Genomic DNA, 57,671 nt, shown 5'->3' with positions numbered 1-57,671 from the left:
ACAAACGCCGCCGTTTTAGTGCTGTGGGTTTGATTTACCTAAAGTCCGTCATATTCGGCGGCGACGGATTGGGGTGATCCTTCAGCGTGGCGAGATAGGTGTTGATGATTTGCAGATAAGGCGCCATCGCCCAGCCTGCGCCGGCATGAGCTAAGTTCACTCGTTCCTTTGGGTCCGCTTCGATGTTAAAAATCTGCGGGAAGCCGGCGGTATCGGTGATCGCACCCATGTAGCCGCCTACAGCCGGGTTGGTTTCGGTAACCCCGACTTCGAACGGATAAAAACGGAATTGCCTCCAGCGAACGGCGGCGATGCGGTCGCCGATGAAGGTGATAAGACTTTCGCGGGCCGATGTGTCCGAGTTACCAAGCAAGAAATCAGATTGGTCCACTCCGTCAATGGGGCGGTCGGTTGGGATATCTGCGCCAATCAAGTTGGCAAGTGTCGGGAAAAAGTCGTGAATGGCAAACATCTCGTTGCTGACCCTTGGTTCGACTGCTCCCGGCCACCGGATCATGCCCGCCGTGCGGATTGAGCCTTCGTAGGCGTCCCCCAATTCCCCTCTGAATGGCCCGTTGTCGCCCTGATGCACTTCGTCCAAAGACGTTGCGGTCACCGTCGCACCATTGTCCGAAATCCAGATTACCATTGTGTTGTCGCGGATGCCCGCCTGATCGATAGCAGCCAGAACCTCGCCGGTGCGAATGTCCAATTCCATAACCGAGTCGCCGTATTTGCCAGCGCCAGACATGCCCATGAATTCGTCGGTTGTGTCATTAGGGAAGTGTGGCCGGGTCCACCCGATCATCAGGAAGAATGGGGCCTCCGCCTTGGCTTGCTCCGTGATGTAGGCGGCAGCCGTAGTGGCAATGTCACCTTCGATCTGTTTGCGGTATTCGAAATCATAGGGCCGCACAAAGGAGGTTTCGCCCGGCCCCCTGGCCTCGATGATCTTCGCACCGTATGCCTCTGCTTCGGCATCCGACATACCAAGCGCCTTGATATTTGTGCTGTAGGCGGAACTGTCGCTCGTGCCGGAAAATCCCACCAGCCATTGATCAAAACCCTGGTTCTGTGGCTGGCTGACAGCCTGCGGACCCAAGTGCCATTTGCCGACATAGGTCGTGTCATAGCCGACTGATTTGAACAACTCACCCAAGGTGACGTCATCTTCCTGCAACCCGCCACCGGCCCCGGGCGCGATCACCAGGGACATGCCGTTGCGGATGGAATACTGCCCGGTCTGCAATGCCGCCCGCGACGGAGTACAGCCCGGTTCCACCATGAATTGCGTCAGTCGCAGGCCCTCGGAGGCAAGCTGGTCGATATGTGGGGTGCGCATCCCGCCCCGGGTGCCACCGTTGTAAACACTGAGATCACCGAACCCGAGATTGTCGGCCAGCATCAACACAACATTGAGACGTTGCTGAGCGATGGCAGCAGTCGAGGCAAATGCAAAGAAAATCCCGACAAATATAGCCGCATAGCGCAGTTTCATAGTGTTCCCCTTTTGAGGTTTGAAAAGTTGATGCCGCTGGCTCGACAGAGTTGTCATCACTATCCTGGCGGAAACGCGGGTCCTGTCCCACGCTTCCATTTGCGCTCAACCTTCAGGGGTGTACCAGATCGGCGAGGTGTAGGCCCTGTCCTGCAAGATCATAGGAACCTCTGGCGCCATTTCGATGCCATAATACTTCGCGTCATGAGCTTGCCAGGTCGGCTTGGGGATCTCCAAAACGCGAACATAGTAAAAGGCGCGCTGGGAAGGATCGAAGTCCGGATCGGTCCAAACCACAGCCAGCATCGGATCACCAACGGTATTGGTATAGCTGGCGTTGGCGATATCCACCGTGTTGCCAACATCGCTGTCGCAGGCATGATTGCTAATCGTACGACCGTCAGAACAGGCCATGTCGTAAACCTTTTCCGAGGTTGTCCCATCTGCATTAAGCCAGCCTTTGACCATCTGTAGCCGGTCTAGGTTCGCATTATCTGGATCACGCAGGGCGCGTACCATGAAGGTTGGTGCCTCGTCGGCTGGCGCATTTGTCAGGTCTCCCCCCATCGGCACACCTGCGGCATAGCCACGCTCAGCGAAATCGGGCCGTTCCACCTCGTCTACTTTGAAGTCCCAACCACCGAAGACCCGCACGGTTATGCGCGACCCTGTAGTGGCGTAAACTTATTTGCGGTTGATCGCGTCAAACAGCGCTTCCCGGGTATTCTCGCGAGCCCAGACACCGGTCAGGCCGGAAGCCAGAGTTTCCCAGTTGTAGTAATCGGTTCCCTCCAGTTCGCCCTTCATGAAGACATGGCTCCAGCGACCCGGATCCGGTTCAGCCGGAGGGTTTTTGCCAAAGAAGTTGTCCTCGCGGGTAGTGACCAAAGAGGTATGCGCATCAGTCGAACCAATCATGCCGAACTTAAACGGGTTGGTGCCTAAGGTTGCCTCATGTCTCAGACCAAGTCGTAAGGCAGATCGTGCGTATTGATGCGGCAACATCTCTTCCGTGATCCGATTGCGCCCACCAAGGTCCCCTTTGTCCCAAGTGCCAAAATCGGCCCAGCGATCATCTGGCGAGAGGGCCGGATGAGTTTCACCATCCCCCTTGATCTGCGTCATCTCGTAGATCGGTTCAAAGCGCATCCGCTTCCTAGCATAGGATTCATCTAGCGGTTCGCCATTGTTGCGGTTGTCAGAAAACATCAACCCGGTGCCCCAATTGCCATTGTGCGCGGCCGCAAGAGTACGCCCTCCTGTGTTGTTCTCGTAGGCTTCCATCCAATCCCAAAGGTCTTCAGGATCGTCCGAATCAAAGGTTGCAAAGGGAATAATCTGGCCAGCGCGATCCGCACCATCGCGGAACATAACCACTCGGTGCAGATTGTTGCCGTTAGAGGAGGACGACCACTCAAACCCAATGATCGACGTAAACACACCGGGGTCATAATACTGTTCAGCGTAGGCTGTTGATTTATCCCAAGCCGTACGCTGAATCGAAGGGTTTTCGACCAGATTTTCTAGTCGGGCAGCGGAGTCCACAACCTCATAGAAAGCTTGCATTCCCTGATCCGGATCGCCGCTTTGGCGCATCTTGTACCAGCGCGCGGTTACCGGATCTTCTTGAATGACCGGATCGCCTTTGGCCAGCATGTCCGCCAGCCCGAAATACTCGGCATGGTCAGCCACAACCAACCAATCCAGAGGCCGATGAAGCCTAACGCGGCTACCAGTGCTAGATACCATTTCTTCACCACGGGCAAATCGATAGGCATCGCCTGGATCCAAAGTATTTCCAAAAAAACCGCCATCAATAGAATACGACGTGTGGAGGTGGGTGTCTCCCCAGAACACCTGATTAGGCATGTGCTGGTCGACAAAAGGTGAATAGTCTGGGGTGTTCACACCGACGTCAGCGGGATCAAGTGTACCGTAGCCAAGACCTTCTTCCCGGTCCTGTGCGGCAGTTGCGGTTCCTAAACCTGCTACAAGGCCTAAGGAAACTAGGCTCGAAGTCAGTCTGTTCATAGCATTCTCCTCGGACTTCTTAGTGACATTTCTCCTGTGGCGTCTCTTGCTCAAGTACGCGAGTTTCGGTGCCACGACGGGCGGATGCCTTATCGCAGGCGGCAGTTTTGTATCACTTCGTGTATTCGTCGAAATTCTCGACCCGGTGGATGTTTGGCAATTGGTAGGTGCCGTCAAAGAACTCGGCATGTGCCCCGTACGCCCGGATATACGGGAACCAGCCCCGGCCTGGTAGTGTACGGACATAGTTGGTTTCCCACCCCTTCGGAGCGGCGTCCGGCCCCAACATCACGGCAAAGGACCCGTCCTCGTTCTTTCTCGGTTTGTGCTCGAGACTGTCGATGGTCACATCATCTCCAGACTCAAGCCCGCGATTGTCCAAAAGAACACGTGTGTCAGGATCATAGATCGTTAGCGACCAGAACAAGTCTGTCTTTGGTTCTCGGTCAAACAGCATAACATATCGCTGTTCGCCCTTGAGCCGCTCTCCATTCGAGTCTTCGAACTTGGCGACATATCCCTGCGCTTTCCCGGGCCGGGGTACGGTCATCGAAGGTGAGGTCAATTGCGCCTCGTAGGTATACCGGGCCCGGGGATCAAAAATGTCAAAGTTCTGAGTGCTTTGATCGTACTTGATTCCGTCACCCCATTCCCCGCCGAGCACGTAGCGCCAGTCGAACTCTCGCAAAACGCCATCCAGACGTTCGCTGAACACGAAGGACTTGGCCATCATCTCGCCCACCTTGGCCCCGTCCAGCAGCGCCGCTGTTTGACGTTCGTTCGGTTCGAACGGCTTCCCTCTCTCGATGCCAAGAGACCGCAGCCAATACATGAACAGGCGGTCTCGTTCGGCAAGATGCTCATTGTTGATAGCGGCGTGCAGGACTTTCCAGAATGCCATGCCACGAGGCTGAATCGTCGGAAGGAACTTGTCCCCGCCGGGGTGAACCGTCGTGGCCGGTTCGGAACCGTAGCGATACATCTGAATCTGGTTCCAGGTTTTCTGCACTGTATCCACATCCGCTCCGGCCACTCTAGCCAGAACGACGGCCCGGTCTGTTCCGATCTCGTGAACCTGGAAGTCATCGCCAAGCTTTTTCTGGTCGGGTCGCATGTGTTGTGGCGTGTTCGGGCCTACAATGACGTGCTTGCCGCCTTTGCCTTCAAACGGTCCGAAGATGCCAATATCCGTCGGAGATTCCTGCCACATGTCGATGACCATGCCGATGACGATCCCCGGCGGGACATCCAGCACAGTCGCGGCACCCTTAGTGTTGAGCAGACCCAAGGCGTAGTTTGTAGTTTCGTTCGCAGTCAGGTATCCGCGACGCTCGTTAAACGACTCGATCCGTACGAAATCACCGTAGTCAAAGTCGAAGTTGTTGAAGTAATTCTGGGCAAGCCGTTCCTGCGCTACGATTGGCAAGGCCCACAGATACAGCTGTGCGGCTCGTTGGTGGTCGATCAACTCATAAATCCGAGCAGCAGATTCTTCCGTTGGAAAACTGTGTTCGAGATCAAAATCACCAAAGAAGGTTTCGACAGATCCCGTGACCGGCATCGCTGCGGAGAACTCGTCATCGCTTTGAATGTCAGACAGCCGCATCTCTTCGGCTACTGCATGTGTGCCCAAAAAGGCAAAGCTCGTGAGAGCCGACACCAGCAATAAGATTTTAGCTTTCATAATCTAAACCTCCAACAAAGGGGCAACTGGCCAGTTTGACTGGCCAAGGAATAAGATCCCGCCCAAGAGATGCATTTCTTTCGGGCGGGTGCCTGATCAATCAGCCGCCCAAATCAAGGTTGACCACAACCTTTTCGATCCCACCCGGGAAGTCGAACGGCACATGGTAACTTTCGCTCACAGGCTCACCCGCGTCCGAGCCAACATCAAAGGTCTCGTCCAGCGAAATGCGGAAACCCATGGTGCGGTCGATCCGGCCTTCACCAACGAGAGTGTCATTTACGAACAACTTGCCGGTGCCACCCTTGCCAGGCCCGCCGCCGTCGTATTCGAAATCGTAGCGAATGACATGTTTGCCCGGTGCCAGCACATCGCCTTCGATGTTGTACCGCTCGAGATTGGCAACGTTGTATGTGTAGACCGGCTTGCCGTCGAGCACATAGAGCGCCCATCCACCAAAACGACCGCCTTGAGTCACCAGCATGCCGTCAGTGTCCCCTTCGCCAATCTCGACATGCGCCGTGATCGTGTGCGACTTGTTTTTGAAATCAGGCGCGGTGCCTTCAGGTATACGCTTCATGTTGTCGTAGTACGTGAACGTATCGCGACCCAAAGTCAGGCTGGGGCGAAGGGCCACGTCTAGTCGCGGCTTGCGTTGGCTATCAATCGGGAAGGCATCATATTTTCGCGCCTCGCCGTAGAACAGGATCTGTAGTTCTTTCAGCTTTTCCGGGTACTGATCCACCACGTTGTTGGACTGGGAAAAGTCCTCGGCCACGTGGTAGAGTTCCCACTCCCAGTCATTAATTACATCGCTAGGTCTGTTCAGACTGGCCCAAGGAACGTCGAACGGTGTAGTCGCCGCGACCCAACCATCATTGTATATGGCACGGTTGCCGAACATCTCGAAGTACTGCGTGCGACGGGTCGATGGGGCTTCGGCATCGTTGAATGCATACATCATGCTGGTGCCTTCGATGGGAGATTGCGCCACACCATTGATCGAATGCGGTGCCGGCAGGCCAGCGGCCTCCAGAATGGTCGGCATGATATCGATCACGTGGTGGAACTGGTCACGCACTTCTCTTTTGCCTTCGATCTTGGCAGGCCAGCGAATGATCATGCTATTGCGTGTGCCGCCAAAGTGGCTGGCGATCTGCTTGGTCCACTGGAACGGCGTATCCATAGCGTGCGCCCATCCGACCGGGAAGTGACCAAAGGTATTCGGCCCACCCAGCTCGTCCATCCGTGCATAGGTGTCCTCGAAAGGCACTTCGATGGCGTTGAACATGGTCATCTCGTTCAACAGACCGTCTGGGCTGCCCTCGGCGCTCGCTCCATTGTCGCCCATTAGGTAGATGACCAGCGTGTTGTCCAATTCGCCTGTATCCTCGACCGCATCCAGGATCCGGTTGATCTGGTGATCCATATGCGCCAGCGCGGCTGCGTAGACTTCCATCATACGGGCGTAGAGCTCTTGCTGCTGGGTCGTCAGTGAATCCCAGGCGCGAATATCCGCTGGGCGTTCAGTCAGTTTTGTGCCTGGGGGAATGATCCCCATTTCCAGCATGTTGGCATGGGTCTGCTCGCGGACGGAATCCCAGCCCATGTCAAACTGACCTTTGAACTTGTCGATCCATGCTTTCGGCGCATGGTGCGGCGCGTGGCTCGTTCCCGGAGCATAATAGACAAAGAAGGGTTTGTCGGGCGCCAGCGCGTGTTGTTCGCGGATATAGTTGATCGCACGGTCGGCCATATCCTCGTCGAGGTGATAGTCCTCGGTGTTCGGTGGTTCGACCGGTTTGGTGCCCTCAAAGATTGCCGGCGTGAACTGGCTGGTGTCGCCGCCGATGAAGCCGAAGAATTGTTCAAAGCCCAGCCCTGTTGGCCACAGATCGAACGGACCGGCCTGGCTGGATTGCCAATCCGGCACATTATGGTTCTTACCGTACCAAGCCGTATTGTAGCCGTTGCCTTTTAGGATTTCGGCAACGGAGCCGTTCTCCTTCGGCATCAGCGAGTTGTAACCCGGGAATCCGGTTCCCAGTTCCATGATCACACCGGTGGCGTTGGAATGGTGGTTGCGACCGGTGATCAGCGCAGAACGAGTTGGGGAACACAGTGCCGTGGTGTGCATCTGCGTGAACAGCAGCCCATCCTGTGCCAGACGCTCATACGCCTCCGTCGGAACCGGCCCGCCGAATGGCACACTGGCCCCAAAGCCCACATCATCCGGCATGATCAGGAGAATGTTCGGAGCGCCTTTGGGGGCCGTAACCTGTCTTGGAAAATCCAACGTCGACTCGTTGGTTCGCAACCCGGCATGACCACGGAACTCGGTCATGGGTATCGGTAAAACGGAACGGTCCCAATGGTCTTTGTCGTCTGCTTGCACAGCAGCAGGCAGACCACCCAACGTGAGTAACCCAGCTAACAAACAAATGAACCCAGCTTTCATTAGATTGCCTCCTAATTTCTTGATCTGTCGGTTCTGGTCGCCGAGGCTATCTGGGTCGGAGAAATTGACTCCTTCAGGGAACATCAGCGGATCCGTAATCCCCCTATGATGCACAGACCGAACCGGGCACGCAGCAGCTTTTACTATCCCAAAAGTGCAATCGGGCTTCAGAAATTCACCCTTTCGAGTATTCTCTTATGCAAATTTATTTCGGTTTCGAAATAGTTGAGAAAAGGAGCGAGACCATTGAAGACTCTGCCTTTCATGCAGCACTCGACCTACGAAACGACCGATTTCGAGGACCTGCAAGAGGCTGCATCGGCGTGGGACCAGGAGTACACTCAGCTATCACCGGGACAGTTTTTCGGGAGCATGGAACTGACGGAAGTTGGCACCACTCAGGTGATGCGCGAGAAGTGGGGGCGCAAAATGAGGTACAGAGGTGTTGGCATTCCGGGTGGGTATGGCTTTGCACTGCCGCTGGGGTCTACGAACTCTGTGAATTGGCTCGGCAGCAGTGTTGAGCAAACCTCAGTTGTAATGCAGTCGCCTTATCTAGAGGCTCAACTCGTTTCCGACGACACTTGGGACAGCTTAGTATTATCATTCCCCATGGAAGAGGTTCAGGCGATTTTGATCGCGCTTTCCGGGGGAATTGACTTATCTCACCGACTCCATGGAAACCTTGTATTGAATCAGGCGAAGGCCGATAGGATCAAACGCGGGGGCCTAAGCCTTCTGCAAAAAACTAAATCCTGTTCCCCAAAAGACCATGCCGTGTATGCTGCTCAAGTAGACCAATTCAAAAAACAGTTCTTGTGGACATTGTTAGAATCCTTCAACGAATTCTTGGTTCCTTCTCCGCCGTCGAAACAGGGCATTATCGTTCAAAAAGCAACAGACCTTGCCCTAGCTGATTTTCCAGAGGTCCTCGGGCTGATTGACATTTGTACAAATTTGGGGATCAGCCTTCGCTCGTTACACTACGCTTTCCAGGATGTAGCCGGGATTTCGCCCGCAACTTGGCTGCGTCGCGTTCGGCTGAACCAAGTCTACAGAGTCCTCAAAAACTCAGACCCGATGGAAACCAAGATCAAGCGTGTCGCCGCCGAACATGGATTCCTGCATCTCGGACATTTCAGCAATCAATACAAACAACTTTTCGGACACTTGCCCTCGCACACCCATCGGGTGAACTAAGGCTGTTGTCTATGCTCAAGCGGCTTTGAGATTATGCACTTTGTATTGAGTTTGGCAGTAATGGCGTTTGAAGTTATGAACCTAACCGTCTCTGTTTTCGAACTCGGCCCGCAACTGCTTAGCCTCTTCCTCTAGCTTTTGTTTCGTTGAGAGAGGCGACCGACGGACACTCGCGTATTCGGTCTGTTCGTCTAGTTCGACGGACTCTTTTCCATCTTGCAATTGACCGTCGCTGGACAACAGAACAGCGATCCAACGGGTGGCCGGGATTTCCGAACAGATGACCATGGTCACAACCATCATCGGTATTGCCAGAAATGCTCCCACACCGCCCCAAATCGTTGCCCAGAACGTCAGCGAAACCATTACCATGAATGTGCTGAGGTTGAGGGACTTGCCCTGCATCGTAGGTTGTATCACGTTGGCAATGAATTGATCAGCAGCGCCGTATCCAAATAGTACGATCAGGAAAGGCGTAAGGCTATCGAACTGTATCAAGGCTACAAGAGATGGAAGCGCGATCCCAATAAATGCGCCGATATTAGGGATGAACCCCGCAACGAATACGGTCAGTGCCAGAAGCGGTGCGAAATCAAGGCCGACCCATGAAAAAATGACAAAGGCAACTCCGCCGCTCATGGCGCTGGTGACAGCATTGACCCACATGTACTGTTTCACGCCAACTGAAATTTTGTGCAGGACTTTCCGGGCGCGACGGGTTCCTTCTTCAGTCGCAACCAGCCTCGGCAATTTGTCGACCCAAGCCAGACGTTCGCCGATCAGAAAAGCAAGGTACAGCGCGACGAGACCGATTGTCGACATTGCGCCTCCAAACTGCCCCACAGCCGTTCCTAACCAAGACCCTATCTCGATGTCTTCAGCTGCCTGGCGACCAGCTTCAACGAATTTGGGACCCAGAAACCCTTCTAGTTTCTCCGTCAGGCTCATCAACCGTTCCTGATACCTGGGCAGTGCGTCTTGTACGTCGTCCACCGAGGAGGAGACGATCAGCCCAAGGACCAGCAGCGCCCCCACTATCACGATGATGCTGAGGAGTTGGGCCAGCCAGCCTGGAGGAGACCACCCAAGCAGGTTTGTGCGCTGGATCCTGTCCACGAGCGCAGAAGAAAGAATGAACAGAAGCCCTGTGATCGCCAACGGAATCAGAAAATCGCGCCCAAACCACAAGAAACAGATCAAAAAAGCCATGGTCCCCAGAGCAAAGAACCAATTCGAGATGAGAGTCCTGTTCAAGTTGTCAGAGGTCATGTAACGCCGCACGTTGATCTGGTGTTCCGCCGCAGTAGAAACGCCATAAACATTCGGTGCAAGTTTTAGCTGGTGAAACTATCTTTCCGAGAAGCCAAGTTCCATGAAAACGAACCTCCAGCTCATAGGATTCGCGCAAGAGATACCGACAACAACGTCGGCTATTCACAGATTTCGAATTTGGCCAAATTCCTAGCGAAGGTTTTTTGCCGGTCAAAGCGCCTTCGGGCAATGACGGCTTTGGGCTGGACCTGCCGAACGCAAGTGCAGCATGCCTTCGACTTTTGGTGGCAGGTCTGGGCTCGAACCCAACTTTCGGCAGTGCTGAGTTGCCTCGGACTTTTGCACATTTTGGATGTCTGCTTAAGATGAGAAACCCGTACCACCTCGCAGACGCAGCTAATGACCGGAATCCGCCCAATCTACCGAAATAGCCCCCCAACTTGCCCATTGCATCTGCTCGCACACTTACCTGTGCAAGGGGGCGCCAAATGCCTGGAAAAATTAGCTTCAGATTGTACAGAGACATCATTCTCAGCGAGCCCGGCCAACCGGTTTGGAGCGCCGTCGGCAAGATTTCTGAAGGCCGATTTCTTCTTCTAGGACAAATCGAGACGTACTCGAAATCCGAAGGTGCGCTATGGCTGGAAATCAGCCAAATAGGTGCAGAGATCGGCAAGAGCAACCGTGGCAAACTGGATGTCCTCCGGCATCGAAGAAAGGACACTGATCCCCACTTATTTGGCTATCTGAAGGTTCTCGAGGAAATGTATGCGGCGGCGGCCTGGATGTGCCGAGATGACGAGAACGCCAAGTATCTTCATCTGACACTGCTGAAAACAAAAAAGCCGCCCATTCTGAAGGCGGCGCTTTCAAGAGCTGCAATGTGAGCCGCAACGCAGGCTCATGATACCGGCGCTCAGAACAGGGCTCTTTCACTTATCTGATAGACCAAAAATTCCATGATTTGCTCCTGGTCACGCGTGTGGGATCAAATCATAGACTTCGCCGATAACCAGCGAAACATGAATGATGACAGCTGCAATGTGCAACTGGTGGTAAGCCTCTTTGATGAAATGGAACATGTTGTTCCCTCCCGTTTTGAATGCGCATTTTCTATCGCGTAAGTGCGACCGAGTCAACATATAAATATTTGATAAAAAACAATAAAGTCAATAATTCCACCAATTCCACGCCGCTCAAAATCGGTTTCCTAATCTTTTGGAAAAATAAGAGGTCAGCACCAAAAATAAGAGGGGGCCACGGGAAAAATAAGAGACCCAGAAAACGGCACGACTCCCCACATAACGAAGGCAGGGAGCCGGGCTTTTTAGGGCTGGTCTTACAGATCGAACGTTTGTCCGTGCTTTTCCAAATATGCGATCAGAGACAGCTCGACGGCTCGCACAACCGCTTGCTCTTTGTCCTCTCGGATTGCGTTCCAAGCAGCATAGAGATCTGGATTTACACTTACGGAAAGCTTTTGCGTACGCGCGGCCGCCCTGCGCTTTGAAGGGCTCATCTCTGGTTGGAGTGCGAGGCTCGGCTTACTGGTCGATCCGAGTGGGAAGCCCATGTCACCTTGCTCGACTTTGTTAATGTCGCCGAGACTGGGCATATGATTGTGTTTTGTTTTATCCATCATTGTTTTTCCTTATGCAGCTTGGAGAATTTCTGAGAGGGTCGTTGAGATTTCCTGCGCCAAAGCGGCAACGTTTGCGTGCGCTGATTTTGGGGAGGATCCTTGGAACGCTTTTGGTAAGTCCAGATAATCCCCACCGAAGCTCACCATCGCTTGAAAAATAGGGCGATTTGCAAGCTGAGTTGCAAAAACGGGCGCGTTTGCTTGCTGTAAGACTGCTTTGATTTCTGCGGTGATCCGATATTCGACCGCCCCTGGTTCTGTCTTGGTCAGCAAGACACGAGCCGCAATATCGCGCCTCAATACGAGGCTTTTCTGGCGCACCTGTTTTAGAACTTGGACCACCGCCAGCGCATCCAAACGAGATGTCTGGGTGGGAACGATGACAAGGTCGCTTACGAGAATGGCATCAATCAAAGATGCATCGTCTGATCCCTCGACGTCGATCAATACGTAGTCGAAACGTTCGGCCGCCGCGAAAGCCGCCTCGGTCAGGTTTCGCTGTTCGACCTGACGAACAGTGAGATTCTCGGGAAGCGGCTTCGCGCTAGCCCATTCAGACAGCCACCGTTTGGGATCCGAGTCCAAGATACAAACAGACATCCCAGCCCGGGATGTTTCGAGGGCCATTAAAATGCATGTTGTGGATTTCCCACAGCCCCCTTTTGGTGAGCAAAATGAAAGTGTTGGCAATCGAATTCTCCTTAAGAAATTGCTTCCGATAGATTGCCAGAACAAGGTTTAGGAAAGATTTAAGGATAATGGATTTGGATTTCTGGGGAAGAGATGCCTGCGGAAGGCATCGGCAGCAATTGGTTCTCAAGGAAAGAATTGAGAAGCAAATGGCTCAACTCAACTCAACGCTTCGCCTTTGACGCTGTTAGTGACTACAAGCCCAAAGTTTCCTAGGTTGGGTAATTCAGTGTTCGACAAAATGGGCGGAAAGCTGACTTTCGTTGTGTCCGCATAATAGGCAAGGACCTCTGCCGAAAGCTGACATTCGATTGATTTTGCAACTAAGATAATCACTGCGCCGCCGAAAATCGGCTGCAAGATCAAGATCACCAGATAGCATCCAGCCGATAATGAGAATAGAAAAAGCCATGAAACCTATCACAAGAAACTGACCAAAACACCATGGCTACAGACCTTAAATCCTATGGCATCGATGCCGCCTTTACCCGTGGCGCACTCAAAGGTTCACAGATTGAGCCCAGTTATTCCGGCGCTCTGAGTTTTATGCGCCGCAAATACACAAAGGATCTTGAGGGGGCGGATGTAGCGATCACCGGAGTTCCCTTTGATCTTTCTGTGAGTAACCGTCCTGGAACCCGCTTTGGCCCAGAGGCAATTCGCAAGGCAAGCGCTCAACATGCCTGGGGCCCAATTTGGCCCTGGCGGTTTGATCCATTCGATACGCTTGCAGCAATCGATTACGGTGATTGCGTTTTCGACTGGGGCGTGCCCCAAGACGTCCCGTTGGCCATAGAGCGCCACATATCGGAGATAATCTCGGGAGGAACGGCCAGCCTTGTTCTGGGCGGCGATCATTTCATCACCTATCCGGTACTTAAGTCCTATGCTGAGAAGTACGGCCCAATCGGTCTCATCCAGTTTGATGCCCATCGGGACGTCGAGCCCGACGAGGGTGGACGCATGGATCACGGCAGTATGTTCAACCTAGCGGTTCGCGAGGGCATCATAGATCCGCAACGGACCGTTCAGGTGGGCATCCGCACCTGTTTCGAGGGCGAAGAGACCTATGGCATGAAAATCTTGCATGCAGACGCCGTACATGCTGCTCCAGCTGAAGAGATTGCCGCAACCATTTTGTCCACCGCTGGGGATGGTCCGACCTACCTGACCTTCGACATAGACTGCCTCGATCCGTCCACTGCTCCCGGGACGGGCACACCGGTCCCGGGCGGGCTTACCAGCTACCAAGCGCTCGCCATAATCCGGGCCATGAAGGGGCTCGATCCAGTCGGCATGGATGTGGTCGAAGTCTCCCCCCCGTTTGATCATGCGGAGATGACCTCCAACGCAGCCGCAATGATCGCCGCAGAACTTCTTTGCCTGAAAGCCTGGGCCAGAGGAGCTCGGGCCGTTTCAGAATAGCCAATAAATCGTCTGTTGCTTGTCTCACAAGTGGAGAATAGCTGCGTGCGGCTTGGCCCCAATAGGCCGTCCGCAGATTGCGCCCTTCTGTCTATTCGAGCTCAAATGTCCGGTAAGGGGCAACGGATCCATAAGTTCGTTTGGACATTCTCTCTATCAAATGGCTCAAGCATCAATCATGGCTGACGATTGATTTCACCAAGAATTGTAGACCTCTACGGTCTTTGCTTTCAGGCTATATTGCGCCTCAATGTTTGCAGCGCCATCAAAAAAGACGACGTCGCGCCGTGTATCCTCGGCGTTCAATTCTCCTTCGATCCAGAAAGCTTCGAAGATTGAGCTGAAGGCAACACCCTTTGGATAGTCCACATGGACAATCTGGTTTGGAGGCGGTGTTGGCGTGTGAACGCAGGCACCTGCAACTGGCACAAACAGGAATTCTGTCACCTTTTTCTCTTCGAAGGCGAGCGGGACAACGTAACCGGCAAGCCGTATAGATTGTCCGAGAATGTTCTGGTTGGGTGCGCGCCTTGCTTTGCCATTCTGAGCGATGATGTTCCGCCGCTCTCTCATCAGGCCGTCTACGTCAACTTGATGCATTGAGAGGAGTGTAAGAGCAGCTTCGTGGCGTTCAAATAGTGCCATATCTTCCCGTTCGCGCGGTGTCGACGTGCGCCATTCGACGTGGATGCGCATGGCGTCGCGCAGAAACGGTCGCATGTCGGCAAAGGGCGTTTCGCTGGAGACATGCACTGGTAGCAGATCCTGCCAGCCAATCACACGCGTACCTGTCGACATGTTTTGCGGCGCTACACTGACTGGCGTTCGGGTCAAATCAAGCGGAGCTGCAAGCGGATCAAACGGCATACCACCGGGTTGCTGGCCCGCAATCGCGCGCTGCCATGCGCTCTCAATGCTTTGTGCCGCAACCGGGAGAGATATCAGACCAAACAGAGCGCCAATCGCAAAAGCTGACAGCGGACTCGTCATCCCTCAGACACTCTCACGCTAGTAACTGCGACGCCTCGGCGCAGTTTCTCGTCGTCGCCTTCTTCCCACTCCGGCTCGGTCAATAGTTTGTCCGGTTCGCCGTCGCGATCAATATCGTAGACCAGTTCGCCGCCAAAATAGGTTTGCAGCACTTCAGTCTTGTGAAATTCAAAAACGTTCTCTTCGGCCTGTCTGCGAATATCTCGGTCGAGCACGATGATGTCTGCAATCTTGCCTTCCTCGAGACTCCCCAACACATCGCCCCGATCCTGAAGGCGTGCACTACCCAGGGTCGAGCCATGGATAACCTCTTCAAAGGTCAATGGTTCACCGGGCATGACAAGACCGCCGGGTGTTCCCATAGCCTGTCGTGTCATGCCGATCTCCATTCCTTCCCACGGCGAAAACACAGGAGACGTCGGCGCGTCAGGTCCAAATCCATACTCCATGAACTCGGTCACGAGTTTGAACTGGTACATACGCTCCAGCACCTCTTTTGGCAGGTTCTGACTGGTCACATTACGAAAGTACTCCTCGGTGGGATCAGCCCAGTGAAGTTGAAGCTGCCCGGAAACCCCGAGCCGAGACATGCGACGAGCGTTGTCGATAGACAAATGGTCAACATGCGTGAAAATCTGAGGGATGTCGTCGCGAAGGGGCTCGCCGGTTTCATGTGCAAATTCCAGCGCGTCGAGCGAGCGGCGGATCCCCGCGTTCCCTTCAACGTGCAGCATCAAGGTAAAATCACGCTCTGTTAGTGCGTCGAAAATCTCTGCAAGGTTGTCTGGTCGAAAGTTCATATCCGGCCGTGTGCCGTCCAGATACGGGCCTTCCATATAGGCAAAACGCCCCGGTGTTCCATCAATAGCGAACTTCACAGTGTTCGCATGGAGAATACTGGGATCAACGCCCGCATCCTCGACTGCGGCCCGCCGTATCTCTAATTGTTCGATCATTGCGGTATCGCCCTCTGGCGTGCCGGTGCCCCAGAACACCATGGCTAATTCGTGCCTGAGTGTTAGTTCTCCTTTTTGCGCCAAACGGACGTAGACGTCATCTGCCCCCTCCTTGGACCCGGCGGCAGCTTCCGTTGCACCGGTGACCCCGACCGCGTTGAGCACGCGAGCGGCACCAATAATCGCTTCCTCCTGTTTCTCAAAAGAATAGAGTTTGTGCTGTTCGACAAACCCTGTCGAAAGGTGAGCTTTCTCCTGCAAAAGTCCGGAAGGTTCATCGCCAGCGTCATTCAAAGGCATGTAGCCGCCTTTCGGTGGCTCCCAATCGGCAGTGATCCCGAGGTATTCCAGAGCTTTCGTCGAATACCAGCCGTTATGTTGCGTATTGTCGGAGATCAATGCAGGGCGTCCACCAACGATTTCGTCCAGTTCTTCCTTGGTGGGATTCTGAAAATGCGCGTCGGACCAACCGCCGCCGATCACCCACTCATCTGGCCCGAGCGTCGCCGCGTACTCCCGGATTACTTCGACAACCTCCTCACGCGACGCATCGTTGTAACCGAACAGGTTGAGCATGACGAAATGCGTCTGCCCAAAGATGCGTGTGTGCAAGTGAGTGTCGATGATACCAGCCATAACGGTATTTGTGCCCGCATCCACGATCTGGGTGCCATCGCCTGCCAACTCGCGGCAACTGTCATCAGTGCGTACACAAATGATCGTGTTTCCCGCAACCGCCACGGATTGCGCCAGTGGCAACTCGGGGTTTGACGTGATGATGTTTTCACTCAGGAAAACGGTGTCGGCTTGCTGAGCAAGTAGCGGCGAGCCTGCGAGCAAAATAGCTAGCGCGAGCGCGCTGTATCCTGATTTCATTTTCAAGTGTTTCCCTAAATGCTGACTGTTTGGAGGTTGGCAAAAGACCACAACGAGCGTCAAATCAACTTTTCGACAAAATGGACGCAGGATCTGGCTCTACATCTTTGGCAACCTGATAAAGCGCATCACACCGTTGCACCTGCCTAATTAATCGCAGTGCTTGAACAACATCAGTTTTGTTGTAGCAAAACGGCCTATACTTACGGCGGGAGATCGAAGTTTCAAACCGAACGGCCCGGTCTTTCTCGATCTCACCCGCAACTTGTAGACGGCGCCCTACTGACCATTGCAGGCACTACCATTTTGATCACTTACGTACTGTCGATCCGGCATGGTATCGTGCATATGCGGCGAACGGCAGCATTGCTGAGCCGCGGTACAGCATCCCTGTAGACGGCTGGATGTCGGCTTTGGGCCGTTTGCGCGCCAATGAAGGACTACTTTTTGGTGATGATGCCGCGCCGCATCCGATGTCTGCTCAGAGCCCAAAGCGGTCGAGGTCAGTCGCTAAATCATAGCATCATTTTGCTTGGGAAACTTGGCGCTCAATTCGATATCGGCAGCAGTTTTCCTTTCCACCTAAGATCATCTCGATGCTAGGCTCAGGCAAATTTCGCCTTACTGAGCATTAAGAGCCATGACCAAACTGAACGTTACCCGCCGCACCGCAATGACCATCCTCGGCAGCGCGTCAATGATCGCGATTTCTCATGCCACCTCAACTCATGCGGCCTCGTCATTGCAGGATTTTGGAAGCCAGCTTCAGACGCTGCCCGAAATCACTGTTTACACAGCGCAGCGCGTCATCACCATGGAGGACAACGACCCAGCAATCAACGCGGTCGCCGTGGTCGGAGACCGTATTCTGGCCGCGGGATCGCGCGATGCAATCGTTAATCGGATTGGTTCGCAGCCGTTTCGGCTGGACGAACGGTTTTTTGACAAGGTGATCATTGCCGGTTTGATCGACCAGCATGTGCACCCTTTCCTCGCCGGATTGACCCTGACCTCCGAGATCATATCGATTGAGGATTGGAATATTCCGACTGGCTTTTCGAAGGCCGCCGAGGATGAAGCGGATTATAAGTCTCGCTTGCAAGCCGCTGAAGCGGCAATGGATGATCCCGACGCCTTGTTACTGACATGGGGATACCACCACTTTTTTCATGGCGAGATCAGGCGTGCACAACTCGACGAGATCAGCAGCACACGCCCAATCATCATAGTCCACCGATCTGCACACGAACTTATCTTGAACACGCCCGCATTGGAGTTTCTGGGCATCACCGAAGACTTCGTAAATGGCTTTGCGGGGCTTGCGCTTGAGCAGTCGAGCTTTGAAGACGGGTATTTCTTCGAGGCGGGCATGTTTGCCGTTCTTCCCGCAGTTGCACCGGTGCTTTCAACACCAGAGCGTCTGGGCGCTGGTCTCAGGCTGGCGCGCGAGTATATGCACCGTGCAGGCGTCACGGTTGCTGCGGAACCGGGAGGCGTGCTGTCGCGCCCTCTGCAAGAAGCAACCAACGCCGTCTTTTCCGGGCCTGACGCACCGCTCAGGACCTATTTCATACCCGACGGGAAATCTCTGGCTGCCTTGCACCTCCAAAACGGCACGATGATCGAAGAGACGGAAAAACTACTCGAATGGGGTGAAGGCAAGACGGCTTTCATGCCGAAGCAGGTGAAACTCTTCGCCGATGGCGCTGTTTACAGTTTGGCCATGCAGGTCTCGGAGCCCTATGTCGGCGGCGATTTCCACGGCGAGTGGATTATGCAACCGGATGAGTTCAATCCTGTTTTCGATGCCTACTGGGAGGCAGGCTACCAGTTGCATGTTCATCAAACCGGCGACCTTGCCGTGGACTTGATCTTGGACGCTGTTGAGCGAAACATGCGCCGGATGCCGCGCGCCGATCACCGCACGACACTGGTCCACTTCGGTTATGCAAGAGAAGATCAAGCAATGCGGATCGCTGAACTGGGCTGCATCGTCAGCGGCAATCCATACTACGTAACCGCGCTGTCAGATCGATATAGCGAGCTTGGGCTTGGCCCGGACCGTGCGGATGACATCGTGCCCCTTGGCCCAATCAAGGCCAGTGGAACCCCGATTTCTTTCCACTCAGACGTACCAATGGCTCCGGGTGAACCGCTGTTTCTCGTGTGGGCTGGTGTGAACCGGACGACAGTATCTGGCCGCGTGGCTGGTCCCGAACACCGCTTATCTGTAGAAGACGCTTTGCGGGCTGTAACCATCGATGCAGCCCAATCCCTTCGATTGGAGGATGAGATTGGCTCGATCACTCCCGGCAAGTTCGCGAACTTCACCATCCTTGAAGAAGACCCATTCGAGGTAGAGGCGGAAAAGATCAAAGACATCGGCATCTGGGGGACCGTGCTTGAGGGCGACATTTTCCCTGTATCAGACGACTTCGATCTAGACCGCGCGTCACTATCTCCACCACGGGATACGACAAATCCACCAACAAAGCCGCTGTACGCGCTTGCTGATGTGTCAGGCATCGCGCAGAAGGGCATGCTTGCCGGATGCTCGTGTTGCGCTTCACCCGTATCGCAGTCGTGCACGACATCTGCGGCAGGGCAAATCTCGGCAGTTAGCTGTTGTGGGACCAATGCGTTGGGGTGGGCCGTCGTGTCCGAATGGGCCTCCATAGTTTAGATTGGAGCCAAGCAGAGATTGGATAATCAAGTGTCCGGAATGTCCGCGTTGCGGTCATCGGACGAGTGATTGATTTCGCATCCGCGGCGAATGACTGCTAAGCGGGCTGCGGATGCAGAAAGGCAAGGCAGAGCTGGGCGGCGGCTTTGGGCCGGAACCGCCCCTGGTAGCCGTGGGCCGATCAGTCACGTCCGCTTGCCCCTTGCAACCCTCCGCACAACTCCATGTTGCGCACGCTAATAGCAAGTCGTGCAGCTATCAAAATTGGAGAACGAAGATGGCTAAAAACAAAACAAAAAAACAAACAAAAATGGTGGGAATGCGGGTATCTGAAGATCTGCATGATTTGTTGACAGATGGAGCGGAAGCGGAGGGTATCTCCGCAACTGCGTATGCGCGCTTTGTCTTGGCGCGAGCCCTAAATTTTGAAGGCGCGCTGCCTGAAACCAAACCTCGTAAGCCGCCACGAAAGAAGCCCATCATTAAAGACATCCAAGCTGCCATTGAGGTCCTAGGGCTTCTGATCGATGTCAGGATGAACCTCTCATTTCTGTCGCGCAAATTGGCCGAGACGCATACATTCAATCCGCTGCGCGCTGAGCAAGTTGTCGAGCAAGGCGAACGTATCGATGCGATCAGACGAGATGTCGACTTGATCCGCACCCAAATCTTGGGGGGCGGTCATGATTATCAAATCAACGCGCATCCCAACTGCGCATACCAGTCGGATCGCAACCTACCTTGCAAAACCTGCGGGCAACGAAATTTCAACTTGGATCCGTGGCTGCCCGGAAGACCTCCTACTTTTGGGTGAAATCTCCAAAATTGCTGGCAAACAGTATAGCGTTAGGCATTTTGTGATTTCGCCAAACGAGCAAATGAGCCAGCAAGACTTTGTCTCTGTGTTTGCTGAAATCTGTTTTGAATACGGTGTTTCCAACACGTCTGGCAACCGAGCCAGCATTGTTCAGCACGAGAAACCGCGAAAGTCTGGCATCGGAAACGAAACACACTGGCATGTTGCTTTCCCTGAACTTGATGTGGAGACCGGTCGCATTCTGAGCAGCCGGTTCACCAAGTTGCGAAACGAAAAATTGGCACGCCTCTGCGAGTTGACGCTTGGCCATAGGGTGGTGCCTGGGCGGTTCAACAAGCAGGTTTACAGGGCGCTCGAAAAGGAGAGGCCAGCCTTGGATCTCAAGCCGTTCGAAACGGCGCTTCGGGAAGCCATGTTTGCTGCCGGACAAGATGAAAATATGTGGCTGGAGTATCGAGCGCGCCTTCGAAAACAATCAAGATCACCGAGTAACTGGACGCTCGACAATCAGATCGTTTAGTTTGTCAAAATGTCAGGTTTTCCAACGCCATCAAAAGCATATGTGCGGCTCCAGGAGTTTCTTGAGCACCATATGCGGATGTCACATATCTACCAGCCGGTGATGATCCGCAGAATACTAAAAGGTGGTGGATCCGCCTCGCTTGAAGAGATTGCCGCAGCGCTCATGGTTTATGACCGCTCGCAGCTCGAATATTATATGATCCGCACGAAGAACATGGTGGGACGTGTTCTCACAAACAATGGCATTGTGCAGCCCATTAAATCCGGCCGGGAAATCCAAGCTTATCAACTTGCAGAGAATTCGGGCCTCCAAGATGCCGAGATCAAAGACCTCATCAGGATTTGCGATCAGAAAATCGATACGTTCATCGGGAAGCGTGGCGACAAGATATGGTCGCATAGATCAAAGTCGTCAGGGTACATTCCCGGCACCCTTCGATACGAGGTTCTGAAGCGCGCCCATTTTCGTTGCGAGCTATGTGGGATATCGGCCGACCAAAAGGCGTTGGAAGTCGACCACATCCTGCCCCGAAACAAAGGCGGCAGTGACGAGGCCATCAACCTTCAGGCGCTTTGTTATTCCTGCAATGCAATGAAGCGAGATCGCGATGACACTGATTTTCGGGGCATGGCCAAGAGCTACGCTCACAGATGCGATGGATGCGCGTTTTGCGAAATCCCCGGCGAGCGGGTGGTTGCTGAAAATGAACTGGCTTATGCCATTCGGGACGGCTTTCCGGTCACCCAGCATCATACTTTGATCATCCCGAAACGGCATGTGCCGGACTATTTCGACCTTCATCAGCCAGAGTTGAATGCGGTACAGCAACTCCTCCAAACAGAGCGCCAAACTGTCCGCGGGCTGGATCGGTCTGTCGAAGGATTTAACGTGGGCATCAATGCAGGCGAAGTTTCGGGACAGACCATTTTCCATTGCCACATTCACCTTATCCCTCGCCGTGCTGGCGATATAGAAAACCCTCGTGGTGGGGTCAGGGGTGTCATTCCTGAGAAGCGAATTTACTGAGAAGCTTTAGGCAAAAGCTGCGCCTGAACGGCGCATTGCATACTACCTTTTCTTGACAGACCGATAGGCGAGAAGGTGCCAAGCCTTTTTGATCCCTTCTGGCTTTCCAGATAGATGGCCAGAAACCAAATCGAACTGTTGTTTCTGACATGTTTTGAGGTTGGCCCAATATGCCGGAGATCCCCGTGAAGAAACTTGCTGCTATTCTGTTATGTTCAACCCTTGCGGCTTGCTCGGGTTCCTACCGCGACACCTCGGTCACGATGGACGTCGTGGGCAAACTAGACGTGCAGAGATACACCGGAGTGTGGTTTGAGTACGCCCGCTTCCCGGTGTTCTTCCAGCGGGGATGCACAGACACAACGGCTGAATATCAGATTATCGCCGAGGATACGGTGTCCGTTTACAACCGCTGTCTTGTTGAAAATGGCACGAGGGTAAAGGACATCACCGGCCAAGCCACAATTGAAGATGTTGGCAAACTCAAGGTCAGCTTCCCACAGGTTCCCTTTGTCAAATCGCCATACTGGGTTTTGTGGGTGGACGATGAGTATGAGGTTGCCGTTGTTGGGGTGCCCAATGGAAGCGCCGGTTGGATCCTATCGCGCAGCACGGAACCCAGCCAAAAGCATATCGACAAAGCGCGATCTGTTTTGACGGAAGCCGGATACGATGTGCCCAAGCTGGAAGTGACGCCCCACGCTTCCAAGTGACGTAGGAAACGAGCGAAGAGGCGACCGCTCCGGGGCGGGGCCGTTAGAAAACGTTGGTCCTGAAACGCCCCAGCCAAACCTTTCACGTTTCCGGCAGCAGCCCGCCGCGCCCGACACACACACACACGCGAAACCTCTGTCAAAAGAGCCATATAGAGATATTCTATATGGGGAATTTGACGATAAGAGCCGGCGCATTCGGGACCGACATTATGGTCAATGAAGCCAGCGCATGTTTTGGATCGAATTCTCCTTAACTGCATGGCGATCTTTGCCTTTTGCAGATTTCAAATCTCGCAACAACTGCTCGAGCTCAGCCCGGTTCAATTGCCGCCTTTCGACAAGCGATTGGGCCACACCTTCAAGCAAATATTCATTTTCGCCGATGGTCTTTTGAGCAAGATGGTTTGCGGAGCGCAGCCGCGACTGAACGCGGGCTGCCAGGTCGCGATCTTGAAGCATATCTTGCAGGTTATCCATGGACACCGGGTGCCAAATCAAATTGTCGTTGGACAAACCGAATTGTGTTTCGGCTTGGACTGCAAACATGGTGGCCTGAGCAAGATCGCTTTTGTCGCCCGCGCCGGCACCTGACGAAACACTACCCAGGCAAGAAAGTTCGGCTGCGCGTCCAGCCAACAAAATAGCGAGGCGATTTTCCAAGCTTTGAGTTTCATGACCGAATTTGTCCAGCTCAAGGTCAACTCGACCACCTCTCGGTGAGATCTGGGCCATTGTCGGCAATCCGGCGAGAAGTGCGTGCGCAACCACGATGTGGCCGGCCTCGTGGATTGCCATCCTATACAGCATCTTGGAAGGCAGTGGCTTCGCAAACTTCTCAAGCGCCGTCTGGAGGTGTTGGATCGCAATTGGGCGTTTATCCTGGCGGGCGATGGAACGGGCCTGACGCACAAGCGCGGCGGCATCCGCGCCCGATTGCCCAAGCATTTCTGCCGCCACTGCGTGAAGTTCCTGCTTGCTGATTGTCGGTCCAGCATCTGCGGACAAGATCTCTGTCAGCGCGCCCCTATCCGGAAGAGGGATGTGGACTTTTTGGTCGAACCGCCCAGAGCGCAGTAGTGCAGCATCCAACTTGCCCGAGTAGTTTGTTGTGCCGACCACCAAGACGCCATCCGTCTTTTCGGCGCCCGCCAGCTGTTCAAGCAGGCCATTTAGTGCCGCCCGATTGTAGTTCTCGTTATCGCTCTTGTTGGTTGCGCGATCTGCAAAACTATCGATTTCATCGATCAGCAAAACGGACGGCGCATGGCGCTTTGCCTCCAGGAAATCATCTCTCATTGCAGCGAGGAAATCGCCAAGATGGCCCTCCGCTTGCCAAGCAGCATAGCTTGCGCCAACAAAATGCGCCCCTGTCGCTTCTGCCAATTTCTGCGCGACAAAGGTCTTCCCGACACCCGGAGGCCCATCGAGTAGAAGGTTGTTAGGGATATCTGCCCAACTCAGGTGACCGTCAGAGTATGCTTGGATGTCATCCACGAGACGCTTCAACGGCGCCCGCGCGGCCCCCAGGCCTTTGACGTCATCCATGGCTTCTGGGTTGGCTTTTGTGCGCGTCGTCAACTTATTCAGTTGCAGGACAAATGCCATCAGCTTGGGCGTCCGAAGAGCCAACATAATTTCATTAGCTGAGATCTGAGCCAAAGCATCATGGGATGGCATCTGATTAAGCGCCTTTGTCATCAAAGCTGTACATTGGCGGCCGTGCATCATGGCATAGAGCATCAAGATCATGCTCCGTGACAATGGGCTCAGGGAAATGATCTTAGCGGATTTCTTGCAAAAGGCGTCCGGCAACACTTCGATACTTGGCACGATTACAATCAACGACGCTGGTTCCTTCGCGGCCAGAGCCAGCGCTTCATTGAAATCGCTTGCAGTCTTTGCTGGCGTGGTCTTGCGCCAGCGCGACTTGTAGCACACGATTTTTGGCTTGGTTGCATCAGGGTTGTTGCTACAGATCGCGGGGATCAAACCATCGCTAAACGCGTCTCCTGTGGCTTCCACCCATTCACTTTCACCGGTTTCAACAACTGTCAGCGAAAATGGGCGACGCAACTGGCCTGCAATCTGATCGCGTGTGTCCTTCCATGCCGCGCAAACACGGATCAATGAGGCAACGGCGCAATAGTCCCTCGCGTACTGCTTTGGCATCGAATCCTCAGCCGGTGCATCCTCATCAAAGGCATCCCACCCGGACTTTCGGTTGGCGGCTTTAATCAGGCTCTCGTAGGCTGGCTGGAACCACCCATTCAAACGCGGGTAGAAGAAAGATGTATAGACTTGGGGCTGCATGGAGATGCCCTTTCAATACTCGAAATCTGGAAACATCGCAGCCGAACGGCTGCGAACACGCGATAAGTTCAGGCGTGTATGCGTTTCTCAGGTAGCGGCAGAGTGCGCTTGGATTTCGAGTTGTTTGAAGGCACGATTTTCTCCCTTGGGGAGATTGAAGTATGCATGGCGCTCCGAAATGACAAGTCTTTTCGAATGTGCGCTTGCGTATCTTTGTTGCAAGCCTCTCTCATGAAGCAAAAAAGAAGCACGAAAATTATCTAATCTGCCGAAGGCCTTACCTTTGGTGGTTGTGTTATCTTCATCGCTTCTTGCGGGTGTTCTTGGCGAGCTTCCGAATTACCAATGGTGTCGCGACGTGGTCTGCCTCGGGTGGTGTTAGATGCTGGGGAGCATCTGCATTCGTGAGCAAGGGAATGTGATCTGCCGTGGCACCTGCATTTCGACGAAGCTTCGTGAAACGATCAGGGACAACTTCGCTCCCGCCGATGCTTGGGCACAGCGGGAGCGCACGATGAACTTGGGTTCATCGCCATTTTTGAAGTCTTGGTATTATCAAAAGGTTATGAGCTTGCTGATTAGACAAAACTCGAAGACCTGAGCCGTGCGTTGAACTCTCGGTTTGGGCCAGTCAGTGGGTCACCCAAATGTGGATTGGGCAATCACCAGTCTGAATTCACGCAGCCTCCTTTGGCCGAACAGAGATGCCTTTTAGTGCGGTTGCAACAATGTCGGCGCGGGCGGCTTCGGACACTTTGAGCTGCCAGTGTTCTTTTTGGTTGCACCAAGCGTGGTCGCGTTCAGCTTCAACCAGGCGCCATTGAACTTTGCCTACATTCTCTTCCTGCGCCTGCGGAAAGATGGCATCGCCTCCGAGTTGATAGAACGATTTGTCAGGAAGTGGTTCGCGCTCTCACTCTTGACCGCCAGATATTCGGGATCGATGGAAACCCGCTTTGACCAGGACATTCGACAGATTTCTGAGATGGGAATGGGGGAATATCTCGAAAGTATCGAGAAAGCGGTGCTCTCGGATGCCTTTTGGGAAGTTGGTTTGGTGCAAGCGCTTACAACGTCAAATAGCAAACATCCGGCTTTCAGGACATTTCTTGCGTCTCAGGTGAAGTCCAATGCTAGAGGCTTTCTGTCAAAAGAAATCACAGTGCGGAGTATGTTGGAGCACAGAGGCGATGTTCACCACATCTTCCCCAAGGATCACCTGAAAAAGACGCTTGGCCTTACGCAGTCTCAATACAATCAAGTCGCCAACTTGGTCTACACACAGCAAGAGATCAACATTGCCATCGGAAATGCGCCTCCTAGTGAGTATGTTTCAGATTTGCGGAAACAATGCAGTTCAGGAACCGCAAAATACGGAGGGATCGTAGTCTACGCGGATCTTGAAGAGAACTTCACGGAGAACGCAGTTCCGCTTGGACTTCTGACGGGCGAATTTGCGGACTACCAGGAATTTTTGAAGCTGCGGCGTCAATCTATCGCGAAGACGTTGAAGGCATACTACACGTCGCTTTGAGCACTGATTGTCTCGAGCTTGCGTCTCTCAGTTCGACGCTTTGATTTCTACGAAGGCCCATTCAAATTGCTGCACATTTTGCTGCACATATTTCGTGAAGCCCCATTGCAATATTCCTTTAAGTATAGGTAAATTATAAATAAAATTCTGAACGAAAAAGATGTTGGCGGACTTCGTCTCCGCCACCTACCAAATTTCGTAGATGCGGAAATATCAACGACTTATCGGTTGGTTGTCGCACCGACCAGATGACTTGGCTTTGGGTGGTTGGGCCATTGCGACGTCAGACACACCTGAATTTCTCTATCTTAGACAGACATCTCGAGCCGGGCGTCCGGGAAAGACCTGATGACGGAAGCGGCTCGTGATTTTGGCAGCGCGCACAATGTCGTGGAAAGCCCGTCGGCTACGGCTGCGCTGGGCGCGGACACGGAAACGACCCGTTCTGATTGCGGGGCGGTTTTGGGGTTCAGGATATGCCCAAAGGTATCGGTTAACATGAGGCTGCCAGCGTCCGAAGTTGCCACTGCCCGGTCGCGCAACTGGATGGATTTGCGAATCTCGCCACCAGGCCCGGCCAGGCCTACCTGCCAAGGTCGACCATCACTGTGCCGACCCAGTGCGGTGATTTCACCCATGTCTACAAGCACATCTCGCAAGCCATGCACCGCAAGTAAATCCGCAACGCGGTCGGTAATGGCCCCTTGCGCGATGCCGTTTAACGTTAGGGCAGAATAACCGGGCCTGGGTAATCGGATCGCGTCGGGTTGCGCTACGACACGGGCCCAACCGATGGTGTTATGTGCCACACGGATCTCGGACTGCGCCGCGCTGGTCGCAAGTGCTGACCACAGGGCCTGAATGGTCGGGTCAAACGCACCATCTGAGGCGTCATGGAGGGCCGAGCATAGGCTAAATACGTTCAACAGTTCGGGCGCGGGGGCCTCCAAGTGGCCATCGCGGTTCAGGCGACACAGCTCGGAATGCGGGCGGTACAGGCTGAAGATGTTCTCGAGCCGGTTCAACTCGGCTTCGACCGCAGCAAAAACCGGCGCGGCTTGCGCGTTGGTCAGACCTTCTAGCCGCAGACTTGCCGGAGCCCCCAAAGCGACCCCGCGCCAATGGGCGACCGGAGCAGGCGACGCTCCTACGGGAAGGGCCGCGCAAGCCGCTGATATGGTCAGGAACCGGCGGCGAGAGAGAACGGTCATGACGGCGTCTCCAGTTTCAGGTCAAGATCGACTGGGCCAAGGACTTCGGTATCGGGAATGTCGGACAGTGGTAGAAGTGCGCCACCATACTGAACGATGAAGGCTTCGGCATCGGAGGGGTTGGCGAAGGGCACCACCTCGCGTGCGCCCATGCCGCCAGCAACATTGGCGCCGACCACGAAGGTTGCACCGTCAGCTGCGATCCAGTTGGAGATACCTGGCTGCCGCCAGTTGGGGGCGATCCCCATGTCGCTGACATAGACGGCGGTGATTTCGGCATCGCGCTCGGGACTTTTGAGATAGGCCACCATGTCACGTACCTGCGCAAAGAACAGTGGCGTGGGATATCCCTCCAGATGGATCTGCCCTTTGGGTCCGCCATGTTCAGGAATGTTCATCTGGCAGAAATAGCTTAGCGCATCCGGGGTCAGGTCAACCGGATCGGGGGCATCGGCCACTTCTTCCTTGCAGGCAATCAGCGCGACAAATGCGAGCAGAGCAAGATGCTTCATGGCTCAACCCTCCGAAATGCGGCGCGGGCGAGGGCAAAGCCCAGCACCGGCCAGATCAGAAGCGAGGCAGGCGCAGCCCAGACCGGCAGGGCTTGTGCCGCGCCTGTCATGCCGGATGCCATCGCCACGCCTTCGGTTGCAGCGATGTTCCACAAACGAAATGCGTCAGCCGGGTTGGCTACCATCACCCATGGAAAGACGGATTGGGTGAAGGTGCCGCCCTTGTCCATGACGACGGCCCCCAACAGGCCCAGATCATAGAGGACGACAAAAACCAGCCAGAGCCCGGCCGACAGACCTGCCGCCGCCGTAGCTCCCTTTGCCAGGGCGGACAGCAGGTAACCCAGCGCCAGAAAAACGGCGCCCAGCAGGATGGATGTTAGGATGAGGCGGGCCAGCGCCATCAGGCTTTCCGGCCCCGCGCCGCCAAACAAGGCCGCCACCGCGCCTGCGGTGCCAAAGCCAACTGTCATGGCGAAGGCCAGCGCGGCCAGATGGGCGGCAAATTTGCCCAACAGGATTTCTCCGCGCCCCGCCGGATAGGACAGCAGCAAAGACAGGCTGCCCCGATCCACGTCGCCGGCAATGGCGTCGAAGGCAATCATCAGCGCCAGCAGCGGGGCGAGGTAGACCGAAAGCGTGGTCATCGACGCCACAGAAACGGTCAGCATGTCGACCCCCAACGTGCCGGTTGGGGCACTGCCTGCAAAAGTCAGCGCCAAGGCGAACAGCACCATGATCAATGTTGCGACCAGCAGCCAGCGGTTGCGGCGCAGGATCAGCATCTCGGTTCGGGTGATGGCGAGGAAGCGGGTCATTGCAGATCCTCCTGTGCGTAGTGGCGATAGAGGTCTTCCAGTTTGGGCGGGGTCATCTCCACATCTGCCACCGCGTCGCCCAGCCCGGCGATACGGCGCAGGGCCTCCATCTTGTCATCGGGGCTGCAGAGCAGTTCGACCGACGCGCCGTTGATCCGGTTACCGCCCAGTTCGGCGGCCAAGGCATCGGGATTGGCGCTGGCGCGGACCCGCAGGCGGATAGGCAGACCGGCCAGTTCCGACAGGTTGGTCAGCGTGTCATCGGCCACCATCCGGCCCTTGCGCATGATGGCAATGCGGTCGGTGCGGGCTTCGACTTCGGTCAAGGCGTGCGAGGCGATCAGAACGGCGGTGCCTTGTGCAGCCAGTTCGTCGATGATGGCGTAAAGATCCTGCCGTGAGATCGGGTCCAACCCGCTGGTCGGCTCGTCCAACAGCGCCACCTTTGGCTGACCCAGCAGCACTTGCGCCAAACCCAGACGTTGGCGCATCCCTTTGGAATAGGCCCCAATCCGGCGGTCCAGCGCGTCGCTCAGACCCACACGCTCCAGCAAGCCGGGCACATCAGCTTTGGCCCCGGATAACTGAGCAAACAGGGTCAACTGCTCGCGCCCGGTCAGGACCGGGTGGAATGACACCGCTTCGGGCAGATAAGCCGTTTCCCGCCGCGCCTGCGCGCTGCCGGGGCTGGCGTCTCCGATTCGAATGGCGCCGCCGTGGATCGGCGTCAGGCCAAGGATGGATTTGATCAGGGTCGATTTGCCCGCCCCGTTGTGGCCCAGCAGCGCGACGCGCTGGCCGGGGGCAAGGGACAGGGTGATATCGCCAAGAACGCGGGTTTTCCCTCGGTCCTTGAAAACATGGTCGATAGTCAGGGCCTTATCCGTCATGAGGCACCTTTTTCATAGCTGGGGGTTCAGGGGCTTGCATCAATGGGTTGCTGTCCATCACACCGCCCGGCAACAGTGCCGGGAAGGCCGATTGTGACCAGCGCACCAGCTGCACGGCAGGGGAGCCGAGCAGCAGTTTGGCTGCAGGTTGGGTCCACAGCACATGGTCCATCGAGTCATTGGGGCGATAGGGCGCATCGGCGATGCCGTTGCCATCCACATCATAGGCTGCGAAATCGGACCAGTAGTTTCCGCGCCCGTCTTCGGACCACTCGACCCATTTGGTCGAGACGTATTTCACTTGCGTCCGGTTTCCGATGAAAGAGTTGCCGACGATCCGATTGCGTTCGGACCCGGCGGTAAAGTGGATGCCGATGCCGCAACCCTGGAACCAGTTGTCGGTGAATTCATTCTTGTTCGAGTTATAGAGGAAGGTGCATTTCTCTTTTGCACCCTTCACTACATTGCCAGTGATGGTGCTTTTGTTGGCGTAGTTCAGCATCACGCCATGTTCACGGTCACCGATTGAGACATTGTTGGCTACAGTCACATTGGTCGTGAACATCACCGCGTAGCCCAGATCATTGCCGATCGAGACATTGTCGCTGACCACCGAATTGTCGGCATACATGTAATGCACAGCAAAACGCAGATCGCGGAACAGGTTGCCGGTGAAGGTGTTCTTCTTGGACGAGTTCACGAATATCCCGTCGCGACCATAGCGAATGTCGTTGTCTTCAACCCGCGCACCCGGCGCGTTCCAGACATAGACACCATTGCCACGGTCGTTCATGCGCTGGTCTTGCCGCCCTTCGATCCGGTTGCGCCGAACGATGCTGTCCTTCGCACCATGAATGTCGATGCCATAGAGATTGCCCAGCAGTACGTTATCCTCGACCACCGGCGCTGTGGCCATTTTGGTCAATTGGATACCACTGTCGATCCCGTCATGGTCCGAGCCTGAGCCAATGACCGTCAGTCCGCGCACGATCACGCCCGGCCCGGTCACAGTGATCACGCTGCCTTCGCCTTGTCCGTCGATTGTGGCCTGTCCCAGCCCGTCGATTGTAACAGGCCGGTCCAGAACCAAGGTTTCGGCGTAAACGCCGGGGCTCAGGCGGAGGGTGTCTCCATCCGCCGCCTGCGCCAGTATCTCGTTGATGGCCCCCGCCCGGTTGGGCACATCCCAATCCGCCGCCCAAAGGGGCGAGCCGAGCAGGAGCGGTATGAGCAGGGACCAACGCATGGCTTATGCGCTCCGCGGCTCAACAAACATCCGGCCGCGCATTTCCATGTGCAGCGCGTGGCAGAACCACTGGCAATAGTACCAGTGCACGCCCGGACGGTCGGCGATGAAGGTGACCGAGGCGGTGGCCTGCGGCCCGATTTCCATCGCGATGCCGAAGTTCGACAAGCACAGCCCGTGGGTCACATCATCCACGTCATCCAGGTTGGTGACATAGATGGTCACCTCGTCGCCCTGTTTGACGGTGAATTTCTCCATGCTGAAGATCGGTGCCGTCGAGGTCATGTAGACACGGACCTTGTTGCCATCACGGATCGGTTCCTCGGCGCCTTCGTCCAAGTCAACGCCATCAGCCGCAGCCTGCTGGCGCGCATCTTCCCACATCGGGTCGTTGCGATCCCAAACATTTACCGGGTTCACCTTGGACCGATGCACGAGGATCGAGTCATGCGGTTCCGCGAAGGTCGGGCCGTCATGGACCACCTTCATCTTGTCGCCCGAGATGTCGATCAACTGCTCGTTTTCAGGCTTGAGTGGCCCAACGTTCAGGAAACGGTCTTTCGAGAACTTGTTCATCGAAATCAGCCACTTGCCGTCGGCCTCAGCCGTCTCACCCATAGAGGTCGAGTTGTGGCCCGGCTGATATTGCACATCCACCTTGTCGAGGATCGGGTCAACGTCCGCGCCACCATACGCCTCGATGGCCTTGGCGATGTCCCATTTCACGACCTGGCTGTCCAGGAACAGGGTGGTGAAGGCGTTGCCCTTGCCGTCGAACGCGGTGTGAAGCGGGCCAAGACCCAGCTGCGGTTCTGCAACGATGGCCGAACGCGGATCGGCGTTGTCAGCAAACAGCGCGTCGACTTTCTCGACATCAATCACGGAAACAGTCGGCGACAGCTTGCCGTTGATCATGATGTGTTTCTTGTCGGGCGCGGCGTTCACGCCGTGCGGCGAGTTTGGGATCGGGATATAGCGGGTCAGGTTGCCGTCGGCCTCTTTACGGCCATCCACGACCTTGACGCCGTTCAGCTCCTGATAGTTCCCGGCAGCCACGGCCTCTTCGATGGCTTTCAAGTTGAACACGACCACGTGGTCCAGTTCATTCTCGGTCATCTCGGCCAAGTTCATACCCATTTCCGAGTTGTACGAGGTCGAGAAGGCGTATTTGCCCTGATAGTCGCAGTCCGTGTTGTCGAGGTTGCCCGAGACCATCACCTGCCACGCGATTTCCATCGTATCACCGTCAATGGCGGTGAAGATGTTCACGTATTGCGACGGATCGTCGAGGATCTGGCCGTCATTGACCAGTGGCGCCTCATGCTCACCATTGGCAAAGATGTAACCGGTGCGTGGGTATTTCTGCGGGCGCAGGCCGTGGATGTCATGCGCGTTCGGGATCTCGATGATCTTGTCGCATTTCATCACGTCGCAGCGCACACGGGCCACGCGGGTGTTGGCCTTGTCATTCATGAACAGATAGCGGCCGTCATAGGTGCCATCGGTGAAGGACATGTGCGGGTGGTGCAGGTCGCCGTTGTCGTAAGTAACCTTGCCGTTTGCGGCTAAGTATTCCTTGGTTTCGGGCAGCAACCCTTCGGTCAGAACCTTCAGGGATTCATTGGTCTGACCCCAGCCAGTGGCCGAGCAGCGGTTGAACACAGGCACGCGCATCAACTCGCGCATGGACGGAACGCCTAGGATACGCAGCTCACCGGTCTGGCCTGAGGACCAGAAGCCGTAATATTCGTCCAACTCGCCCGGTTCCAGATGGGCGTTGGCGGCGGCGCTGGCTTCGCGGGCGGTCATCAGGGTTGAACCCAGACCGGTTCCTGCAATCACCGCACCAGTGGCGGTTGCCCCCAGCATCCCGCGGCGTGTGATGTTCAGTTTCTTATCGTGTTCCGACATGATCGTTCCTCCTTTTTTAGGAAACGGATTGCGGTTTGGCGTTCGGATGGTTCGCCGGTGGTTGTCCGAGTGGGGTCTTCATCTGGACCGACCCTGTCTTGGCCCGCCGTTTGAGCTGGCGGATAACGACGGGACATTTGTCCTCGGACTGGTAGAGCACCTGACAATGCAGGCAGGTGACGCACTCGTTCGGATTGATCTCACCGGTGGGGTGGATCGCCTGAACGGGGCATTCGTTGGCGCAGGTCTGACAGGGGGTGCCGCAATCCTTGTAGCGGCGCAGCCAGTCAAACATGCGGATACGGGCAGGGATCGCCAGCGCCCCGCCCAGCGGGCAGAGATAACGGCAATAGAACCGTTCGATGAACAGCCCGATCCCCAGCAGGGCCAGCGCAAAGACCACAAAGGGCCAGTCGCGCATGAATTTCAGAATGATCGCGGTCTTGAACGGCTCGATCTCGGCATATTTCTCGGCCAGCGGGATCGAGACAAAGCTGATGCCGAAGAGCACAAGGAAGATCATGTATTTCGCGGGCCAGAGCCGTTCGTTCAGACCCCAGGGTAGGGTCCATTGCGGAACGCGGAAGGCGCTGGCGATCTTGTTGGTCAACTCTTGCAAAGCGCCAAACGGACACAGCCAGCCGCAATAGGCGCCTCGGCCCCAGAACAGCAGGGCGGCTGCGACGGCGAACCATTGGATGAAGACCAGCGGGTCAAGCAGGAAGGCATCCCAGCTGAACCCGGTGCGCAGGCTGCCTGCCAGCGCCATCAGATTCACAACGCTCAGTTGCGCGTTGGCGTACCAGCCGATGAAGAACAGGGTCATGGTCAGGAACCCGATGCGGAACCAATAGAAGACGCGCGGGTTCATGGTGGCGTGGAACTGGAAGAAGAAGGTGGCGGTCAGCACCAGCAGCATCACGCCCAGAACGGCGATTTCGACCGTGCGGTCTTTCCAGATGCGCTTCCATAGGGCGGCTTTGGCGGCGGCTTCTCCGGTGGCGTCATCGACAACGGCGGGGGCAGCGACGGGCAGCAGGTACTGCTCGGGCAGTTTGTAGCCCAGATCGAAGGTGAGAAAGGTTTTCTCAACCGCGCCAACGGCCCGTTGTACCAGCAGTTGCAGGCGGAAGGGCTCGGCCGGGTCAAACTCGGCATCGGCGGGGATTTTGAAGATATCCAGCTCAGTAAAGCTGGGTGCATCCGGCGCCGCGACGTCACCCAGGCGGCGCTGTTGGCGGTCGAAGAAGCGGACCGAACTGTCGCCCTGAATCAGCTGTATCCGGTCGAAGATTCCGCCGCGAACATAACCCGACCCTTTGAAGCTGTAGGCTCCGCGTCCCAGCACCAAAACGGCGTGTTCACCTTCGTCCAGCCAGTTTGTCAGGTTTTGATATTCAGCCTCACCCAGCAGGGATTTCCCGATCGATGGCACGGATACCAGCGCCATATGCATGTCGATGAAGGTGTCGTCCGGTTCACCCGGTTCGGGGCGTTTGATGGCGCGTTGATCGCCGGTAGCCTCGAAGGCCGCGTTGACTTGCCCTACGTCCAGTGTCAGCCGCCGGATCGAACCGTCCCCAGACAGTGTGGTCCAGTCGTACACCGCATCTTGCGCCACATCGACTTCGCGCTTCGGTCCGTCGGCCTGCACCGGCGACAGCCCACCCAGACCCAGCGCGCGAGCCACTTTGATGCCGCCGCGCACGAGGCTGTCGTCGATCACCATGATGGTTACGGTCGCGCCTGAGATAATGTCGAGGTCATGCCCCTCGCCACCAGTCTCGGCTTCAACCTTCAGATCCAAACCGGCATAGCCTTCGGTCAACTCGACCATGCGCGAATTGGGAATGCCGATCAGAACGATGGGTTCCGAGTGTTTGACCAGTTTCACCCCGGTCAGAACCGCGTCGGCATCAATGGCGGCAATCACGTGAATGGGCTTGCCGGAATAACCGGTGGTGCCGACGAAATCAGAGGTCAGGAAGGCCCAGGCCAGAGTCTCGCTGCCCTTAAGCACAGGGGCAACAGGCACATCGTCGCGCACGGGGCCAAAGGCATCGGCACCGGGAACCAGATCGGCGGGGTCAATGTCAGGCAGGAAACTGGCGAGGCTGTCGGCATTGGCGCTGATCGCCATCAGGCAGGACAGGACAAAGGCCAGCAGAAATTGGATTGCGCGACTTACGACCATGGCGCACCTCCGAAAACTTTGGTGGATGCCATGGACGCGCGCAGGGCGCGTTCAGTTATTTCTTGGGTCGCGCGCGGGGGACCCCGGGTTTCAGGCCATAAGCGTTTCACGCTGTAGACTTGCACCAAATCGTTAATTTCACACCGTGCGGTGTGAACCAGCCCATCACGGGTCAGGACTGGCAAGTCCGGCACCGGGGCAGCCGATGTGACGGCGCACAAGGCGCAGTCGGCGCATTTCGGACAGGGCGCGGTTGGGTCGTCGGTCTCCTCCTCAAGGTTAACCTGAACCCAGACCGCCCCTGCCTCCGAGCAGATCTCCACCCACATGCTTTGCCCGCGACTCGCCAGCGCCGGGCCAAGCAGCTGCAACAGCAGAAGGAAGATGCCCGCACATGCACATAGAGCGCGGGACGCGCAAACAGCTGAAATGTGCAGAGGGTTGAGGGCGGGCATGGAGCATCCAACTCGGCAATCGTTCCCTGAGTTCTAGGACGCTCTCTCGATTCGAAACTTGACTTAAGTCATTTGTTCGCAAACTGCCCGAAAATTAATCTTTATGATTTTTTCATTTGATAGCAGATAGTTAGTCGTCTGCTTCATCCATCAACCCACGAACCCAGCGACCGGCCAGCCAGCATGCAGGTACGCCCAGTGGGATCGACCACAGGATCGCGCTGACCGGTTCGATCACGCCAAAGCCGGTGCTGTTGGCGATCAGTCCGGCCAGAAAAAGGTTGATGGCCACGGTCAGTGCCGTGGCCGGATAAAGCAGAATGGCCAGCTTCCAGACAGGCCATTTGCCGTCAGTGGCTGGTGCCTTCCGAGAAGGTGATTTTGTTCCAGACATTGTACTTCCCAGATGGTTTGCGCATTGGCAGGCGGCGGACCTCTTCCAGCGTCTGCACGTCATAGACGATCACCGCGCCGTCATCTTCCCAGATCGAAACCAGCGCGTGGCTGCCGTTTTTGGTGAACTCGACATGGGCCACGGTTTTGCCGGGAGCTGGGCGCAGGGTTTTGACGATCTCAAGGCTTTGCTTGTCGATCACATGCATCGCGTCCTTGTTGGGGCCAAAGAACACATCGGCCCATACGTAGGGCGAGTTTTCATGGCTGCGCATGAAGAATCCCGGCCCCTCGGTTTTGATCCGTTTGACGGTTTCCCATGTGCTCATGTCGATTACGGACACGGTGCCATCGGTCAGATGCGGTGTGGCCATGACGGTCGTATCGCCATACTGCCACGTGATGCCCGAGCCCAGATGCGGCATGCCCGGCAGGTCCAGATCGGCCACTTTCTGACCGATGACCAGATCAATCACCTGTCCGCCCTTGCCATCGCGCGAGGCACCCATGACGTATTCGTAGCTCTGGTCGAAAAAGAAATCGTCCAGATAATCGGGCGTGGTGATCTTGCGCACGGGGAACGGATCGGGGTTCTTGAACTGACCTTCGATGCGGAAGTCATGGCCGATTCCGAATTGCGGCGGGTTGGCGCCATAGAAAACCTCCCAAATCTCGGGGACGTCTTTCAGCGCAAGTACGAAACTCTCACGCGGTGGGGCCTGATAAACGGCCGAGACACGGCTGGGGACGCCCTTCTTGCTTTTGACCTCGACCACTTTGGCGACCGAAAGGTCCTCGGTCGACAGCAGCGTCAACGAATTAGGCAGGTAATTTGCAACGGCCACCCATTTGCCGTCGCCAGACATGGCGATGTTGCGACTGTTCAGGCCCGCGCGCACGCGTCCAACCTGTTTCAATGCCCAGATGTCGTATTTCTGAACCCAGCCATCGCGGGACATAATGAACACATAACGGCCATCGGGGCTGAATTTCGGACCACCATGCACGGCAAAGGGGGTCTCGAACCGATCCAGAACCTCGAACGTATCCCCATCCAGAACGCTGACATGGTGGTCGCCGGTCTCAACCGCCAGCGTGATGTTCATCGGGTCGCTGTCCCAGACAGGCGCGTCAACTGGGACGTAATACTCGTCCAGAGTGCGACTGGTCATGATGTCTGCCTCGCCCCATTCCGGGTCGGTCTCCAGCGGAGATTTCAGCCAACCGGCCAGTTCCTCGATCTGCAATGCGTCGAGTTCGTGCGAAAACGCTGGCATTTGCGTCGCGGTGCGTCCTTCGGCGATCACCGCCGCCACGCGCGGGCCGCGCATCCGTTTCAGCGTCTCGGGGATCAGTGCCGGGCCAACCCCGCCCAAACGGTTCTCGCCGTGGCATGAGGCACAATGTTCGGCATAGTCCGACGGGGCGTCGGCCCACGCAGTACCCGCCAGCAACAATGAACAGAATGTGCCGATTTTCAGAGTGTCAAAAGAATTGATGCGCCGGATCATGACGTTTCCCCCGGAACGGCGTGACTTGCAGACGTTCGCCCGCATCTTCTACGCCGATTTCTTGATTTGACAGATAGCAGGCCGGGTCTTCAGCCCAGGGATCGCCGGTCAGTTGCAAGGCCCGAATACGGGTATTGCCGCCGCAAACGTCCTTCAACTGGCAGGCCCCGCAGCGCCCTTTCAGCGGGCGCGGGCGGGTGCGCAGCATGGCGAGCATCGGGTCATCGCCGGTCCAAAGCTCTGAAAACGATCGGGTTTTCACATTGCCGACTGTGTAATCAGACCAATAGGTGTCGGGATGAACCCGACCCAGATTGTCGATATTGGCCACGCCCAGACCGCTGGAGTTTCCGCCCCAAGCGGCCAGATGTTCGCGCACATGCGCGGCTTTCGCATCGTCGAAGTGCGCGCGAACCCAGTTCAGAAAATATCCTGCATCTGCGTCGTTGTTGCCGGTCACAATATCCAGTGGGCGTCCACCCGAGGCGGCCTCCCACGCGCGCTCCAGAAGCAGGTCCAAGCCGTTCCGGGTGCGTAGGTGTTCGGCATCCTCGCCCCGGTTCTTGTCGCCGCGGCCAGCGTAGACAAGGTGAGACAGATAAAATTTGTCGACGCCCTCATCATCGCATAGTTGCAGCAGGTCGGGCAGGTGGTGTTGCGTGCCTTCGGTCAGGCAGAACCGCAGGCCAACCTTGATGCCGCGTTTCTTGCATTCCCGCACGCCACGCAGGGCGTCGGCAAAGGCGCCATCGACCCCGCGGAACCAGTCATTCGTGGCCCCGATCCCGTCCAGCGAGATGCCAACATAGTTGAAGCCCACATCGGCAATCATGTCGGCAGTTTCGTCGTAAATCCGCGTGCCGTTGGTGGACAGCGCCAGCATCGGCAACAGATCGCGGGCGCGTTTGGCAATGTCGAAGAAATCGAACCGGTCCAGCGGCTCCCCACCCGAGAGGATCAGGGCCGGGACGCGAAACTGGCCCAGATCCTCAAGGGTTACCATGGCTTGCTCGTGACTGAGCTCACCCGGGAACGCCACATCCGCCGAGACGGTATAGCAATGGCGGCATTTCAGATTGCAGCGCCGTGTCAGGTTCCAGATCACTACCGGTTTCACCGGGCCGGGGCGGCGTTTGCGCACTGGGGTCGGATTGACCAGTTGGTGCATGTATTCGGTCAGGCGGAACATATCTCAGCCTTTCTTTTTCAGGCGCAGCCCTGTCTTTTTCAGAATGCGCGTGGAATAGAGGATGTCTTTCGCGCGGCAGGCATCGCCCAGAATAGCGGTGATCTGCGCGCGCTTTTCTTCGACCTCATCACGGTCTTTGCCGTGGACCATGGCGAACAGGTTATACGGCCAATCGGGCAGGGCGCGGGGCCGTTCATAGCAGTGGGTTACAAACGGCAGAGCGCCGATCTGGGCACCCAATTCAGCAATTCTACTGTCCTCGACATCCCAGACGGTCATCCCGTTAGAGGTCATGCCCAACTTGTAATGGTTCGGCGCGGCGGCAATTCGGCGGATCACGCCGCGCGATTTCAGGTCGGCCAGCCGGAACAGCAAGGTATCTTCGTCGATGCCGAGGTCTGCCGCCACATGCGCATAGGGGGCGGGCACTAAAGGCAAGCCGCCTTGCAGGGCCTCAATAATCTCTCTGTCTTTCGCGTCAATCATGCCGCCACCCGGAAACCGATGAAGAATTCCTGCAATTTGGGGAAACGGAGAACCTCGATCCCCGTTTCCCGTTCGATGGCAGCGGCGGTGGCCTCGATCCCCTCGGGCGTTTCGGTGGCCAGCACGAACCACATGTTCAGCCGGTGCGTGCGTTCATAATTATGGGCAACCTCGGCATGCGCATTGACTTTGGTCAGGACGGTTTCGAAACTCTCGGTCGAAACCGCCATGGCGCACAGGCAGAACGCGCCACCCATCGCGGCGGCGTCAAAGAACGGGCCAAAGCGGGTGATGATGCGCTCGTCTTTCATGCGGCTGAGGCGGCTCAGCAGGTCGCTTTCCGGGATGCCAAGCTCATCGGCTATTGCGGTATAGGGATGACTGCTCAGTGGCAGGTCGTCCTGCATCCGGTTCAGGATTGCGCGGTCGGTTGTATCCAGTGTCATGCCGCTGCCTCCTTCGGTTGGATCAGTGCGCCGGTCTGTTTGAAGCAGCGCGTCGAAAACAGGACCTTGTGTTGTGCTCCGAACAATTCGGGCAGGGCAGCAGCACCGGCCAGGGTTTCCCGCGCCTCACTGCGTGATCGCGCGTGGATCATTGAATACAGACGATAGGGCCAGACCCCTTCGACCGGGTTGCGTTCGTAACACAGTGTGACACCCGGATAGGCGGCTAAAGCCGGGCCAGCAGCACCGACCTGTTCGGCGGGCATGTCCCACACGACCATGGCGTTGGCCGACCAACCCAACGCCCGGTGCCGCACGATCACGCCAAGGCGCGAGATAATGCCAGCGGAGTGCAAGGCTTCGATCCGGGTCATGACCTGACCTGCATCGCGATCCAGCGACAAGGCCAGAGCGTCGAACGGCTCCACCACCAGCGGCAAGCCGGAACTGAGCGCCTGTAACAATGGACGGTCGCCGTCGCGCATGGCGGTACGGTCGATACGGCGCGGGCCAGGGACGTTGTGGATTTCGCCCGACATGCGGAACCCCAGATCCACGTTGAAAGGTCGCACCAGCCGCAAATCCAGAACGCGCAGCCCGGAACGGCGCGAAATACGGGCCAGAGTGTCGTTCACATGCGCGCGGTCGGGGCCGGTAGCGACAAACCACAGGTTCCAATCGTCCTCGCGTTGGTAATTGTGGTTCACGCCGGGTTCCGCGTCGATCAGGGCCGCGACCTCTTCCAGACGTTCATCCGGGGCCGCAACGGCTGCCAAAGTGCTGGCGGACACCGCTCCCGGTGCAATTGTGGCCCCCACCCGCGTGATCCGGCCGGTGGCGCGCATGCGGGTCAGGCGGTCCAGCACTTCGGCCTCGTCCAGCCCCAGCGCATCCGCCAGAACCTGAAACGGGCGTTCAGTCACAGGGAAATCGCGTTGAAATTCGTCCAGCAGGCGGCGGTCAATTGGGTCTGTGATATGGTCCATCGGTCAAAGCCCCGTTTTGTGCGCACGCGCAGTGAAGAAGATGCCCGAGGGGCTGTCGGCCTCGATTTCGCGCAGTTTTTTAAAGGTATGGGTGTCGTAGACCATGACCTTGTTGGCGTCGCGCACACTGATCCAGACCTCATGGCCGCGCGGCGTGAACTCCATGTGCAGCACCGCCGGACCCGGCTTGAATTCGTGGATAATCTCTTTGCTGACGCTGTCGATCACCTGAATCGTGTCGTTCAGCGGGTGGGCAAAATTCACCCAAACCTGCCGCCCGTCGGGGCGGGCCATGGCAAAGACCGGCTGACCGTGGGTCTGCGTGCGCGCTGTCTCGGTCAAGGTGTCTGCATCGATCCACAGCACCTCGTGATGGCCAACGGCGGGCAGGACGAATTCACGCCCAGTCAAAGCCCAGCCTTCCAGATGGGGCATCTTGTAGACGGGCATTTCTTCCTGTCCGCGCCCGTAGTTGGGCAGCACACGGATGGGTTCGGGGTTGTCGGCCCAAAGGTCCAGTGCGGTCAGACCGTCCTCGCCGAACAGGCCAGTGATATAGGTGCGACCATTGGCGGTGATCAGCGCGTCATAGGGGTTTTTGCCCATGTCGGTGATTTTGGTGGTTTCAGGCTCGCCCTTGGCAAAATCCGCAATCCAGGTCTCGCCCGTGTCCCACATGGTAAAGACAAAGCGCCGACCGGGCGCGTCTACCAGACCGATGGTTTTGCTGTCGGTGGGAATGTCGGCGACCATCTCCAGCGTCTTTGCATCAAAGACACGCACACCGCCGGGTTCATAATTCGATACGGCCACCAGTTCACCATCGTCCGAAATCGCGCCGCCGATGGCGTTGCCCGCCTGCACAACGCGGTTCACGATCTGGCGGGTGACGATATCGACCTTGGTCAACCCGCCGTCCCGCCCGAAAACATAAGCGAACCGTTCGTCCGGCGAATAGACCAGCGAGGCATGGGACAGATCGCCCAACCCCTCGATCCGCGCCAGCGCGACGCGTTCGGATTGGTCGACCAGCAGAACCGATCCCTTGGCGCGTTCGATCACGAGGCCAAGATCTCCGGTGGCGGTGGGTTCGGCATGGGCTGCGGTCATCATCAGGGTGGCGGCAAGGCCAAGGATGAACTGTTTCATTGTGCCTCCTGTTCCAGCAGGTAACGGGCGATCCATTCGGCCTCTTCTTCGCTGATCAGGGGCCGCCAGGGGGGCATCGCGGTGTCGGGAATGCCGTCCAGAATGACACCGGTCAGAACCTCGGTGTCATAGTGTTGCAGGGTCTCAGTCCGCAGATCGGGGCCAAGGCCGCCTTTCAGCGACAGTCCGTGGCATGAGCCGCAATCCTGATGGACCAGACGTTTCAGCGCGCTGGGGTCGATGGCGTCGGCGGCAAAGGCCGATGTGGCGACAAGAACAGCGGTTGTAAGAACGCTGCGAGCCGCCCAGCCCGAGCGCGCCTTGGGCGCGGGGCTCTGGCCGTTGCGTTTTGATCCAAGCCTAGCCATGAGCTTGCTCCAACACGTCTGCCAAAGGCCGTTCCGCATATAGCGACACGACCTTGCCGATGATGAACAGCGTGGGCGCTATCAACTCGGCCTTGCGCGCATCTACCGCCAGCCGGTCCAGTTGGGATACAAGGCGGCGCTCGTCAGTGGTTGTGGCTTTGCTTACGGCCAGCACGGGTGTCGATCCGGGCAGATTCTCGGTCATCAGACCCATGGCGATCTGGCCGATATTGGCGACGCCCATATAGACCACAAGCGTCGACTCGGGGTCGGCCAGGCGCTTCCAATCCAGATCCAGCACCTTGTCCGCCTGACGGTGGCCGGTGACATATTGCACCGAGGTCGCCAACCCGCGATGGGTCAGCGGCACGCCGGTGGAGCAGGACGCGCCTTGTGCTGCGGTAATGCCGGGCGCGTATTCAACCGGGATGCCTTGGGCCATTAGATAAGCGGCCTCTTCCGAGCCGCGGCCAAAGATCATCGGATCGCCGCCCTTCAGGCGGGCCACGATGTGCCCTGCGCGGGCCTCTTCGACAAGGATTTCATTGATCCGATCCTGCGGCACCGTGTGGCACTTGGGGGCTTTGCCAACCGGAATCAGGCGCGCGTTATCAGCATGCAGGTTGAGGATATCTGCCGAGACCAGCCGGTCATAGACAACCACATCGGCCTCTTGCAGCATCCGCAGGGCGCGCAGGGTCATCAGTTCGGGGTCTCCGGGGCCGGCACCAATCAGAAAAACCTTACCGCTCATGTGCAAACTCGCTTGGTCTGAATGTCTTCGGGACCCGGACTTGCCTTACGGCTAAAGGACGTTGCTGGGCGAACCGGGCGTGTCATGAGGGAAGGGTTGCGCATTATCCGTGCGGCTTCCTTGACTAAAGTTAAGGAGCGCGGGATTTGCCCGCGCTCCTTTGATCTTGCCTGTATTTTTGCCTCGGCTCAGGGTTCCACGGTGATCATGCCGATCATGTTCTGCGTTTCCCAATGCGGCCCACATAGATATTCCTGCGGGCCAGCGGTCAGGAATGTCAGATCGACCGACTCTTCAGGAAACAGCCGGTCGCTTTCGGGTTCGCTGCCATCTTTCAGAAGGACCGAATGGCTGGTGCGCTTGTCCACGTTTACCCAACGGACTGTGGTGCCTGCCTTCACGGTCAACTCAAACGGGCAGAAATTGTATTTGTACATCAGCACCACTTCGGCATCTTCAACGGCTGAAGAGGGCTGACCGAACAATTCGACATAGCGTTCCTCGGCCTCGGCGCAGATTTCAGACGCGTCGTCGGCAAATGCGGGCGCAGCCAGAAGCAGCAGCGCGGGAAGAAGGCGGTGGGATTTCATCGTCCATGTCTCCTTTCCAAATGGGGAAGGGGCCGGATTTTCCGGCCCCCACACTTATTGTTTGACCACGTTGATGTTGGCGCCTTCGTTATCCAGCGCCAAGCTGGTGTTCAGCGTTACATGGTGGAATCGCGCGGAGGCAAAGTCATCATGGATGGCAAAGCCAACCGTGTAGGTCTGACCGGGCTCAAGCGGCACGTCACCGGGCGCACCAGAGTTCAGCGGGCGGCTAAAGACCACGGTCCACATACCACCGGACAGCTCTGCCGAGGCGGCGATCTCACCGTCATTGACCACGCGTTGCTCCAGCAGATAGCCGTTGGTGGCGCTGCCATCTGCATAGACGCGCATCAGGTCAAGATAGGTGCCGTCTGCCAGATACTGCTCGATCTGTTCGGCGCTATGCAGCTTGTCCCAACCTCCCATCGGCTTGCCGCGACGGCCCTTAGTATCAACCTCGGTGCGGCTTTCGCTGATGTATTTGGTCACGGTGTCTTGGGCAGTCAGACGACCCGATACATCACCGTTGGCTGCAATTGCCTCTGCACCCGGATCAAACGGCATGTACGTGTTGTCGGCGTGGCACGAGGCCCAGCAGCCGACCTGATCACCCATCTCGATGCCGGTGCCGGTGATCATCATTGCCACCTTGACCTGGTTGTCCGGGTCCATCTTGCCACCATCAACGAACGGAGCAGGGTTGTGGCCCGCATCCGGCCATTGCAGGCGAACATACAGGTTTTCATTGTCATGCGCTGCCTGAACGGTTGCGTCGATCACACCACGCTTGCCAGGGATCGGGGTAGGCTCCAGATCACCACCGGCAACGATCTTGTTGCCGATCGCGTCCAGCTCTGCGGCGTGGCAGGTTGTGCATTGATCTCCGCCCTTGGTCAGCGGGCGCGCGCCGCCGTGGAACTTGCCGTTCTGGACCCACTCGAAAGAGGCTTGACCGGGGTAGAACAGTTTCAGATCGGCGCTGGCCACGGCGTTCCAGTCGATGTTGCTCGCAACATCGCTTCCGCCACCTGCAGACGCGGCAGAGGCCTCACCCGAAGCGTTGGCACGCTCTTCCGCCACGGCGGCATCGACAGCGGCTGCGATCTGTGCCTGTAGGGCCTCTTGCTGAGCCTTCTTGGCGGCTTTCTCAGCCTCGACTTCAGCGGCCTCCAGGGCTTCGATCTTCTCGAGGCTGGCCAGATATTCGGCCGGGATTTCGCGAATGAAAGCCGGGTTCGGCGCTTCCAGCTGTTCCAGATACTCTTCGTCGGCGCGGTCGCGGGCATCCGAGTGCGCGATTCCCTTGTGACAGTCGATGCAGGTCTGGCCCACGGTCATCGCGTTCAGGTGCTGCTGACGCGCGCGGGGTTTCTGGAATTCAGGCATCATCGATTCAAAATCGTGACAGTTGCGGCACTCGCGCGAGTCGGTAGCCTTCATCCGCTCCCATTCATTCATAGCCAGATGCACGCGCTTGGCTTCAAACTTCTCGCGGGTGTTAATCGAGCCAACCATCTTGCCGTAAAGCTCTTTGGACGCCTTGATCTTGCGGATCATCTTGTGGGTCCAGTCCTTGGGCACGTGGCAATCGGAACAGACCGCGCCCACGCCGGATCGGTTCACGTCGTGGATTGTGCCGGTGTATTCTTCGTAAACGAAATCGCGCATCTCGTGGCACGAGACGCAGAATTCCTTGGTATTTGTGGCTTCCATGGCGGTGTTGAACCCGCCCCAGAAGATGATGCCGGCGGCAAAGGCCGCAGCAATGCCGGCCACAGGCATTCCCCACAGGAAATACCGGCGCCAGATCGGTGGTTTCTTATCCGGTTCGGAGGTCATATCCGGGCTCCGTTATGGCTTTCTTGACTGGCCCGGCGTGTCAGGCCGGCGCGATTGGCTGATGGGGAAAACGAGGAAAGGGCGGGCGAGGGGCCCGCCCTTTCCGGTGTTGGGTGTGAACCCGTCAGGTGACGTGGTTCGACCGGTTGTAGACGTTGAACTTGCCGGTTGGGGCAAACAGACCCTTCACGCGGCCGATCTCTTCCAGCGTCTTGGCGTCGAAGATCACGATCTCACCGTTAGGCTCTTTCGAAGTCGAGCGGTTCCACTTGGAAACCCAAACCTCGGAGCCATCTTGGTTGAACTCAAAGTGGACGGCGACGTTGCCTTCCTCTTCGGTGATCTGGATCGTTTTCACGATCTCACCGGTTGCCTTGTCGATGACCTGCACCGATTGCTGAATCTCAGGCTCGGGGTGCTTGGTCTGGTCGGCCCAGATGTAGTCGGATGTCGGGTGGGTCCGAATGAACAGACCGGGACCGTCGGTTTCGACTTCATAGCAGGTCTGCCAAGCTTGATCCGGGTGACCTTCGGGGTCGTTGCCCCAGACAGTCACGGTGCCTTCGCCCAGGTGGGTTGTACCGGCAACAGGACCGCAATTCGGGTCGTCCCAGTTGGCGCCCGGGCCAGGGTGTGGCAGCGGCGCGGTGTCGATCATAGCTTCCAGCTTGTGGGTCTGGGTGTCCACGACCACCATCTTGTTCGACGCGTTCGCGGCGATCTGGAAGAAGCGACCGGTCGGATCGAAAAACCCGTCATGCAGGAACTTGGCGCTGTCGATCTTGTCGATCCGCAGGTTATCCAGATCGGTATAGTCGACCTGCCAGAGCTGACCGAGTTCCTTGACCGCCACGATCCATGTCGGCTCGTTTGGGGTGGTGTAGATGGCGGCCACACGGCTTTCTTCCACGTAATCCCCGTCCACGTTCACACCGCGGGTCGAGACAACTTTCTTGGGCTCCATGGTTTCGGCGTCAACGATGGCAAAGTGCGGGGGCCAGTACCCGCCACCAATGACGTATTTGCCATCACCCGAAACAGCCACGTCGCGGGCGTCATAGGCAATCTTGACCTCGGCAACCAACATGTTTTCAGGGTTCTGCCACAGGTCGATTTTGGTCATCTTGCCGTCGCGGCCCATGGTGTACCAGAAGCGGCCCGGGTTATCCGGCTCTTCCAGCTTATGGTGCTCGGACGCTTTCAGAACGTGTACGGCGTAGCCCGTCGGAATGTGCGCCAGCACTTCTTTGGTGTCGCCGTCGATCACGGCCACTTTGCCCACGTCACGTTCGATCACGACGAAGAAGTTTTCCCAGTTGCGGCCATGCAGAGGCTCGGTCGGGTAGTCTTCGGGTTCGACATAGACCTTGCGGGTCGCCATCATCTGCTCAAGCGACATTTCCGGCGGCTTGGGCGGCTCCATCTGGATATAGGTCGCCATATCGCGAATCTCGTCCTCGGACATCACGTCCGAGAAGTTGTTCATCCCGCCTTCGGTTCCCCAGGCGATGATCTTTTCAAGCCGTTCCTGACCCAGCTTCAGGGTGCCGGATTCGGTGACGGTGCCATCGGCGTTCTTAGTTTCTACCATAGGCTCAAGGCTTTTGCCGGTCGCCCCTTTGCGCAGCACGCCGTGACACCCGGCGCAGCGTTCAAAGTAAAGTTGCTTAGAGGATTCAAAGGCTTCCTTGCTAAGGGTTGGCTCTTCGGCGAGGGCTGGTGCAGCGACGCTGCCCAGCAGCATCGCCAAACCGACCCCAAAGGCGCGGCCAGTTTTGTTGTAGCTGATTCCAAGTGACATGATCACTCTCCATTTGCTGGTGAGGCAGGTCCAAGGGTGAGACATTGCGCATGGGCGCTCCTTGACGAAAGTCAACGCTGGGGGTGCAATTCGCCGCACGGGTCGGAAAAAAAGTAAAAAAACCCACGAAAAATAAGGGTTTTTGGCGCATGTTTTCGCGGTTTTGATTTTGGTTAAGTCCTGCGCGCATGCGGGCTGCTAGGGCTGGGAAAACGGCCAAGGAGAGCAGCAATGTCCACTGTCGTCACCCGTGTTCTCGCAGAGGGGTTTCGGGTTTTCTTCCTGTCTGCCGGTCTATACGGGCTGTTTGTCGGGCTGGTCTGGGGGCTGTGGCTGACCGCGCCATATCTGGCGCCGGATTATGGCATGACGCCGCCGATGTGGCATGCGCACGAGATGATCTTTGGCTATGCCACCGCCGCGCTGGGCGGGTTCTTTCTGACAGCCGTGCCGAACTGGACCGGCGCGCCCGAGGCACGCGCGCGCTTTATCACCTTGGCCGCAGGGCTGTGGCTGGCTGGTCGGATGGCGATGTGGTTTTCGGGGATGCTGTCTCCTGTCTTTGTTGCCGTGGTCGATCTGGCTTTTGTGCCCGTTTTGGCGGCTAAAATCCTGACGCAGTTGCTCCGCCGTCCGAAACCGCAGAACATGATCTTTCTGCTGTTGCTGAGCCTGATCTGGGTCGCGAACCTGCTGGCTCATCTGGAATGGATGGGGGTCACCGCGGATACGCTGCAAACCGGGCTGCGCGCTGGGCTGCTGACCTTGTGTTCAATGATCGCCATCTTGGGCGGACGGATCACTCCGGCTTTTACCCGTAATGCGATGAAGCGCGCGGGCGTGCCCGAGGCGGGCTGGCCGGTGTCGGTCGCCGCATTGGACAAGGCTGGAATGGTCTTGGCTTTGGTTCTGCCGCTGGGCGTTCTGGTTCTGGGCGCCGGGCTTGTTGTCGGGGCGGGCGCGCTGGCCCTTGGTGTTGTTCAGATTCTGCGCATGGCCCGCTGGCGGTCACGCTGGGCTGCGCGGCAGCCGATTCTGTTGGCGCTGCATCTTGGTCTGGGAATGCTGGCGGTCGGATTGATCCTGTGGGGGCTGGCAGTGTTGGGCCTGGGCAATGAAATCGCTGCCCTGCACGTTCTGGGTATCGGCTGTGTCGGCGGTATGACCCTTGCAGTCATGAGCCGCGCCGCGCTGGGCCACAGCGGTCGCGCACTGATCGCGCCTGCGCCGATGGTCGTGGCCTATGGGCTTATGGCCGTGGCGGCGCTGTCGCGTTGGATCGGCGCGGAATTGAACGCTGGATACATGGTGGCGATGCTGCTGTCCGACGGTTTGTGGGTCTGCGCCTTTGCCCTGTATCTGGTCGCAATGTGGCCCGCTTTGACGGGCCCGCGCACTGCCAAAGCGGCCTGAATTTCATTTACTTCCGGCAGTCTTGACTTTCGTTAAGGAGCCACCATGACCCAGCCGCCATTCTGACCAAACTAGCTAATCTGCGCAAAGGAGAGCGCAATGCGAGAAGTCATGACCAAGAGCATGGCGCGCAACATATTCTATGGCGGGTCACTGTTCTTTATCCTCATCTTTCTGGCCCTGTCGGCCCATTCACACCTGTATATCGTGAACTCCGAGAACTCGGCGAAGCTCGATGAAAGTGTGATCCGGGGCAAACATGTCTGGGAAAAGCACGCGTGTATCAACTGTCACACGATTATGGGCGAGGGCGCATACTATGCGCCCGAAGTTGCAAATGTGATGACCCGTTGGGGCGTGCTGGACGACCCGGAATCAGCCTTTGAAACCCTCAAGGGCTGGATGGAAGCACAGCCGACCGGAATTCCCGGTCGTCGGCAGATGCCCAATTTCAACCTCAGCGACGAAGAGATCCGCGATCTGGCGAACTTCCTGATCTGGACCGACAACATCGACGCTCAGGGCTGGCCGCCCAATGAGGCAGGCTGAGAAAGGGAACGGAGCAATGAAATACGAATCCCAAAAAATCGCCTATGCCTACTTTGCGGTGGCTATGGCCCTGTTCGCGATACAGGTTCTGGGCGGCCTTCTGGCCGGTCTGATCTATGTATTCCCGAACTTCCTGAGTGAGCTTCTGCCGTTCAATATCGTGCGGATGCTGCACACAAACTCACTGATCGTCTGGCTGATCCTGGGCTTTTTCGGAGCCGCTTACTTCCTGATCCCGGAAGAGGCGGAACGCGAGATCCACTCGCCCAAGCTGGCCTATCTGCAGCTGATCATTCTGGTAGTCGGCACTTTGGGTGTGGTTGTGACGTATGTGTTCAACCTGTTCGAAGGCAACTGGCTGCTGGGCAAAGAGGGGCGCGAGTTCCTTGAGCAACCCAAATGGGTCAAGGCAGGCATCGTCGTCGCCGCGCTGATCTTCCTTTACAACGTGTCGATGACCGTTCTGAAGGGCAAGAAGACCGCCATCACCAACATCCTTCTGTTGGGTCTGTGGGGTCTGGCGCTGCTGTTCCTGTTTGCCTTCTACAATCCGGGCAACCTGTCCTTGGACAAGCAATACTGGTGGTATGTTGTCCACCTGTGGGTCGAAGGTGTGTGGGAACTGATCATGGCCTCGATTCTGGCCTACCTTATGCTGAAGCTGACCGGTGTAGACCGTGAGGTGGTCGAAAAATGGCTCTATGTCATCGTCGCCGCTGCGTTGTTCTCGGGCATCCTTGGCACGGGTCACCACTACTACTGGATCGGTACACCCGGTTACTGGCAGTGGATCGGTTCGATCTTCTCAAGCCTCGAAGTGATCCCGTTCTTTGCAATGATGGCCTTTGCCTTCGTCATGGTCTGGAAAGGCCGCCGTGACCACCCCAACAAAGCCGCGCTGCTGTGGTCGCTGGGTTGTGCCACGCTTGCGTTCTTCGGTGCCGGTGTCTGGGGCTTCCTGCACACGCTGCATGGGGTGAACTACTATACCCACGGTACGCAGATCACCGCGGCCCACGGTCACTTGGCCTTTTACGGCGCGTATGTCTGCCTCAACCTGGCGATCTTCAGCTATGCGATGCCGATCTTGAAGAACCGCGATCCGTACAATCAGGTGCTGAACATGGGTTCGTTCTGGCTGATGACCAGCGGCATGGTCTTCATGACCTTCGTCCTGACCTTTGGCGGCACCGTGCAGACACATATGCAACGTGTGGTCGGTGACTACTTCATGGATGTGCAGGATCAGATCGCGATCTTCTACTGGATGCGTCTTGGTTCCGGCATCGTCGTGGTCCTTGGTGCGCTGCTGTTCATCTACTCGATCTGGGTGCCCCGGAAAGAGGTCATTGAACCCGGTGCAGCTGAAACCCCTGCGGAGTGATGGATATGGATGGCTCCATGAAACTGACTGAGGGGGCGGCAAACGCCCCCTTCTACCTGCCACAGGGCGATGAATGCGATGTGTTCACCGCCGCTTATAACAACGACCTGCCGGTCCTGCTGAAAGGGCCGACGGGCTGCGGCAAGACCCGATTTGTGGCACACATGGCAGCCCGTTTGGGTCGTCCGCTTTACACCGTGGCCTGCCACGACGATCTGGCCGCCGCCGATTTGATCGGGCGCTACCTGCTGAAAGGTGGCGAGACCGTCTGGGTTGACGGCCCCCTGACCCGCGCGGTGCGCGAAGGTGCGATCTGCTACCTTGATGAGGTGGTCGAGGCCCGCAAGGACGTGACCGTCGTTCTGCACCCGTTGACCGACGACCGGCGCATCCTGCCGATCGACCGCACGGGCGAAGAGCTTGAGGCCGCACCCGGCTTCATGCTGGTGGCCTCGTACAACCCCGGATACCAGAATATCCTGAAAACCCTGAAACCTTCGACCCGGCAACGCTTTATCTCGCTCGAGTTCGACTTCCCGTCGCCCGAGATGGAGGCCGAAGTCGTCGCGCAAGAAAGCGGGCTGGCGCTGGAGCGCTGCAAACCGCTGATCCGGCTGGCGAACAAGCTGCGCGGGCTCAAGGGTCAGGACCTTGAGGAAGGCGTTTCCACCCGTCTTGTTGTCTATGCCGCAACGCTGATCGCGCAAGGCATGTCGACAGATCGGGCCATCCTTGCCGCCATGATCGAACCTCTGACAGATGAAGAGGATATCAAACGCGGGCTCCTCGATCTTGTCACGGCTGTCTTTGGGTGAGGCCGGCCGATGGTCAGGATCGATTTTGAGCCATGGGAACCCGAAGAAACGATCGGGAAACTGTGGCACACCCTTGCCAGCCGCCTCGATGCACCCCAGGTGCATGTTGGAGCCGCGGTCGACCTCTCAGAGGTCGCGGGGCGGCTGGCTGTCCTTTTTCGTGGACTAGGGGGTAGCCCGGGCGTTGAATTGCGCCCGGTCTCACCCGAGGTTTCACGTCACCGTTTGGGATGGCGTCGCCGGTTGGCGACCGAGGCCGAGATGATGCCGCGCGCCTCGTTCGACGGCGAGGTTTTGCGCCTGCCGGATCGGCTGGCTGTTTTCCCCGCGCGCGAAGCAAATGGCGCGCTCTATGTCTGGCTGGCTGCCGCCGCCGCTCATGCCGGGACCCGTATTGAAGAAGATGATCCTTTGCGCGCTGATCTCTTTGCATTGAAAGCCGCGCAGGACATGGTCGAGGTCACGCTGGAAGATGCGCCGGGCTTGAGCCCGCTCTATTCCGAGCTTTGCAAAGGTATCCTGCACCAGCGAGATGTACCGAACCTGCCACCCATCGAAGCGGCTGTCGAGGAACTGGTCTGCAAGATGCTGGGCGATCCTGCCCCCCTGTCCGAGAATGCCGAGCACCTGTGGGCTTTGGATGATACCGTCACCGCCCCACGCAGCTATCAGCATTTCCGCCCGGTCCCCCTGTGGCCAGAACTGCGCGCTGTTGGGTTTTCCGAACATAACGAGGTTGAAAACCCCGACACCGAAGGCCCCCCCGAAGAGTCAGGCGAGAAAACCCACCGCGCGCGACGCCGCAAATCGGATCAGGCCGCGCGCAGTGACAGTTTCATTTTGCACAAGTTCGAGGCCATCCTCAGCTGGGCCGAATTCCTGAACATCAATCGCCGCATCGACGATGACGATCCCGACAATGCCAAGAAAGCTGCCGACGATCAGGAAGAGATCGGATTGGGCCAGATCTCAAAGGCCCCGCCGACTAAGCTGAAACTCCATCTCGATCTGGCGCCCGAGGATGTGAATCGTGAGCGGTTGTCGGGCCGTATCCTCTATCCCGAATGGGACGTGCGCACCGGGCAGTATCTGCCCGACCATGTAAATGTTTTGCTGTCTGATGCAGATATTCGAGAAGATGCCGCCGAGTTCGGCAAAGACCCTGCCACCGCCCGCCGTATCCGCGCTGTGAAACGCCAGTTCGAAGCCCTGCGGCCCGGTCGCGTGATGACCCGAGGCCATCTTGACGGTGATCAGTTGGATGTCGAGGCCGCCGTACGTGCACAGGTCGATCGCAGCGCAAATGGCGAAGGCACGGAACGCATCTGGATGCAATCCCGACCCGAGGCGCGCGATCTGGCCGTTTCGATCCTGTTGGACGTCAGCCGCTCTACCGAAAGCGCCGTCACAGGCCGTGCTGTGATTGACATCGAACGCGAGGCACTGGCCGCCTTGGCGTGGGGATTGAATGCCTGCGGCGACGATTTCGCCATTCACGCCTTCAGTTCGCTCAAACGCCAACGCGTCTACGTACAGCGCTGCAAGCGGTTCGATGAGCCGATGGGTGCAAAGGTCGAGCAACGCATCGCGTCCTTACGTCCGGGTCACTACACAAGGCTTGGCGCGGCTATCCGACATTGTTCGGCTGATTTGGCCAGTCAATCCCGCAAGCGTCGGTTACTATTGGTCATTACGGACGGCAAACCCAACGATCTGGACCACTATGAGGGTCGCCACGGTATCGAGGACACCTGCATGGCCGTCCGCGAGGCGCGCCGGGCCGGGCAATCGGTATTTGGTGTTACCATCGACAAAACCGGCAAAGCCTGGTTCCCGCGTATGTTCGGGCAGGGGGGCTTTGCCGTCATCCCGGATCCGCACCGCCTGACGATGGCCTTACCTCAGATCTATCGCCAACTGGTCGGCGCATGAGCGATACCTCTCTGATCGACGAGCTTCCGGGCGAGTTGCTGATGTGGGTGCTGATCATCTCGGAGCTTCTGGTGTTCGGTGCCGGTATGATCGCCTTCATGGGTGTGCGCCTAACCGACCCGACGGGTTTTGCCGAGGCGCAGTCGCATCTGCATCGCACAGGGGCGGCGTTCAATACCGCCGTTCTTGTCACCTCTGGTTATCTCGCCGCGCAGGCGCTGCACTGGCGTCTGGCTGCCCGCCGCAGAGCGGCACGTCTGGTCCTGATCGGAGCAGCCCTTCTGGGTATCGTATTCCTGATTGTCAAAGGCGTGGAATATGCAGATAAGTCAGCACAAGGGATCACCTTTGAAACGCATCCGTTCTTTCTGTTCTACTATCTGCTGACCGGCTTTCACGCCGCGCATGTGCTGGCCGGTGTGGGCATCCTGCTGGTGGTCGCGTGGCGCGATGACCCGCGCAACATCGAGGCAGGCGCACAATTCTGGCACATGGTCGATCTGGTCTGGATCATGTTGTTCCCAGTGATTTATCTGTTGGGATGAAACCGATGCGCGTTTCTTCATCTTTTTCCAAAAACTCCCGCCGGAGGCTGCGGAACCCAATCACATGCGCCTGGCTCGCTTTAATCGTGCTTAGCGTCGCATCCGCCCTGCTGACCATGCTTAACCTCCCAGCGGTTCTTCTGGGGGGTGGGATATTGATCCTCGCATGGGGCAAATGCCGAATTATCCTTGCTTACTATCTCAGCCTTGAGAACAGCCCTGCCTGGTTGCGAGGGTTCACTTTGGTCCTGACCGGGTTTTCGCTGCTGATCTTTGGCCTCTATCTGATCTGAACAAAAAACGCCGCCCTATTTGGGCGGCAGTTTGCCACGCTCAGGGGCGCATTGAATTACTGCGCGGCCATCGGCATTCGTGCGATCTGACACCGCTGCCACAAAGCTGACAGAGCACCGACAAGATGGTCTATATCCTCGTCCGTATGTACCGGAGACGGCGTAATCCGCAGGCGCTCGGTCCCTTTGGGCACGGTGGGGTAATTGATCGGTTGAATGTAGATGCCGAACTCTTCCAACAGCATGTCCGAGATGAACTTGCACTTCACCGGGTCACCCACCATCACCGGGATGATGTGGCTGGGGTTGGGCAGATGCGGAATGCCCTCGGCGTCAAGTCGGGCGCGAACTTGCGCGACACGCGCCTTTTGCAGATCGCGTTCAACGTTCGACTGTTTCAGGTGGCGGATTGAAGCCGCAGCACCAGCTGCAATCGACGGCGGAAGGGCAGTAGTAAAAATGAACCCGCTGGCAAAGCTGCGGACGAAGTCGCACAGCGCGGCCGAAGCTGCAATGTACCCGCCGACCACCCCAAATGCCTTGCCCAGCGTGCCTTCGATCACAGTCAGACGATCCATTAGACCTTGGCGTTCCGCAATACCACCGCCGCGCGGGCCATAAAGGCCAACGGCGTGAACCTCATCCAAATAGGTCATCGCACCGTACTTGTCGGCCAGATCACAAATCTCTTTGATGGGCGCGATGTCGCCATCCATCGAATAGACCGATTCAAAGGCAATCATCTTGGGCGCATCGGGATCGGCGGCGGCCAGTTTCGCCTCAAGATCCTCCAGATCGTTATGCTTCCAGATCACCTTCTGCGCGCGGGAATGCCGGATACCTTCAATCATCGAGGCGTGGTTCAGCGCATCCGAGAACACGATCAGGCCGGGGATTTTCGCAGCCAGTGTACCAAGAGCGGCCCAATTCGAAACATACCCAGAGGTGAAAAGAAGCGCGGCCTCTTTTCGGTGCAGATCGGCCAGTTCGGCCTCAAGCAGCACATGATCGTGAGTGGTGCCTGATATGTTCCGGGTTCCCCCGGCGCCCGCGCCGCAACGGTCCAGCGCGTCATGCATGGCCACGATCACTTCGGGGTGCTGGCCCATTCCAAGATAGTCGTTCGAGCACCAAATACGTACATCCCGCTGCACCTGCCCATCGGTCTGGCGGGCGTTTGGAAAGGAACCGCAGCGGCGTTGCAGGTCGATGAAAACACGATAGTTTCCTTCCTCCCGCAGATCGTCCAGGCTCTGGGTGAAAAATCGCTCGTAGTCCATCTTTCTTGCTCCCCGGATTACTGGCTTTGGACCGAGATTAGGCGCGGGGCGCAGCCGGCAACATGACAATAGTCAAGTTGATGCAGGAAAAGACTAGTGCGCCGATCCCGGCTTTGGCATAGCCTGAACCCGAAGGATGTACCGGTCAGACCACCGACCAGGGAAAAAGGGGAACCTTCTTGGCGCATGAAGCACAAAAAGCCATCGCGCGGCAGTCTCTCTTGCTCAAGAGTTTGCCGGACCAGCACGTAGACACGCTCCTCAGCCACGCAATCTGGCGCAGCTATGACAGGGGCGAGACGATTTTCCTTCAGGAAGAAAAGGCCAAAGCCGTGCATGTGGTTTTGGCGGGTTGGGTCAAGCTGTTCCGCATGTCACCCACCGGGGCCGAAGCCGTGGTGAGTGTCTTTACCAAGGGTGAGAGCTTTGGTGAGGCTGTCGCACTCCGGAACGTGCCCTATCCAGTCTCGGCCGAGGCGGTGTCGGCCTGCGAAGTGATGCACATCCCCAGCCCTCTCTTGTTGTCATTGATGAAGGAAGACGCGGAGATCGGCGTGTCGATCCTGGCCTCGACCTTTACCCATCTGCATTCGCTGGTGGCGCAGCTTGAACAGCTCAAGGCGCAAACCGGTGCGCAGCGGGTGGCCGAGTTTTTGCTAACCTTGTGCGACGACGAAACCGATGGCTGCGATGTTGAGCTGCCCTACGATAAAATGCTGATTGCAGGTCGTTTGGGAATGAAGCCCGAAAGCCTCAGTCGGGCATTTTCGCGCCTGAAGACGGTTGGGGTGAAGATCAATCGCAACCATGCCGAGATTGCGAATATCGAGCGTTTGCGGGACTACGCCGAAAGTGATCCATCGGAGAAGTGATCAATCGAAGCGCAATCGGTAGAGCAAGCCAGTATTCGGGCAATTAAAATATCACAAGTGACAGGCTTTCCGGCGGTAGCGTGTCTGAAAGCGTAGCCAGATGGGCTTCTGGGGCTTGCACAGGCGAATATTGCCAGCAAACCACCCACGCCGTGTGCTCTGATGAGTACTCTGACAGAGCGTTGCCAGCCCGTTCGAATTCTCAAACATATCGACGGGGCCGTATCTTGCAGAACGCGCTGAAACAGATACGCAATTGCATCCGATTAAATAAACGGGCGTTAGGTCAGATGGCCAGACCAACAATGCGGAGTATTGCGCCGATCCAAAAAGGTTCGGGCGACGCGCATTGTTACCAATAATGCCGCCTTTGCCAGTGCTCCAGGCTTACCCAAACGTGGCAGCGAAGTAAGCTTCGGAGCGTTTGAGGGAAAGTTGCTCTCAACCCTCAAACGGCAGATATCAGTGCGTTGGCGGCCCCAACAAAGCCCGCCACCGCCACGGCGCTCGCTAAAAGAAAACAGACAATTTCAAAAACGCTGAACTTCATTTTGGCCCCCAAGAAAATGGCTGGCACGGCTTAGGACAATTTTGATGGAACGAAAATGGGGCGTAGGTTTACGCTGCGGAAACTCGCTGAATGAACGGCGCAAACTTGCTCAAGTTTAGCGTTTTGGCGACCAGGTAGACAATCATATCGGCAATCGAGACTTGCCTTGTGGCAGCGTTGCATCACTGGATTCGTAGAATCCAGTATGCCTAGAAGAACAATTGAGCGCGCGCGTTTGCTGCCGCCGATCTGAGATGGAAGAGGCGATTCCGAACGACAGGCTTATCCAAGGAAGGAATTCTATATCACTTTTCTGGAATTAGATGGTGCTGCTGGAGGGCATTGAAACCCTATATGTAGATGTTTCAAAAAATCTCAAATAGAGATTAACTGTATGAAAATGTTTAACTTACCTCCTTCATTCGATCTCAATTAATCTCGACTAACGGCAGCACATACCATACCTAGGGGTGGGCCAATGGGTGGACCGGTAGAGAGATATATGGCGAAAAACAAATTGAGCGTGCGTGGCGTTATTGCGCTAGGTGCTGGAAAGCACTGCGATGGCGCTGGGCTCTGGCTTGTTAAGGCAGATTCAAAAAGCGGTAAGTGGGTTCTTAGACTTACGGTTTTCGGTAAGCGACGGGAAATGGGCCTCGGGCGGTGGCCGGATGTTGGCTTGGCGGAGGCCCGGGAAACAGCTGACGCAGCCCGACGCGAACTGCGGGAAGGCCGAGATCCGATCAGAGAGCGGCAAAAACAACGTGTAGAAGCCCAGCGCAACTTGCATTTATTTAGAGACATCGCTCGGGATGCGTTTGAAGCGCGGAAGTCTGAGTTGCGCGGTGGCGGAAAAGCGGGGCGTTGGTGAGAACGGCGGTGAGAAAGTCGACCACGGTAGCGGCGGGATAACCCTGCTGCGGGCGGCGTAAAAGTCGTCCATCTTTGCCCTTCTTTT

The 57,671-nt window shown here is 56.8% G+C and carries 49 protein-coding genes and 1 pseudogene; 18 read left to right on the top strand and 32 right to left on the bottom strand.

What is annotated here, in order from left to right:
- Positions 1-34 precede the first annotated feature (34 nt).
- The 4 genes and pseudogenes from ACR0LN_RS16020 to ACR0LN_RS16005 form a co-directional block, all read right to left on the bottom strand.
- Entirely contained in the window at positions 35-1,498 is a 1,464-nt protein-coding gene (locus tag ACR0LN_RS16020) for a sulfatase-like hydrolase/transferase (protein ID WP_170469324.1), read from the bottom strand.
- Positions 1,499-1,603: 105 nt separating this feature from the next.
- Positions 1,604-3,367, bottom strand: a pseudogene (locus ACR0LN_RS16015) (DUF3604 domain-containing protein).
- A 274-nt stretch (positions 3,368-3,641) separates the two neighbouring features.
- On the bottom strand, positions 3,642-5,213 hold the full coding sequence (locus tag ACR0LN_RS16010; protein ID WP_170469318.1) for a DUF1214 domain-containing protein: 1,572 nt from the start codon (positions 5,211-5,213) through the stop codon (positions 3,642-3,644).
- Between the two features lie 100 nt (positions 5,214-5,313).
- Positions 5,314-7,671 carry an arylsulfatase gene (locus tag ACR0LN_RS16005; RefSeq protein WP_170469315.1) on the bottom strand — a complete coding sequence of 786 codons (2,358 nt, stop codon included), beginning with the start codon at positions 7,669-7,671 and terminating at the stop codon, positions 5,314-5,316.
- A gap of 246 nt (positions 7,672-7,917) precedes the next feature.
- Here ACR0LN_RS16005 and ACR0LN_RS16000 point away from each other — a divergent pair, with 246 nt between their 5' ends.
- Positions 7,918-8,871: a helix-turn-helix domain-containing protein gene (locus ACR0LN_RS16000; RefSeq protein WP_170486472.1), complete on the top strand. Its 954-nt coding sequence runs from the start codon at positions 7,918-7,920 to the stop codon at positions 8,869-8,871.
- A gap of 81 nt (positions 8,872-8,952) precedes the next feature.
- Here ACR0LN_RS16000 and ACR0LN_RS15995 read toward each other — a convergent pair whose 3' ends face one another.
- On the bottom strand, positions 8,953-10,080 hold the full coding sequence (locus ACR0LN_RS15995; protein ID WP_170469309.1) for an AI-2E family transporter: 1,128 nt from the start codon (positions 10,078-10,080) through the stop codon (positions 8,953-8,955).
- Between the two features lie 551 nt (positions 10,081-10,631).
- Here ACR0LN_RS15995 and ACR0LN_RS15990 point away from each other — a divergent pair.
- Positions 10,632-11,030: a hypothetical protein gene (locus ACR0LN_RS15990; RefSeq protein WP_170469306.1), complete on the top strand. Its 399-nt coding sequence runs from the start codon at positions 10,632-10,634 to the stop codon at positions 11,028-11,030.
- Between the two features lie 452 nt (positions 11,031-11,482).
- Here the strand turns inward: ACR0LN_RS15990 and ACR0LN_RS15985 are convergent, their stop codons facing one another.
- The 3 genes from ACR0LN_RS15985 to ACR0LN_RS15975 all read right to left on the bottom strand — a co-directional run bounded on the left by ACR0LN_RS15985 (position 11,483) and on the right by ACR0LN_RS15975 (position 12,847).
- On the bottom strand, positions 11,483-11,785 hold the full coding sequence (locus ACR0LN_RS15985) for a hypothetical protein (RefSeq protein ID WP_170469303.1): 303 nt from the start codon (positions 11,783-11,785) through the stop codon (positions 11,483-11,485).
- A gap of 9 nt (positions 11,786-11,794) precedes the next feature.
- Complete coding sequence (locus ACR0LN_RS15980; RefSeq protein WP_170486580.1) at positions 11,795-12,475, bottom strand: ParA family protein; 681 nt, start codon at positions 12,473-12,475, stop codon at positions 11,795-11,797.
- 159 nt (positions 12,476-12,634) lie between these two features.
- Positions 12,635-12,847, bottom strand: coding sequence for a hypothetical protein (locus ACR0LN_RS15975; RefSeq protein WP_170486579.1), 213 nt, complete (start codon positions 12,845-12,847; stop codon positions 12,635-12,637).
- A gap of 72 nt (positions 12,848-12,919) precedes the next feature.
- Between ACR0LN_RS15975 and speB the strand changes: the two genes are divergently transcribed.
- Positions 12,920-13,900: an agmatinase gene (gene speB / locus ACR0LN_RS15970; RefSeq protein ID WP_170352649.1), complete on the top strand. Its 981-nt coding sequence runs from the start codon at positions 12,920-12,922 to the stop codon at positions 13,898-13,900.
- 195 nt (positions 13,901-14,095) lie between these two features.
- Here the strand turns inward: speB and ACR0LN_RS15965 are convergent, their stop codons facing one another.
- Both ACR0LN_RS15965 and ACR0LN_RS15960 read right to left on the bottom strand, forming a co-directional pair.
- The gene (locus ACR0LN_RS15965; protein ID WP_170485422.1) at positions 14,096-14,890 is read right to left on the bottom strand and encodes a DUF3299 domain-containing protein; all 795 of its coding nucleotides are present in this window, start codon (positions 14,888-14,890) and stop codon (positions 14,096-14,098) included.
- Positions 14,887-16,785 carry an amidohydrolase gene (locus tag ACR0LN_RS15960; RefSeq protein WP_170624047.1) on the bottom strand — a complete coding sequence of 633 codons (1,899 nt, stop codon included), beginning with the start codon at positions 16,783-16,785 and terminating at the stop codon, positions 14,887-14,889. Before ACR0LN_RS15960 ends, ACR0LN_RS15965 begins: the two co-directional genes overlap by 4 nt.
- A gap of 577 nt (positions 16,786-17,362) precedes the next feature.
- On the opposite strand from ACR0LN_RS15960, the gene ACR0LN_RS15955 reads away from it, so the two are divergent.
- The 5 genes from ACR0LN_RS15955 to ACR0LN_RS15935 all read left to right on the top strand — a co-directional run bounded on the left by ACR0LN_RS15955 (position 17,363) and on the right by ACR0LN_RS15935 (position 22,484).
- Positions 17,363-19,405 (top strand): amidohydrolase, encoded by a 2,043-nt coding sequence (locus ACR0LN_RS15955; RefSeq protein ID WP_245224464.1) that lies wholly within the window; start codon positions 17,363-17,365, stop codon positions 19,403-19,405.
- Positions 19,406-19,682: 277 nt separating this feature from the next.
- Positions 19,683-20,219, top strand: coding sequence for a hypothetical protein (locus tag ACR0LN_RS15950; RefSeq protein WP_480431029.1), 537 nt, complete (start codon positions 19,683-19,685; stop codon positions 20,217-20,219).
- The gene (locus tag ACR0LN_RS15945) at positions 20,212-20,742 is read left to right on the top strand and encodes a hypothetical protein (RefSeq protein ID WP_480431027.1); all 531 of its coding nucleotides are present in this window, start codon (positions 20,212-20,214) and stop codon (positions 20,740-20,742) included. Before ACR0LN_RS15950 ends, ACR0LN_RS15945 begins: the two co-directional genes overlap by 8 nt.
- 9 nt (positions 20,743-20,751) lie before the next feature.
- A complete protein-coding gene (locus tag ACR0LN_RS15940; RefSeq protein WP_209509627.1) occupies positions 20,752-21,771 on the top strand; it encodes an HIT domain-containing protein in 1,020 nt (339 codons plus the stop codon).
- 185 nt (positions 21,772-21,956) lie between these two features.
- On the top strand, positions 21,957-22,484 hold the full coding sequence (locus ACR0LN_RS15935) for a lipocalin family protein (protein WP_170486575.1): 528 nt from the start codon (positions 21,957-21,959) through the stop codon (positions 22,482-22,484).
- Positions 22,485-22,700: 216 nt separating this feature from the next.
- Here ACR0LN_RS15935 and ACR0LN_RS15930 read toward each other — a convergent pair whose 3' ends face one another.
- Entirely contained in the window at positions 22,701-24,476 is a 1,776-nt protein-coding gene (locus tag ACR0LN_RS15930) for an AAA family ATPase (protein ID WP_171178934.1), read from the bottom strand.
- Between the two features lie 1,087 nt (positions 24,477-25,563).
- On the opposite strand from ACR0LN_RS15930, the gene ACR0LN_RS15925 reads away from it, so the two are divergent.
- Positions 25,564-26,331, top strand: coding sequence for a hypothetical protein (locus ACR0LN_RS15925; RefSeq protein ID WP_170563858.1), 768 nt, complete (start codon positions 25,564-25,566; stop codon positions 26,329-26,331).
- Positions 26,332-26,639: 308 nt separating this feature from the next.
- On the opposite strand, the gene ACR0LN_RS15920 is transcribed toward ACR0LN_RS15925, so the two are convergent.
- The 20 genes from ACR0LN_RS15920 to ACR0LN_RS15825 form a co-directional block, all read right to left on the bottom strand.
- Positions 26,640-27,542, bottom strand: a complete 903-nt coding sequence (locus ACR0LN_RS15920) for an FAD:protein FMN transferase (protein ID WP_480431024.1) — start codon at positions 27,540-27,542, stop codon at positions 26,640-26,642.
- Positions 27,539-28,054, bottom strand: coding sequence for a nitrous oxide reductase accessory protein NosL (locus ACR0LN_RS15915; protein ID WP_480431022.1), 516 nt, complete (start codon positions 28,052-28,054; stop codon positions 27,539-27,541). The genes ACR0LN_RS15920 and ACR0LN_RS15915 overlap by 4 nt, the downstream gene beginning before the upstream one ends.
- Entirely contained in the window at positions 28,051-28,872 is an 822-nt protein-coding gene (locus ACR0LN_RS15910) for an ABC transporter permease (RefSeq protein ID WP_480431020.1), read from the bottom strand. Before ACR0LN_RS15910 ends, ACR0LN_RS15915 begins: the two co-directional genes overlap by 4 nt.
- Positions 28,869-29,762, bottom strand: a complete 894-nt coding sequence (locus tag ACR0LN_RS15905) for an ABC transporter ATP-binding protein (protein WP_480431018.1) — start codon at positions 29,760-29,762, stop codon at positions 28,869-28,871. Before ACR0LN_RS15905 ends, ACR0LN_RS15910 begins: the two co-directional genes overlap by 4 nt.
- On the bottom strand, positions 29,752-31,008 hold the full coding sequence (locus ACR0LN_RS15900) for a nitrous oxide reductase family maturation protein NosD (protein WP_480431016.1): 1,257 nt from the start codon (positions 31,006-31,008) through the stop codon (positions 29,752-29,754). Before ACR0LN_RS15900 ends, ACR0LN_RS15905 begins: the two co-directional genes overlap by 11 nt.
- Positions 31,009-31,011: 3 nt before the next feature.
- Positions 31,012-32,919 (bottom strand): TAT-dependent nitrous-oxide reductase, encoded by a 1,908-nt coding sequence (gene nosZ / locus ACR0LN_RS15895; protein WP_480431014.1) that lies wholly within the window; start codon positions 32,917-32,919, stop codon positions 31,012-31,014.
- Between the two features lie 16 nt (positions 32,920-32,935).
- A complete protein-coding gene (locus ACR0LN_RS15890) occupies positions 32,936-35,113 on the bottom strand; it encodes a 4Fe-4S binding protein (RefSeq protein WP_480431013.1) in 2,178 nt (725 codons plus the stop codon).
- The gene (locus ACR0LN_RS15885; RefSeq protein ID WP_480431011.1) at positions 35,104-35,568 is read right to left on the bottom strand and encodes a DUF2946 family protein; all 465 of its coding nucleotides are present in this window, start codon (positions 35,566-35,568) and stop codon (positions 35,104-35,106) included. Before ACR0LN_RS15885 ends, ACR0LN_RS15890 begins: the two co-directional genes overlap by 10 nt.
- 130 nt (positions 35,569-35,698) lie before the next feature.
- Positions 35,699-35,962, bottom strand: a complete 264-nt coding sequence (locus ACR0LN_RS15880) for a hypothetical protein (RefSeq protein ID WP_480431009.1) — start codon at positions 35,960-35,962, stop codon at positions 35,699-35,701.
- Positions 35,919-37,472: a cytochrome D1 domain-containing protein gene (locus ACR0LN_RS15875; protein ID WP_480431007.1), complete on the bottom strand. Its 1,554-nt coding sequence runs from the start codon at positions 37,470-37,472 to the stop codon at positions 35,919-35,921. The genes ACR0LN_RS15880 and ACR0LN_RS15875 overlap by 44 nt, the downstream gene beginning before the upstream one ends.
- Positions 37,447-38,661: a heme d1 biosynthesis radical SAM protein NirJ gene (gene nirJ / locus ACR0LN_RS15870; RefSeq protein WP_480431005.1), complete on the bottom strand. Its 1,215-nt coding sequence runs from the start codon at positions 38,659-38,661 to the stop codon at positions 37,447-37,449. The genes ACR0LN_RS15875 and nirJ overlap by 26 nt, the downstream gene beginning before the upstream one ends.
- Positions 38,662-38,664: 3 nt before the next feature.
- Positions 38,665-39,147 (bottom strand): siroheme decarboxylase subunit beta, encoded by a 483-nt coding sequence (ahbB, locus tag ACR0LN_RS15865; RefSeq protein WP_480431003.1) that lies wholly within the window; start codon positions 39,145-39,147, stop codon positions 38,665-38,667.
- Entirely contained in the window at positions 39,144-39,593 is a 450-nt protein-coding gene (locus ACR0LN_RS15860) for an Lrp/AsnC family transcriptional regulator (protein WP_480431001.1), read from the bottom strand. Before ACR0LN_RS15860 ends, ahbB (ACR0LN_RS15865) begins: the two co-directional genes overlap by 4 nt.
- On the bottom strand, positions 39,590-40,579 hold the full coding sequence (gene ahbB, locus ACR0LN_RS15855; RefSeq protein ID WP_480430999.1) for a siroheme decarboxylase subunit beta: 990 nt from the start codon (positions 40,577-40,579) through the stop codon (positions 39,590-39,592). The genes ACR0LN_RS15860 and ahbB (ACR0LN_RS15855) overlap by 4 nt, the downstream gene beginning before the upstream one ends.
- Before the next feature lie 3 nt (positions 40,580-40,582).
- Positions 40,583-41,728: a cytochrome D1 domain-containing protein gene (locus ACR0LN_RS15850; RefSeq protein ID WP_480430997.1), complete on the bottom strand. Its 1,146-nt coding sequence runs from the start codon at positions 41,726-41,728 to the stop codon at positions 40,583-40,585.
- Positions 41,725-42,096 carry a c-type cytochrome gene (locus tag ACR0LN_RS15845; protein ID WP_480430995.1) on the bottom strand — a complete coding sequence of 124 codons (372 nt, stop codon included), beginning with the start codon at positions 42,094-42,096 and terminating at the stop codon, positions 41,725-41,727. The genes ACR0LN_RS15850 and ACR0LN_RS15845 overlap by 4 nt, the downstream gene beginning before the upstream one ends.
- Positions 42,089-42,850 (bottom strand): uroporphyrinogen-III C-methyltransferase, encoded by a 762-nt coding sequence (gene cobA / locus ACR0LN_RS15840; RefSeq protein ID WP_480430994.1) that lies wholly within the window; start codon positions 42,848-42,850, stop codon positions 42,089-42,091. The genes ACR0LN_RS15845 and cobA overlap by 8 nt, the downstream gene beginning before the upstream one ends.
- A 188-nt stretch (positions 42,851-43,038) precedes the next feature.
- The gene (locus tag ACR0LN_RS15835; protein ID WP_480430993.1) at positions 43,039-43,440 is read right to left on the bottom strand and encodes a cupredoxin domain-containing protein; all 402 of its coding nucleotides are present in this window, start codon (positions 43,438-43,440) and stop codon (positions 43,039-43,041) included.
- A 54-nt stretch (positions 43,441-43,494) separates the two neighbouring features.
- Entirely contained in the window at positions 43,495-45,279 is a 1,785-nt protein-coding gene (locus ACR0LN_RS15830) for a NapC/NirT family cytochrome c (RefSeq protein WP_480430991.1), read from the bottom strand.
- 124 nt (positions 45,280-45,403) lie between these two features.
- Positions 45,404-47,080, bottom strand: a complete 1,677-nt coding sequence (locus tag ACR0LN_RS15825; protein WP_480430989.1) for a cytochrome D1 domain-containing protein — start codon at positions 47,078-47,080, stop codon at positions 45,404-45,406.
- Positions 47,081-47,311: 231 nt separating this feature from the next.
- Between ACR0LN_RS15825 and ACR0LN_RS15820 the strand changes: the two genes are divergently transcribed.
- The 7 genes from ACR0LN_RS15820 (at position 47,312) to ACR0LN_RS15790 (ending at position 54,011) form a co-directional block, all read left to right on the top strand.
- The gene (locus ACR0LN_RS15820) at positions 47,312-48,493 is read left to right on the top strand and encodes an NnrS family protein (protein WP_480430987.1); all 1,182 of its coding nucleotides are present in this window, start codon (positions 47,312-47,314) and stop codon (positions 48,491-48,493) included.
- 99 nt (positions 48,494-48,592) lie between these two features.
- Positions 48,593-49,042, top strand: coding sequence for a c-type cytochrome (locus ACR0LN_RS15815; protein WP_480430985.1), 450 nt, complete (start codon positions 48,593-48,595; stop codon positions 49,040-49,042).
- A gap of 16 nt (positions 49,043-49,058) precedes the next feature.
- Positions 49,059-50,426: a cbb3-type cytochrome c oxidase subunit I gene (locus ACR0LN_RS15810; RefSeq protein ID WP_480430984.1), complete on the top strand. Its 1,368-nt coding sequence runs from the start codon at positions 49,059-49,061 to the stop codon at positions 50,424-50,426.
- 5 nt (positions 50,427-50,431) lie between these two features.
- Positions 50,432-51,241, top strand: a complete 810-nt coding sequence (locus ACR0LN_RS15805) for an AAA family ATPase (RefSeq protein WP_480430982.1) — start codon at positions 50,432-50,434, stop codon at positions 51,239-51,241.
- 9 nt (positions 51,242-51,250) lie between these two features.
- Positions 51,251-53,173, top strand: a complete 1,923-nt coding sequence (locus ACR0LN_RS15800; RefSeq protein WP_480430980.1) for a nitric oxide reductase activation protein NorD — start codon at positions 51,251-51,253, stop codon at positions 53,171-53,173.
- Positions 53,170-53,718, top strand: a complete 549-nt coding sequence (locus tag ACR0LN_RS15795) for a cytochrome c oxidase subunit 3 (RefSeq protein WP_480430978.1) — start codon at positions 53,170-53,172, stop codon at positions 53,716-53,718. The genes ACR0LN_RS15800 and ACR0LN_RS15795 overlap by 4 nt, the downstream gene beginning before the upstream one ends.
- On the top strand, positions 53,715-54,011 hold the full coding sequence (locus ACR0LN_RS15790; RefSeq protein ID WP_480430977.1) for a cytochrome C oxidase subunit IV family protein: 297 nt from the start codon (positions 53,715-53,717) through the stop codon (positions 54,009-54,011). The genes ACR0LN_RS15795 and ACR0LN_RS15790 overlap by 4 nt, the downstream gene beginning before the upstream one ends.
- 56 nt (positions 54,012-54,067) lie before the next feature.
- Here ACR0LN_RS15790 and hemA read toward each other — a convergent pair whose 3' ends face one another.
- Positions 54,068-55,291, bottom strand: coding sequence for a 5-aminolevulinate synthase (gene hemA, locus ACR0LN_RS15785; protein ID WP_480430975.1), 1,224 nt, complete (start codon positions 55,289-55,291; stop codon positions 54,068-54,070).
- A gap of 179 nt (positions 55,292-55,470) precedes the next feature.
- Here hemA and ACR0LN_RS15780 point away from each other — a divergent pair, with 179 nt between their 5' ends.
- Complete coding sequence (locus tag ACR0LN_RS15780; protein ID WP_480430974.1) at positions 55,471-56,163, top strand: Crp/Fnr family transcriptional regulator; 693 nt, start codon at positions 55,471-55,473, stop codon at positions 56,161-56,163.
- Positions 56,164-57,191: 1,028 nt separating this feature from the next.
- On the top strand, positions 57,192-57,584 hold the full coding sequence (locus ACR0LN_RS15775; RefSeq protein ID WP_480430972.1) for an Arm DNA-binding domain-containing protein: 393 nt from the start codon (positions 57,192-57,194) through the stop codon (positions 57,582-57,584).
- Positions 57,585-57,671: the final 87 nt, after the last annotated feature.

The sequence above is a fragment of the Ruegeria sp. AA6 genome, assembly GCF_056542865.1.
Note: the sequence above shows the minus strand (reverse complement) of the source record. Positions and strands in the feature narration are given on the sequence as shown.

Excerpts from the sequence above, each read along its gene's own strand:
- ACR0LN_RS15965 (WP_170485422.1), bottom strand. The coding sequence starts at position 14,890 with ATGACGAGTCCGCTGTCAGCTTTTGCGATTGGCGCTCTGTTTGGTCTG.
- ACR0LN_RS15885 (WP_480431011.1), bottom strand. The coding sequence starts at position 35,568 with ATGCCCGCCCTCAACCCTCTGCACATTTCAGCTGTTTGCGCGTCCCGC.
- ACR0LN_RS15850 (WP_480430997.1), bottom strand. The coding sequence starts at position 41,728 with ATGAAACAGTTCATCCTTGGCCTTGCCGCCACCCTGATGATGACCGCA.
- ACR0LN_RS16005 (WP_170469315.1), bottom strand. The coding sequence starts at position 7,671 with ATGAAAGCTGGGTTCATTTGTTTGTTAGCTGGGTTACTCACGTTGGGT.
- ACR0LN_RS16020 (WP_170469324.1), bottom strand. The coding sequence starts at position 1,498 with ATGAAACTGCGCTATGCGGCTATATTTGTCGGGATTTTCTTTGCATTT.
- ACR0LN_RS15995 (WP_170469309.1), bottom strand. The coding sequence starts at position 10,080 with ATGGCTTTTTTGATCTGTTTCTTGTGGTTTGGGCGCGATTTTCTGATT.
- ACR0LN_RS15985 (WP_170469303.1), bottom strand. The coding sequence starts at position 11,785 with ATGATGGATAAAACAAAACACAATCATATGCCCAGTCTCGGCGACATT.
- ACR0LN_RS15820 (WP_480430987.1), top strand. The coding sequence starts at position 47,312 with ATGTCCACTGTCGTCACCCGTGTTCTCGCAGAGGGGTTTCGGGTTTTC.
- ACR0LN_RS15955 (WP_245224464.1), top strand. The coding sequence starts at position 17,363 with ATGACCAAACTGAACGTTACCCGCCGCACCGCAATGACCATCCTCGGC.
- ACR0LN_RS15790 (WP_480430977.1), top strand. The coding sequence starts at position 53,715 with ATGAAACCGATGCGCGTTTCTTCATCTTTTTCCAAAAACTCCCGCCGG.
- ACR0LN_RS15825 (WP_480430989.1), bottom strand. The coding sequence starts at position 47,080 with ATGTCACTTGGAATCAGCTACAACAAAACTGGCCGCGCCTTTGGGGTC.
- ACR0LN_RS15950 (WP_480431029.1), top strand. The coding sequence starts at position 19,683 with ATGGCTAAAAACAAAACAAAAAAACAAACAAAAATGGTGGGAATGCGG.
- ACR0LN_RS15940 (WP_209509627.1), top strand. The coding sequence starts at position 20,752 with ATGTCAGGTTTTCCAACGCCATCAAAAGCATATGTGCGGCTCCAGGAG.
- ACR0LN_RS15860 (WP_480431001.1), bottom strand. The coding sequence starts at position 39,593 with ATGACACTGGATACAACCGACCGCGCAATCCTGAACCGGATGCAGGAC.
- ACR0LN_RS15880 (WP_480431009.1), bottom strand. The coding sequence starts at position 35,962 with ATGTCTGGAACAAAATCACCTTCTCGGAAGGCACCAGCCACTGACGGC.
- speB (WP_170352649.1), top strand. The coding sequence starts at position 12,920 with ATGGCTACAGACCTTAAATCCTATGGCATCGATGCCGCCTTTACCCGT.
- ACR0LN_RS15795 (WP_480430978.1), top strand. The coding sequence starts at position 53,170 with ATGAGCGATACCTCTCTGATCGACGAGCTTCCGGGCGAGTTGCTGATG.
- ACR0LN_RS15900 (WP_480431016.1), bottom strand. The coding sequence starts at position 31,008 with ATGCGTTGGTCCCTGCTCATACCGCTCCTGCTCGGCTCGCCCCTTTGG.
- ACR0LN_RS15920 (WP_480431024.1), bottom strand. The coding sequence starts at position 27,542 with ATGACCGTTCTCTCTCGCCGCCGGTTCCTGACCATATCAGCGGCTTGC.
- ACR0LN_RS15890 (WP_480431013.1), bottom strand. The coding sequence starts at position 35,113 with ATGGTCGTAAGTCGCGCAATCCAATTTCTGCTGGCCTTTGTCCTGTCC.
- ACR0LN_RS15875 (WP_480431007.1), bottom strand. The coding sequence starts at position 37,472 with ATGATCCGGCGCATCAATTCTTTTGACACTCTGAAAATCGGCACATTC.
- ACR0LN_RS15915 (WP_480431022.1), bottom strand. The coding sequence starts at position 28,054 with ATGAAGCATCTTGCTCTGCTCGCATTTGTCGCGCTGATTGCCTGCAAG.
- ACR0LN_RS15805 (WP_480430982.1), top strand. The coding sequence starts at position 50,432 with ATGGATGGCTCCATGAAACTGACTGAGGGGGCGGCAAACGCCCCCTTC.
- nirJ (WP_480431005.1), bottom strand. The coding sequence starts at position 38,661 with ATGTTCCGCCTGACCGAATACATGCACCAACTGGTCAATCCGACCCCA.
- ACR0LN_RS15800 (WP_480430980.1), top strand. The coding sequence starts at position 51,251 with ATGGTCAGGATCGATTTTGAGCCATGGGAACCCGAAGAAACGATCGGG.
- ACR0LN_RS15835 (WP_480430993.1), bottom strand. The coding sequence starts at position 43,440 with ATGAAATCCCACCGCCTTCTTCCCGCGCTGCTGCTTCTGGCTGCGCCC.
- ACR0LN_RS15845 (WP_480430995.1), bottom strand. The coding sequence starts at position 42,096 with ATGGCTAGGCTTGGATCAAAACGCAACGGCCAGAGCCCCGCGCCCAAG.
- ACR0LN_RS15815 (WP_480430985.1), top strand. The coding sequence starts at position 48,593 with ATGCGAGAAGTCATGACCAAGAGCATGGCGCGCAACATATTCTATGGC.
- hemA (WP_480430975.1), bottom strand. The coding sequence starts at position 55,291 with ATGGACTACGAGCGATTTTTCACCCAGAGCCTGGACGATCTGCGGGAG.
- ACR0LN_RS15990 (WP_170469306.1), top strand. The coding sequence starts at position 10,632 with ATGCCTGGAAAAATTAGCTTCAGATTGTACAGAGACATCATTCTCAGC.
- ACR0LN_RS15830 (WP_480430991.1), bottom strand. The coding sequence starts at position 45,279 with ATGACCTCCGAACCGGATAAGAAACCACCGATCTGGCGCCGGTATTTC.
- ACR0LN_RS15775 (WP_480430972.1), top strand. The coding sequence starts at position 57,192 with ATGGGTGGACCGGTAGAGAGATATATGGCGAAAAACAAATTGAGCGTG.
- ACR0LN_RS15905 (WP_480431018.1), bottom strand. The coding sequence starts at position 29,762 with ATGACGGATAAGGCCCTGACTATCGACCATGTTTTCAAGGACCGAGGG.
- ahbB (WP_480431003.1), bottom strand. The coding sequence starts at position 39,147 with ATGATTGACGCGAAAGACAGAGAGATTATTGAGGCCCTGCAAGGCGGC.
- ACR0LN_RS15910 (WP_480431020.1), bottom strand. The coding sequence starts at position 28,872 with ATGACCCGCTTCCTCGCCATCACCCGAACCGAGATGCTGATCCTGCGC.
- cobA (WP_480430994.1), bottom strand. The coding sequence starts at position 42,850 with ATGAGCGGTAAGGTTTTTCTGATTGGTGCCGGCCCCGGAGACCCCGAA.
- ACR0LN_RS16010 (WP_170469318.1), bottom strand. The coding sequence starts at position 5,213 with ATGAAAGCTAAAATCTTATTGCTGGTGTCGGCTCTCACGAGCTTTGCC.
- nosZ (WP_480431014.1), bottom strand. The coding sequence starts at position 32,919 with ATGTCGGAACACGATAAGAAACTGAACATCACACGCCGCGGGATGCTG.
- ahbB (WP_480430999.1), bottom strand. The coding sequence starts at position 40,579 with ATGGACCATATCACAGACCCAATTGACCGCCGCCTGCTGGACGAATTT.
- ACR0LN_RS15810 (WP_480430984.1), top strand. The coding sequence starts at position 49,059 with ATGAAATACGAATCCCAAAAAATCGCCTATGCCTACTTTGCGGTGGCT.